54 protein-coding genes (2 of these 54 running past the window's edge) are annotated in these 57,671 nt (G+C 35.4%); 27 read left to right on the plus strand and 27 right to left on the minus strand.

The features are described 5' to 3' along the window. Nucleotides 1-60, plus strand: the 3' portion of a protein-coding gene (locus tag ACZ5EP_RS00835) for a rhomboid family intramembrane serine protease (RefSeq protein ID WP_464509041.1). It extends 498 nt beyond the left edge of the window; 60 of the gene's 558 nt are visible here — the last part of the coding sequence; its start codon lies beyond the left edge, outside the window; the stop codon is at nt 58-60. 60 nt (nt 61-120) lie between these two features. On the opposite strand, the gene ACZ5EP_RS00840 is transcribed toward ACZ5EP_RS00835, so the two are convergent. The 6 genes from ACZ5EP_RS00840 to selA all read right to left on the minus strand — a co-directional run bounded on the left by ACZ5EP_RS00840 (nt 121) and on the right by selA (nt 6,257). Further along, a complete protein-coding gene (locus ACZ5EP_RS00840; RefSeq protein WP_464509043.1) occupies nt 121-438 on the minus strand; it encodes a hypothetical protein in 318 nt (105 codons plus the stop codon). A gap of 73 nt (nt 439-511) precedes the next feature. Further along, a complete protein-coding gene (trpB, locus tag ACZ5EP_RS00845; RefSeq protein ID WP_464509044.1) occupies nt 512-1,723 on the minus strand; it encodes a tryptophan synthase subunit beta in 1,212 nt (403 codons plus the stop codon). Between the two features lie 171 nt (nt 1,724-1,894). After that, nucleotides 1,895-2,683 carry a 16S rRNA (cytidine(1402)-2'-O)-methyltransferase gene (gene rsmI / locus ACZ5EP_RS00850; RefSeq protein WP_464509045.1) on the minus strand — a complete coding sequence of 263 codons (789 nt, stop codon included), beginning with the start codon at nt 2,681-2,683 and terminating at the stop codon, nt 1,895-1,897. Further along, complete coding sequence (gene rpmE, locus ACZ5EP_RS00855) at nt 2,684-2,884, minus strand: 50S ribosomal protein L31 (RefSeq protein ID WP_127681197.1); 201 nt, start codon at nt 2,882-2,884, stop codon at nt 2,684-2,686. Between the two features lie 161 nt (nt 2,885-3,045). Continuing rightward, nucleotides 3,046-4,875: a selenocysteine-specific translation elongation factor gene (gene selB, locus ACZ5EP_RS00860; RefSeq protein ID WP_464509046.1), complete on the minus strand. Its 1,830-nt coding sequence runs from the start codon at nt 4,873-4,875 to the stop codon at nt 3,046-3,048. After that, a complete protein-coding gene (gene selA, locus ACZ5EP_RS00865) occupies nt 4,872-6,257 on the minus strand; it encodes an L-seryl-tRNA(Sec) selenium transferase (protein ID WP_464509047.1) in 1,386 nt (461 codons plus the stop codon). Before selA ends, selB begins: the two co-directional genes overlap by 4 nt. A 64-nt stretch (nt 6,258-6,321) precedes the next feature. Here selA and ACZ5EP_RS00870 point away from each other — a divergent pair, with 64 nt between their 5' ends. Continuing rightward, nucleotides 6,322-6,618: a NifB/NifX family molybdenum-iron cluster-binding protein gene (locus ACZ5EP_RS00870; RefSeq protein ID WP_127681191.1), complete on the plus strand. Its 297-nt coding sequence runs from the start codon at nt 6,322-6,324 to the stop codon at nt 6,616-6,618. A gap of 5 nt (nt 6,619-6,623) precedes the next feature. On the opposite strand, the gene ACZ5EP_RS00875 is transcribed toward ACZ5EP_RS00870, so the two are convergent. Further along, nucleotides 6,624-7,490 carry a YfdX family protein gene (locus tag ACZ5EP_RS00875; protein WP_127681189.1) on the minus strand — a complete coding sequence of 289 codons (867 nt, stop codon included), beginning with the start codon at nt 7,488-7,490 and terminating at the stop codon, nt 6,624-6,626. 184 nt (nt 7,491-7,674) lie between these two features. On the opposite strand from ACZ5EP_RS00875, the gene thrC reads away from it, so the two are divergent. From thrC to ACZ5EP_RS00900, 5 genes are read left to right on the plus strand one after another with little or no spacing between them, the layout of a single operon-like run. Beyond that, nucleotides 7,675-9,195 (plus strand): threonine synthase, encoded by a 1,521-nt coding sequence (gene thrC / locus ACZ5EP_RS00880; protein WP_464509048.1) that lies wholly within the window; start codon nt 7,675-7,677, stop codon nt 9,193-9,195. 53 nt (nt 9,196-9,248) lie between these two features. Beyond that, a complete protein-coding gene (locus ACZ5EP_RS00885; RefSeq protein WP_127681185.1) occupies nt 9,249-9,524 on the plus strand; it encodes a hypothetical protein in 276 nt (91 codons plus the stop codon). Between the two features lies 1 nt (nt 9,525). Continuing rightward, nucleotides 9,526-10,398, plus strand: a complete 873-nt coding sequence (locus tag ACZ5EP_RS00890) for an AEC family transporter (RefSeq protein ID WP_464509050.1) — start codon at nt 9,526-9,528, stop codon at nt 10,396-10,398. A gap of 42 nt (nt 10,399-10,440) precedes the next feature. Continuing rightward, the gene (locus tag ACZ5EP_RS00895; RefSeq protein ID WP_464509051.1) at nt 10,441-11,286 is read left to right on the plus strand and encodes a type 2 periplasmic-binding domain-containing protein; all 846 of its coding nucleotides are present in this window, start codon (nt 10,441-10,443) and stop codon (nt 11,284-11,286) included. Next, entirely contained in the window at nt 11,283-13,247 is a 1,965-nt protein-coding gene (locus tag ACZ5EP_RS00900; RefSeq protein ID WP_464509053.1) for a putative bifunctional diguanylate cyclase/phosphodiesterase, read from the plus strand. Before ACZ5EP_RS00895 ends, ACZ5EP_RS00900 begins: the two co-directional genes overlap by 4 nt. Here the strand turns inward: ACZ5EP_RS00900 and ACZ5EP_RS00905 are convergent. Next, entirely contained in the window at nt 13,233-13,958 is a 726-nt protein-coding gene (locus tag ACZ5EP_RS00905; RefSeq protein ID WP_464509055.1) for a YdcF family protein, read from the minus strand. The genes ACZ5EP_RS00900 and ACZ5EP_RS00905 overlap by 15 nt on opposite strands. A 60-nt stretch (nt 13,959-14,018) precedes the next feature. On the opposite strand from ACZ5EP_RS00905, the gene ACZ5EP_RS00910 reads away from it, so the two are divergent. The 3 genes from ACZ5EP_RS00910 to mnmH are packed head-to-tail and all read left to right on the plus strand — an operon-like array spanning nt 14,019 to nt 17,790. Further along, the gene (locus ACZ5EP_RS00910; protein WP_464509056.1) at nt 14,019-14,729 is read left to right on the plus strand and encodes an SDR family NAD(P)-dependent oxidoreductase; all 711 of its coding nucleotides are present in this window, start codon (nt 14,019-14,021) and stop codon (nt 14,727-14,729) included. Nucleotides 14,730-14,762: 33 nt separating this feature from the next. Further along, entirely contained in the window at nt 14,763-16,802 is a 2,040-nt protein-coding gene (locus ACZ5EP_RS00915; RefSeq protein WP_464509057.1) for a molybdopterin oxidoreductase family protein, read from the plus strand. Beyond that, on the plus strand, nt 16,789-17,790 hold the full coding sequence (gene mnmH / locus ACZ5EP_RS00920) for a tRNA 2-selenouridine(34) synthase MnmH (protein WP_464509059.1): 1,002 nt from the start codon (nt 16,789-16,791) through the stop codon (nt 17,788-17,790). Before ACZ5EP_RS00915 ends, mnmH begins: the two co-directional genes overlap by 14 nt. On the opposite strand, the gene ACZ5EP_RS00925 is transcribed toward mnmH, so the two are convergent. From ACZ5EP_RS00925 to ACZ5EP_RS00965, 9 genes are all read right to left on the minus strand, one after another. Continuing rightward, entirely contained in the window at nt 17,752-18,513 is a 762-nt protein-coding gene (locus tag ACZ5EP_RS00925; protein ID WP_464509060.1) for an ABC transporter permease, read from the minus strand. The genes mnmH and ACZ5EP_RS00925 overlap by 39 nt on opposite strands. 29 nt (nt 18,514-18,542) lie before the next feature. Continuing rightward, nucleotides 18,543-19,526, minus strand: coding sequence for an ATP-binding cassette domain-containing protein (locus ACZ5EP_RS00930; protein ID WP_464509062.1), 984 nt, complete (start codon nt 19,524-19,526; stop codon nt 18,543-18,545). A 1-nt stretch (nt 19,527) separates the two neighbouring features. After that, nucleotides 19,528-20,463, minus strand: coding sequence for a tungstate ABC transporter substrate-binding protein WtpA (gene wtpA / locus ACZ5EP_RS00935; protein ID WP_464509063.1), 936 nt, complete (start codon nt 20,461-20,463; stop codon nt 19,528-19,530). A 99-nt stretch (nt 20,464-20,562) separates the two neighbouring features. Next, nucleotides 20,563-21,483 (minus strand): formate dehydrogenase subunit gamma, encoded by a 921-nt coding sequence (locus ACZ5EP_RS00940; protein ID WP_464509064.1) that lies wholly within the window; start codon nt 21,481-21,483, stop codon nt 20,563-20,565. A gap of 9 nt (nt 21,484-21,492) precedes the next feature. Then, on the minus strand, nt 21,493-22,089 hold the full coding sequence (fdh3B, locus tag ACZ5EP_RS00945; RefSeq protein ID WP_464509065.1) for a formate dehydrogenase FDH3 subunit beta: 597 nt from the start codon (nt 22,087-22,089) through the stop codon (nt 21,493-21,495). A 10-nt stretch (nt 22,090-22,099) separates the two neighbouring features. After that, nucleotides 22,100-24,925 (minus strand): molybdopterin-dependent oxidoreductase, encoded by a 2,826-nt coding sequence (locus ACZ5EP_RS00950; protein ID WP_464509066.1) that lies wholly within the window; start codon nt 24,923-24,925, stop codon nt 22,100-22,102. Nucleotides 24,926-24,935: 10 nt separating this feature from the next. Beyond that, nucleotides 24,936-25,127, minus strand: a complete 192-nt coding sequence (locus tag ACZ5EP_RS00955; protein ID WP_127681156.1) for a twin-arginine translocation signal domain-containing protein — start codon at nt 25,125-25,127, stop codon at nt 24,936-24,938. Between the two features lie 355 nt (nt 25,128-25,482). Beyond that, on the minus strand, nt 25,483-26,220 hold the full coding sequence (locus tag ACZ5EP_RS00960) for a TorD/DmsD family molecular chaperone (RefSeq protein ID WP_464509067.1): 738 nt from the start codon (nt 26,218-26,220) through the stop codon (nt 25,483-25,485). Beyond that, nucleotides 26,210-27,862, minus strand: coding sequence for a 4Fe-4S dicluster domain-containing protein (locus tag ACZ5EP_RS00965; RefSeq protein WP_464509068.1), 1,653 nt, complete (start codon nt 27,860-27,862; stop codon nt 26,210-26,212). Before ACZ5EP_RS00965 ends, ACZ5EP_RS00960 begins: the two co-directional genes overlap by 11 nt. 133 nt (nt 27,863-27,995) lie before the next feature. On the opposite strand from ACZ5EP_RS00965, the gene ACZ5EP_RS00970 reads away from it, so the two are divergent. Genes ACZ5EP_RS00970 through ACZ5EP_RS00980 form a run of 3 tightly spaced genes read left to right on the plus strand, consistent with a single transcriptional unit; the run spans nt 27,996 to nt 31,244 of the window. Further along, nucleotides 27,996-29,093: an ABC transporter substrate-binding protein gene (locus ACZ5EP_RS00970; RefSeq protein ID WP_464509069.1), complete on the plus strand. Its 1,098-nt coding sequence runs from the start codon at nt 27,996-27,998 to the stop codon at nt 29,091-29,093. Next, nucleotides 29,090-30,580 carry a sensor histidine kinase gene (locus ACZ5EP_RS00975; RefSeq protein ID WP_464509070.1) on the plus strand — a complete coding sequence of 497 codons (1,491 nt, stop codon included), beginning with the start codon at nt 29,090-29,092 and terminating at the stop codon, nt 30,578-30,580. Before ACZ5EP_RS00970 ends, ACZ5EP_RS00975 begins: the two co-directional genes overlap by 4 nt. Beyond that, complete coding sequence (locus tag ACZ5EP_RS00980; RefSeq protein WP_464509071.1) at nt 30,567-31,244, plus strand: response regulator; 678 nt, start codon at nt 30,567-30,569, stop codon at nt 31,242-31,244. Before ACZ5EP_RS00975 ends, ACZ5EP_RS00980 begins: the two co-directional genes overlap by 14 nt. Here ACZ5EP_RS00980 and ACZ5EP_RS00985 read toward each other — a convergent pair. From ACZ5EP_RS00985 to fdhD, 5 genes are read right to left on the minus strand one after another with little or no spacing between them, the layout of a single operon-like run. Next, a complete protein-coding gene (locus tag ACZ5EP_RS00985) occupies nt 31,222-32,610 on the minus strand; it encodes a transporter substrate-binding domain-containing diguanylate cyclase (RefSeq protein ID WP_464509072.1) in 1,389 nt (462 codons plus the stop codon). The genes ACZ5EP_RS00980 and ACZ5EP_RS00985 overlap by 23 nt on opposite strands. A 55-nt stretch (nt 32,611-32,665) precedes the next feature. Beyond that, nucleotides 32,666-34,051 (minus strand): transporter substrate-binding domain-containing diguanylate cyclase, encoded by a 1,386-nt coding sequence (locus ACZ5EP_RS00990; RefSeq protein ID WP_464509073.1) that lies wholly within the window; start codon nt 34,049-34,051, stop codon nt 32,666-32,668. 48 nt (nt 34,052-34,099) lie between these two features. Further along, a complete protein-coding gene (locus ACZ5EP_RS00995; protein ID WP_464509074.1) occupies nt 34,100-35,335 on the minus strand; it encodes a molybdopterin molybdotransferase MoeA in 1,236 nt (411 codons plus the stop codon). Beyond that, complete coding sequence (locus ACZ5EP_RS01000; protein ID WP_464509075.1) at nt 35,332-36,057, minus strand: winged helix-turn-helix domain-containing protein; 726 nt, start codon at nt 36,055-36,057, stop codon at nt 35,332-35,334. The genes ACZ5EP_RS00995 and ACZ5EP_RS01000 overlap by 4 nt, the downstream gene beginning before the upstream one ends. Nucleotides 36,058-36,060: 3 nt before the next feature. Then, complete coding sequence (fdhD, locus tag ACZ5EP_RS01005) at nt 36,061-36,852, minus strand: formate dehydrogenase accessory sulfurtransferase FdhD (protein WP_464509076.1); 792 nt, start codon at nt 36,850-36,852, stop codon at nt 36,061-36,063. Nucleotides 36,853-37,131: 279 nt separating this feature from the next. Here fdhD and yedF point away from each other — a divergent pair, with 279 nt between their 5' ends. The 7 genes from yedF (at nt 37,132) to selD (ending at nt 44,727) form a co-directional block, all read left to right on the plus strand. Then, nucleotides 37,132-37,728 (plus strand): sulfurtransferase-like selenium metabolism protein YedF, encoded by a 597-nt coding sequence (yedF, locus tag ACZ5EP_RS01010; protein ID WP_464509077.1) that lies wholly within the window; start codon nt 37,132-37,134, stop codon nt 37,726-37,728. Between the two features lie 9 nt (nt 37,729-37,737). Continuing rightward, entirely contained in the window at nt 37,738-41,205 is a 3,468-nt protein-coding gene (locus ACZ5EP_RS01015) for a molybdopterin-dependent oxidoreductase (protein ID WP_464509078.1), read from the plus strand. Nucleotides 41,206-41,215: 10 nt separating this feature from the next. After that, complete coding sequence (locus tag ACZ5EP_RS01020) at nt 41,216-42,331, plus strand: transglutaminase domain-containing protein (protein ID WP_464509079.1); 1,116 nt, start codon at nt 41,216-41,218, stop codon at nt 42,329-42,331. Beyond that, nucleotides 42,331-42,927 (plus strand): mercuric transporter MerT family protein, encoded by a 597-nt coding sequence (locus tag ACZ5EP_RS01025; RefSeq protein ID WP_464509080.1) that lies wholly within the window; start codon nt 42,331-42,333, stop codon nt 42,925-42,927. The genes ACZ5EP_RS01020 and ACZ5EP_RS01025 overlap by 1 nt, the downstream gene beginning before the upstream one ends. Nucleotide 42,928: 1 nt before the next feature. Next, nucleotides 42,929-43,204, plus strand: coding sequence for a heavy-metal-associated domain-containing protein (locus ACZ5EP_RS01030; RefSeq protein ID WP_127681128.1), 276 nt, complete (start codon nt 42,929-42,931; stop codon nt 43,202-43,204). Between the two features lie 67 nt (nt 43,205-43,271). Continuing rightward, nucleotides 43,272-43,628: a DsrE/DsrF/TusD sulfur relay family protein gene (locus ACZ5EP_RS01035; RefSeq protein WP_127681127.1), complete on the plus strand. Its 357-nt coding sequence runs from the start codon at nt 43,272-43,274 to the stop codon at nt 43,626-43,628. 55 nt (nt 43,629-43,683) lie between these two features. Next, entirely contained in the window at nt 43,684-44,727 is a 1,044-nt protein-coding gene (selD, locus tag ACZ5EP_RS01040) for a selenide, water dikinase SelD (protein WP_464509081.1), read from the plus strand. Between the two features lie 178 nt (nt 44,728-44,905). On the opposite strand, the gene ACZ5EP_RS01045 is transcribed toward selD, so the two are convergent. Then, complete coding sequence (locus ACZ5EP_RS01045) at nt 44,906-46,177, minus strand: (Fe-S)-binding protein (RefSeq protein WP_464509082.1); 1,272 nt, start codon at nt 46,175-46,177, stop codon at nt 44,906-44,908. A 194-nt stretch (nt 46,178-46,371) separates the two neighbouring features. Between ACZ5EP_RS01045 and lgt the strand changes: the two genes are divergently transcribed. The 6 genes from lgt to ACZ5EP_RS01075 all read left to right on the plus strand — a co-directional run bounded on the left by lgt (nt 46,372) and on the right by ACZ5EP_RS01075 (nt 50,291). Further along, on the plus strand, nt 46,372-47,184 hold the full coding sequence (gene lgt, locus ACZ5EP_RS01050) for a prolipoprotein diacylglyceryl transferase (RefSeq protein ID WP_127681124.1): 813 nt from the start codon (nt 46,372-46,374) through the stop codon (nt 47,182-47,184). Between the two features lies 1 nt (nt 47,185). Then, complete coding sequence (hemG, locus tag ACZ5EP_RS01055; protein WP_464509083.1) at nt 47,186-48,415, plus strand: protoporphyrinogen oxidase; 1,230 nt, start codon at nt 47,186-47,188, stop codon at nt 48,413-48,415. Then, nucleotides 48,415-48,813, plus strand: a complete 399-nt coding sequence (locus ACZ5EP_RS01060; protein ID WP_464509084.1) for a thioredoxin family protein — start codon at nt 48,415-48,417, stop codon at nt 48,811-48,813. The genes hemG and ACZ5EP_RS01060 overlap by 1 nt, the downstream gene beginning before the upstream one ends. After that, nucleotides 48,813-49,502 (plus strand): cytochrome c biogenesis CcdA family protein, encoded by a 690-nt coding sequence (locus tag ACZ5EP_RS01065; protein WP_464509085.1) that lies wholly within the window; start codon nt 48,813-48,815, stop codon nt 49,500-49,502. The genes ACZ5EP_RS01060 and ACZ5EP_RS01065 overlap by 1 nt, the downstream gene beginning before the upstream one ends. Nucleotides 49,503-49,505: 3 nt before the next feature. Then, nucleotides 49,506-49,979 (plus strand): thioredoxin family protein, encoded by a 474-nt coding sequence (locus ACZ5EP_RS01070; RefSeq protein ID WP_464509086.1) that lies wholly within the window; start codon nt 49,506-49,508, stop codon nt 49,977-49,979. A 75-nt stretch (nt 49,980-50,054) separates the two neighbouring features. Then, nucleotides 50,055-50,291 carry a c-type cytochrome gene (locus tag ACZ5EP_RS01075; RefSeq protein ID WP_127681114.1) on the plus strand — a complete coding sequence of 79 codons (237 nt, stop codon included), beginning with the start codon at nt 50,055-50,057 and terminating at the stop codon, nt 50,289-50,291. A gap of 393 nt (nt 50,292-50,684) precedes the next feature. On the opposite strand, the gene ACZ5EP_RS01080 is transcribed toward ACZ5EP_RS01075, so the two are convergent. Further along, nucleotides 50,685-52,220: a multiheme c-type cytochrome gene (locus ACZ5EP_RS01080; RefSeq protein ID WP_464509088.1), complete on the minus strand. Its 1,536-nt coding sequence runs from the start codon at nt 52,218-52,220 to the stop codon at nt 50,685-50,687. A gap of 153 nt (nt 52,221-52,373) precedes the next feature. Then, complete coding sequence (locus tag ACZ5EP_RS01085) at nt 52,374-53,912, minus strand: multiheme c-type cytochrome (protein WP_464509090.1); 1,539 nt, start codon at nt 53,910-53,912, stop codon at nt 52,374-52,376. Between the two features lie 196 nt (nt 53,913-54,108). Between ACZ5EP_RS01085 and ACZ5EP_RS01090 the strand changes: the two genes are divergently transcribed. Further along, nucleotides 54,109-54,879 (plus strand): 3'-5' exonuclease, encoded by a 771-nt coding sequence (locus ACZ5EP_RS01090; RefSeq protein ID WP_464509091.1) that lies wholly within the window; start codon nt 54,109-54,111, stop codon nt 54,877-54,879. Here the strand turns inward: ACZ5EP_RS01090 and ACZ5EP_RS01095 are convergent. Next, nucleotides 54,869-56,494: a GGDEF domain-containing protein gene (locus ACZ5EP_RS01095; protein WP_464509092.1), complete on the minus strand. Its 1,626-nt coding sequence runs from the start codon at nt 56,492-56,494 to the stop codon at nt 54,869-54,871. The two genes, ACZ5EP_RS01090 and ACZ5EP_RS01095, sit on opposite strands and share 11 nt — an antisense overlap. Next, nucleotides 56,491-57,671: the end of a [protein-PII] uridylyltransferase family protein gene (locus ACZ5EP_RS01100; protein ID WP_464509094.1), read on the minus strand. It continues 1,267 nt past the right edge of the window; the window shows 1,181 of its 2,448 coding nt (coding positions 1,268-2,448); its start codon lies beyond the right edge, outside the window — the gene reads right to left on this strand; its stop codon occupies nt 56,491-56,493. Before ACZ5EP_RS01100 ends, ACZ5EP_RS01095 begins: the two co-directional genes overlap by 4 nt.

Here is a 57,671-nt window from a genome sequence, read left to right on the forward strand (position 1 = left end):
CTGGTATATATATTGTTTAATCGGGGGTTTGTAATATCCAGTAAAAACGATACGGATTGAAAATATAACTAAAGCAGTTGAATAAATAGAAAAATCAAACCACAGGCAAAAGCCTGAGGTTTAAGCATAAGTGTCTATTGAAGTTTCGGTAATTACACCGTCAGACGTGGCAGGATTTAAAATATCCATTAATGACTGATAAAGCTCATCCTGAGACAGGTTTTCAGTATCAAGGTTTTTAATTTGACTTACCGCGTCTTTTCTTTCGTCTTCCGGCATACTTTGTAAAAGATCGGAAACTTCTTTTCTTTGATCCTGAGGCAGACTCTGCATAATTTGACCCATGCCGTTACCTTTAGGACCTTGACCTTGTCCTTGACCGTTATGCATTCTCATTTGATGCATATATTGTGATTGCTGTGTTGAATTTACTTGCATAGTACCTCCTTTAGGCATCTTTATGACAAGCAAAAAATGTTCCTGTATTAAAACAAAATTAAAAAAACTTTTATTATAATTTAATTTCCCTGACTCCGTAATTTTCAACCACGTAATCTATGTCTTTGTCTCCTCTTCCGGATAAATTAACAAGAATTGTGTCATTTGGTTTTTCTTTTGCCAGTTTCATAGCAAATGCAACCGCATGAGCGCTTTCAAGTGCCGGAATTATTCCCTCATACTGACTGAGAGCATAAAACGCGTCTATTGTCTCATCATCGGTGATTGCCGCTATATTTAGTCTGCCGGTTTCTTTCAGATACGCCTGTTCTGGTCCAACACCAGGATAATCAAGTCCGCTGGCAATTGAATGAACGGGAGCCGGCTCTCCGTTTTCATCTTTTAGCATAATGGTGTTAAATCCGTGTATTACCCCTTCATCACCGTACATAAGGGTTGCTGCGTGTTCACCGAGTTTAGTTCCTTTGCCAAGAGGCTCTACCGCATACAGTTCGACTTCGTCGTCTATAAATCCGCTGAAAATTCCCATGGCGTTGCTTCCGCCCCCTACACATGCCACAACGTTATCCGGCAGGAAACCGACCATTTCCGTAAACTGTTCTTTTGCCTCAAATCCCACAACACTTTGAAAATCCCTTACCATCATAGGAAAAGGATGAGGCCCCACAACGCTTCCGATTGCGTAAAGAGCCGTGTCTATCTGTTTTACATAGCTTTCAAACGCGCTGTCAACCGCTTCTTTGAGCGTTTTAAGCCCGTGTGTGGCGGGAATTACCTCGGCTCCTAATATTTTCATTCTTACGACATTCGGATGTTCTTTTTCTATATCCACTTCACCCATGTGAATTTCACATTCCATTCCGAAATAAGCCGCCGCCGTAGCAAGCGCAACGCCGTGCTGTCCTGCACCGGTTTCTGCTATCAGTTTCTTTTTGCCCATATATTTGGCCAGCAGCGCTTCTGCCATGCAGTGGTTTAGTTTGTGTGCTCCCATATGGTTCAGATCTTCTCTTTTAAGATAAATCTGTGCTCCTCCAAGCGCTTCTGAGAGTCTTTTGGCATGATATACGGGAGTAGGGCGTCCCTGGTAATGTTTTCTGATTCTTCTAAGTTCACTTAAAAAATCGTGTGAGCGTCTGAGTTTCATATACGCTTTTGTAATTCTTTCAAACTCTTCTTGCAACACATCGGGAATATATGCTCCTCCGAATCTTCCGAAAAATCCTTCACTGTCAGGAAATTTTTGCAAATGTGATTTTTTCATTTTTTCTCCTTTGTCTCATTTAAAGTATTTTAGCATAATAGTCTGTTTAAGTTGTATTTTATCAGTGTCTGTCACTAGACTTTGAAAACAATGGATTTATTTTAAAAATAAAATAAATAGTTTAAATTGAGTTTTGGAAATGCTTATTTTAAAGCTAAAAATATAGAATAATTAACCGTTTTGAAGTTCTTTATAAATTTCTTTGGCGGATTTATCGGATATTTTTGCCAGAAGTTTTGATTTTTCTTTAGGAGGGAGTGAAAGATTTAAAATATCGTCATAAGTAAGGGTCAAATCTTTTTTGCTTTCGCCTTTATCGATTACTACTACCCATTCTCCTTTTGTGTTCGGAAGGTTTAAATCTTTTGCTTTTGCTTTTATATACGTTTCATGAACTTTAGTCATTTCTTTTGCCAGAAATACTTCTCTTTGAGGGATAAGCTCTTTTAATTCTTTTATCAGTTTTTCAATTCTGTGAGGGGATTCATAAAGCACGGCTATTTTGCCGGAATTTATTATTTCGTTCAGTTTGTCTAAACGCTCTTTTCCTTTATGCGGCAGAAACATCCAAAAACAGAATTCACCCTCAAATCCGCTGGCTACATATGCTGTAAGCGCCGCGTTGGCTCCCGGTATTACCGTATATGGTATGCCGTTTTTCTGGCAGTATTGAATTAATTTGCTTCCGGGATCACTGATACCGGGCATTCCGGCGTCACTTACGTAAACGCATTCTTTTGTTTTTAAAAGTTCTGGGTTTAATTTTGAAAGCGCTTCTTTTTCATTATGCGAATGCATTGATATAAATTCTTTGTTAAGAGGGATTTCTAAAAGATTTAAAAGCTTTTTTGTAACTCTTGTGTCTTCGCAGAAGATTATCTGGGCAGTTTTAAGAGCCTCAAGGGCTCTTTGGGATATGTCTTTAAGATTTCCTATTGGAGTAGGAACTAGGCTAAGCAATTATGCAAGACCGTATTTTTTCTTAAATTTATCTACTTTTCCGCCTCTGTCAATATTTCTTTCCTGACCTGTATAGAACGGATGGCATTTATCACAAACTTCAACTCTTAAAGTTTCTTTAGTTGATAAAATTTCAAACTGATGACCGCATGTGCATGTAACTTGGCATTTTACGTATTCAGGATGGATACCTTTTTTCATTCATTATCCTTTTTTATTATTGTTTATTCAAAATTAGTTCGAAATTCTACATATTTAATCTTAAAGTATCCTTAAATTAAGCAATCTTTAAGGAAGTGTAAAATTAAAAGTGTAAAGTGAAAAGTTAGGAAAAATATTTTTCATTTTTAATTTTTAACTTTTCACTTCTTGAGGTATCTTTTATTGTCCCGTTTTTCCACGTCTCCGAGCTGATCGAGATAATCGAGATACGCCACTATGTATTTCCTGCTCATAGGCATTTCTTCTTTAAACGTTTTAATATCGATATAACCGACTCTTTGCATAATTTCTTTCATTTTTTTAAGCGCTATATTAATGTTTTTATCAGTTACGAAAAGATTATGTGCCAGACGTATCACTTTTTTGGATGTGGTTAGTTTCTTCATGGCGTTGTCGCCGACTTTTCTGTCAATATTCAGTTTTTCGTAAATGTTATACGGCGCTTCCGGTGTGAGTCCGGAGTTGTCAAGCAGCTGGTAGAGTCTATGTTCCACCGATTTGGTTACGTCCACTTCGCCAAGATCTTTTCTTTTGTAGATATTGTCCTCTTTTATCAGATAACCTTCTTTTACAAACTTGTCAAGTACGCTTTGTATAAGTTCGGCGCTTGCCCATTTAAGTCTTAGTTTAAGTGAAGCCGGGGAGAGGAATGCGAATCTGTTTTTTTCATATGTGTCTTTAATTATTTTTTCAATCTCTTTTTTTACGTCGATCGAAAAAATATTATAGTTTTCCTCATCTATAAATACATTATCAAGGGTTTTTGCTATTTCAAGCGCTTCTTGCGGGGAGAGGTTGAATCTCTGGTAGCTTTGAAGCAGCCCGAAACCTCTTTTATGGTTTTGTACAAGTATTTCAAAGGCTTTTTTAAAGTCTTTTTTGTTTAAAGCTTTAAGAAGTGCTAATTTTTTTCTTTTTTTAATCGGATCGCTGATAGGGTTTAACACTTCTCCTCCGCCTATTACACGGCCGTTATGGAGAATTACAAACGGATCTTCGAATACTAAAAACGCTTTTTCTTCGAGTTTGATGGTTGCATAGCCTTTTTTGTCTTCCGGGTTAAACATTAAAAGTTTGCCGGGAATTCTTTTGGCGCCGCTTATGAAAAGCACTTCCATATTGTGAAAGAGCTCTTTTCCTTCGACAGGTTTTACGAATACGTCGATAAGTCTGAATCCTCTTAAATAGCCTTTTGTTGAGAGCAGGTATCCTTTTTTAAGCTCTTTATGCGAAATATTGAGGTTAATGGCAACCCTTTGGTGGGTGTATGCTTCTTCCACATCTTCGCCGTGTACCTGTAGGTTTTTAACGGTTGTGAGCGTTTTTGTTTCGTTGATGTATATTTTGTCTTTGAGTTTTACTTTGCCGCTTAGAACCGTTCCCGTAACAACCGTACCTATACCTTTTAAACTGAAAACCCTGTCTATATAGTATCTGAAGAATTTCGAGTGGGTGATTTTTCTAGGAGGTAGGTTGAAAAGGTAGTCTTTAAGTTTTTCGATGCTTTGTTTGTCGTAGATAGATGTTTCAAATATTTCTAGAAGGCGGAGGTTTTTATATTTTGCTATTAAATCCCTGATTTCCTGTTTTCTTTTTTCAATTGTTTCTATGTCTGCGAGATCGCATTTGGTAAGTGCGACTATTATGTTTTTAACCCTTAAAATATTTAAAACTTCAAGATGCTCTACGGTTTGCGGCATAACTCCTTCGTTGGCGTCTATGGCAAAAAGCGAGGCGTCAAATCCGAAAGCTCCGCTGATCATGTTTTTGACAAGTTTTTCATGTCCCGGAACGTCTATAAACGCTACGTTTACGTCGTCCCTTTTCATATTGGTAAAACTTAAATCTATTGTTATGCCGCGCTCTTTTTCCTCTTTAAGCTCGTCTCCGTTATATCCGGTGAGTGCTTCTATTAAAGACGTTTTACCGTGGTCTACGTGACCCGCTGTTCCTATGATTATGTTTCTCATTTTTGACCTTTGAGTTGTGAAGTTGCTATGTTATTATTCTGTGAAGGAATTTCACAGCTGATAATATTATTAATAATTTCTGCCAGTTTTTCTATTTCGTCTTCCTGGACGCTTCTCATATCGAGTACGAAATGTTCGTTTTCTATTCTTCCGATTACAAGGTTTTTACGCATATCTTCTTCCCATTTTTTTGCATTGCCTTTAATTTCCACCACAATTGTCGGAATTTTGCGGTTAGGCATCGTTCCGCCTCCGACATATGTGTGCGATTCTTTAATTTCAGCTTTTAAGCCCGGGCATAAATTTAAAAGTTTTTGGGCCTTTTCTTTAAGCTCGTCTGTTGTCTGGAAGATAGATTTCAAAGTCGGAATTTTATCGTATTCTTCTTTTATATACGCCAAAGCGGTGGCTTCTATCAGTGAAAGGGTTATTTTGTCAACCCTGAACATTCTTAAAATCTGGTTTTTTTTGAGTCTGTCAATAAGTTCTTTTTTTCCGAGTATTATTCCCGCCTGAACGCTTCCGAAAAGTTTATCTCCGCTGAAACTGACAAGAGAAGGGTTTAGTTTCATAATATCGCTTATAGGAGGCTCGTAATTTGTAAGTCCGTAAGGGAGTTTCGGCACATATGCGCTTCCTAAGTCGTAATAGTCCAAAACGCCTTTTTCTTTTGAGAGGCTGATTATCTCTTCAAGTGTCGCTTCTGCGCTGAAACCTTCTATGGAATAGTTTGATTTGTGCACTTTCATAAGCATTGATGTATTTTCTGTTATTGCTTCTTCGTAGTCTTTGATTTTTGTTTTATTCGTCGTTCCGACTTCTACGAGTTTCGCGCCGCTGGCTTTCATAACTTCCGGAACTCTGAAACTGCCTCCGATTTCCACAAGTTCTCCTCGGGAAACGATTACTTCTTTGTCTTTTGCGAACGTGTTTAAAATCAAAAATACGGCTGCTGCGTTATTGTTTACGACAAGTGCGCTTTCGCTTCCGAAAAGATGGCTCAGTATTTTGGCGCTGTGGTGATATCTGTCTCCTCTTTTTCCTTTTTCGAGGTCGTATTCGAGATTACAGTAATGGGTTGAGCGTTCTTTGGCATAATCGAAAATTTCAGGGTCTATCAGGCTTCGTCCGAGATTGGTATGGACCGTTATTCCCGTGGCATTTATTACGTTTACGATTGAGGGTGAAAGAATATCATTTGCTTTTTTTTCAATTTCTTTAATAATAGATTTTTCGTTTATTTCAGTGATTTTACCGTTTTTAATTCCGTTTCTTATGTTTTCCAGTGTCTGTTGAATTATAGGAATTAATACTTTTTTAGGTATGTGTGAGAGGGTTTTTTCTATTTTGTCAACTTTGGGTATCTGTCTGAATAGATTCATTTTTTACCTTTGTGAAATGCCGCCGGCATTTTTTGGTAATATTGTAACAAAAAAGGTTTAAAGTATGAAAATTGCCGTTACAGCGTCAGGAGCTTATATAGGATCAGGTTACTGTCCGGGTTTTGAAGAGTGTGAATACCTCATAATATACGATACCAAAACCAAAGAATACGCATCAAGAAAATCTCCTTCTTATTATTCAAAAAACCCTGAAGATTTAATAAAATTTTTAAAAGCCGTATTGATAAAACATATAATTACCGGTAAAGATGTCAAAGATAATTATTTTAAAGTTTTTAAGGTAAATGATGGAAATTTGAGTGTTGAAGATGTAATAATGAAATATAAAGAGGAGAATTAATCCTCTTATTTGTGAATAACGCTGATTGCTTTTTCTTTGAACTCTTTAAGTTTTTCGATAAGGTCGCTGAATATTGAAGCGGTTTTGTGACCTTTGTGAATTGCTGTTTCAAGTTTTGTAATTTCGTCTTCAAGCATTTTATATGTTGTGTCGCTTGTGCTTGTATATCCTAAAGCCTGAGCTATTGTTAACTGTCTTCTTGCTTCGTCAAGATATCTTAGAGCTTCTTTTTTGTCTTTTTTGATAATTTTACTAGCTTCCTGAACAAGAGCCTGAGCTTTGATTAACGGAATAGGAATCACGTTGTCTACTTCAACAAGTGTCGAAAGAGCCATTGACAATACGTCTTTAGCTTCTTTTACTTTTCCTTCGTTAATATATTTAATTGCCAGATTCAACGCTGCAGGATATGTTGCTAAAGGCAGGTTAACTGTTTTAATAACAATTTCGCTTCTTAATGAATTTAAAACTTCTCTGGCCTGAGGAATTTTATTTTCATTTATAAGTTTTTTAGATTCTGCGATTAACGTTTTAATTTTATGTACATCTCCGACAAACTGATATGCATTAATCTGTACGTCCACAGGTAATAAATACGGTGCGTTTGGCGTATTTAATACTACAGCAAGCTCTCCTACCGCTTTTTTAAGTGATTCTTTTGCTTTATCTGTTTTTTTATTGTTCAGATAAATTAACGCATCCTGTGTATACTGGATTGCCCTTATAGCTTCTTTTATAAGCTGTGTGCTTTGAGCTTTCTGTTCAGCTTTTACAACTGCGTTTTTTGATACCGCATTTGTTTTTGCGTCTGCTGCCATAGCGCTTGTTACTAATAAGCTAGCGGCTACTATTGATGTCAATAGTTTTTTCATATGTCCCTCCTTCAATGTTTTAGTGTCCGTATTATAAAATATTTAGTGCAAGCTTGTCAAGTTCTTTGATTGAAATATGCTAAAATTTAATCATTTCTTAATTTTTTTTTTAAATTTTTTTAATCGTAACGCTTTATATATAAGGTGTGTTTATATGATATAATTCCACAAAAAAAGGCTATAAATGAAATTTATAGGAACTCGCGGGACTGATGAAAAAAAGAGTTTTAGTGAAGTTATATTAAATCCGGCGGCACCGAACGGAGGACTTTACGTTCCAAGCAAACTGCCTAAAATAAACGAAAAATTTTTACACAGATATTATGATGTTCAGGATGAAAAACCTTATACCCATATAGCCAGGGGAATTCTTAAGTTATTTAAAATAGATATTGACGAAAGGCTTATAGAAAAAGCTTTGTATACATATTTAAGAGAGTTTGACGACCCGGATGTCGTTCCGGTTGTAAGACTTAATAAAAACCTTTTTGTGGGAGAATTGTGGCACGGGCCGACGAGAGCTTTTAAAGATATGGCTCTTCAGCCGTTTGGTGTTATACTTTCATCACTTGCCAAACAAAGAGGCGAAAATTATCTGATTCTTGCGGCAACAAGCGGTGATACGGGACCTGCTACGCTTAAAACTTTTGAAAACAGAGATAATATAAAAGTCGTTTGTATTTATCCTCATGAAGGCACAAGCGAAGTTCAAAAACTTCAGATGGTGACAACCGATGCGAAAAATGAAAAAGTTTTAGGAATAATCGGTAATTTTGACGATGCGCAAAGTGCACTTAAGTCACTTCTTAAAGATGATGATTTCAGAAATACTCTTAAAGAAAACAATATTAAGCTTTCCGCCGCAAACAGTGTGAATTTCGGAAGAATTATTTTTCAGATTATTTATCATTTCTGGAGTTACATGCAGCTGGCAGAAAGTGCGGAAATCGATCTTTTAGACGAGATTGACGTAATAATTCCTAGCGGTAATTTCGGAAACGCGCTGGGTGCTTATTATGCGAAGAAAATGGGGCTTCCTATAAATAAAATAGTAATCGCGTCTAATAAAAACAACATCCTTTACGAATTTATAAAATACGGAAAATACGATTTAAGAGATAAAAACCTTATTCATACAATTTCACCTGCAATGGACATCTTGAAATCTTCAAACGTAGAAAGGGTTCTTTTTGACAAATTCGGAGAAGAAAGAACGAAAGAACTTATGGAAAACCTGGAAAGTGAAGGGTTTTTCGAACTTACGGAAAAAGAGCATGAAGCAATTAAAGAAGATTTCTTAGCGGATTTCGCTACTGACGCAGAATGTGAGGAAATAATCGCAAAATACGCAAAAGAAAACAATTACATTATGGATGCTCACACGGCGACGGCCATTAAAGCATATGAATATCTGAGCGAAAAAGGCGAAATAAAAAATAAAGTTGTCGCATATTCTACCGCCGAATGGACAAAATTTGCTCCTAGTGTTTACGAAGCCCTTACCAAAGAAGATATTAACAGGGAAATAGCTGAACTTGAAGAAAAAACGATAGCGGATAAAGACGCAATAGCTTATATAGAAGCCCATTATAAAGTAATGGCTCCTGAATCTATAAGAGAGCTGTTTGACAAAGACATTAACGAAACGGTAATTAACAAAAACGAAATAAAAGAAAACATTATTAAATTCGTAACGGAAAAATAAGTTTAGATACGGTTTTGACAAGTATGATATAATAAATAAAAAAAGGAGGGGAAATGAGAGTAGACAGCAGTTTGAATTCGTTACAGAATATGCCTGCCGGAAATATGAACGGCCAGGCGAAAGCCGGCGGACCTGACGCCCAAAAAACACAGCAGCAGCAAATCGACCAGGCTCAGCAACAGCAGATGCAGCAGCAAAAAAGACTGCAAAAAAGAGAAATGCAGAATATCGATGCCCAGAAGCAGCAGGAGCAGCAAAACCAGCAGCAGATTCAGCAGCAGGCAGCGGAAGCTATCGGAATCGGAGCTAATTTAAATTTAATGGCTTAATTTGATAACCGTAATAGGTATATATATATTTATTGTTTTAGGTTTTTTTGCAAAAAAAACATTTAATGAAATAGACGGTAAAACTTTAGTTCTTCTTTCAACTTATTTTCTACAGCCCTTTTTGACCCTCTGGGGTATTATGCTTATACCTTTGGATTATAATTTAATAATTTCTCCGGTTGCGTATCTTGCGGCCGTTTTTTTCAGTCTTGTTTTTACATTTACTCTGTCCTTAATTTTAAAAGATAAAAAAGAGAGGATAATAGCGGCTTTAACTCCGTTAATAGGGAATACGGGTAATCTCGGAATACCTCTTTCATATGCCCTGTTTGGGGATATCGGAGCGAGTATTGCAACTATAATCAATCTTGCAAATATATTTTTTATATACAGTTTCGGGGTGTTTTTCTTTGCGAGTGGAAAATATTCATTTAAAGACGCTTTTAAAAAAATCGTAAAAATACCGGTTATGTGGTTTGGTATTCTGGCTCTGGTATTAAACATAAGCGGTGTTACTTTTAATAAAGATATAATGAAAATACTTCAGATGGGGGCGTTTGCATCTATAGTCGTGCAGCTGTTAATATTCGGAATATACGTAGCTGAAATAAAAACAAGGGAAATAAGTTTCAAACTCGGAATTATCACCGTATTTAACAAATTTATCATTTTTCCTGCCGTAAGTTTTTTTGTTCTAAAACTGTTTCATTTAAACACTCTTTTTTTTAAAGCCGTTATGCTTGAAATACTGACCCCTCTTGCCGTTACGAACGTAAATCTTTCGGCTCTTTTTGATTTATATCCGAGAAAAGTGGCAATGCTTGTAATTGTTACTTCCGTACTGTTTTTAGGAGTTGTGTTTTTAATTATATGAAAAATAATGTATAATTAAAGTTAATATACAAAGGGATTTGGGATGAAAAGGATTTTTTTTATATTAATTATAGCTCTGTTTTTTGTATCGTGCAGTGAAAAAAAAGAATTAAAAGTAGCCGCAAATTCATGGATAGGTTACGCGCCTCTGTTTTACGCCGATAAAAAAGGCTGGCTTAAAAAAGAAAAAATAAAACTGATAAATACCGTTTCGCTTGCCGAAAGCCTTGATCTTTATAAGAAAAATTTTGTAGATGCGATGGCCGCAACCCAGTATGAATATTTTTTGTTAAACAGGGAAGATGTATACGCAATTATGCTTTTTGACAGATCAAACGGAGCTGATATGATTATGTCAAATTTTGATTTCAGGAAGTTACATTCTAAAATAGACGCTTATATGGAAGTGGATTCGGTTAATTATCTGCTGTTTAAATATTTTTTGAAAGAAAAAAATCTGAAACAGAACATGTTTAATATTCATAACCTTGACCAGGGACAGATCGCTAAAAAAAGCTATTCAAAACCCACTTTGATTGTTACATACGCACCTTATGACGCGGAACTTAAGAAAAAAGGCTTCAAAGTTATAGACTCGACAAAAAACTCAAGCTCTCTTATTGTTATTGACGCGCTTTTCAGCGATGCGGCAAATATACAAAAACACAAAGAACAGTTTATTAAAATAAGAGAATTTACCATAAAAGCGTTAAAAGTATTAAAACAAAACCCAAAAGAGTTTTATGAAGCTGTTAAAGAGTATCTTCCGGGATACAGTTACAGCGATTTCAAAGCAGATTTAAAAAATATCGTCTGGATAGTAAAACCGGACGCTCATGTTAAAAAACTGCTTGAAAAAATAAAACTTCCGTATAAAGAGCTGAAATGAAAATTAAAAATTTTCTGATACTTGTCAATCTATTTGTTATGACTGTATTTTTAGGAATGTTTTATTACATTTACGTTCAGCAGAAAAAAGAACTCGTAAAAGTGATATCAAATGACATTTTTCAGACTTTAAACAACGTTTCATACAGTTTCAGCAAAGTTATGAATAATAATTCCGATTATATGATTTTAAAGCCTATTTTGGACAGAAAAAGTACAAGCGATTTTTTTGACGGGTTCATTCTTGCAACTTCGGATGACAGGGTGTTGTTTAAAAGCGGTGATATGAGCCTTAAAATACCTCAGCCGGATAAAATACAGTATAATTTAAATAAAATAGGCCTTAATACACTTCTGCATAAAAAAGCATATGTAATAACAATTAAATATTATAATAATAATAAGTTCAAAACATTAAAACTATATCTTTTTCCAAGCAAAGACTATCTTGAAAAAGTGTTTACGTATCTGAAAATAAAATATATAGTTTTATTTGTGTTAGTATTGATATTTTTTGTTTTTGTGCTGCGTTCTGTTTATAAACTGGTTATAGTGAATCCTCTTTTAAAGCTTAAACAGTACGCGGATAAAAGAACAACAAAACCGGAGAAGTTTTTAATTTATGAGTTTAACGATATTAAAGAAACTTTGGCAGAAACGTTTAACGCTTTAAACGAATATATTGAAAAATTAAAAATAAGCGCCATTACAGATCCTTTGACAAGACTCAAAAACAGAAATTATCTTAATAAATATCTTATAAAACTGATAAATGAAAATCAGAAATTTGCCCTTGTTTTTATTGATATAGACAATTTTAAAGATATTAACGATTTTTTTGGACATTCCGTTGGTGATGAAATAATTATAGAAATATCGGCCATACTTGCAAAACATATTAAAAACGGTGAAATAGTTGCGAGAATAGGAGGAGATGAATTTGTAATTGTTTTTCAGGAGTATAAAAACAATGAAGAGCTTTTAAAAAGACTTAACTTGCTGCTAGACAGTTTAAACAGAACCTGGACTATTCATAATCAAACTATTTCTACAACGGTCAGTATGGGTGTGGCGGAATTTCCTAAAACCGCAAAAAGCGTGGAGGAACTTTTGAAGTTTGCCGATATCGCACTGTATGAGGCCAAAAACAGAGGTAAAAACAAATATGTTATATTTGACGAAAAATTAAAACAGGACGTTAATAAAGAGATCGAAATCAAAACGACAATGAACAAAGCTTTGGAAAATAACGAATTTGAGCTCTTTTATCAAGGTAAATTTGATATAAACGAAAAAATTATAGGATGTGAAGCGTTAATAAGATGGAACCGTAACGGAAAAGTTATCTCGCCGGCGGACTTTATTCCCATTGCGGAAAAAAGCGGTTTTATTATTAAACTTGGAAACTGGGTAATGCAGGAAGTTGTAAAAACTCAAAAAGAGTGGGAAAATACTCCTCTTAAAAATCTCAGAATATCTTTTAACGTTTCACCTGTACAGTTCAGAAGCGACAGTTTTTTAAATGATTTAAAAAAGTGTTTTAAGGATACCAACAGAAAACTTTTTGAAATGGAAATAACGGAATCAGTTTTTATTCAGGAAAGAGAAAAGGCAAAAAAAATAATTGAAGAAATCAGACGTTACGGCTTAAAAATAAGCCTTGACGATTTTGGTACCGGTTATTCTTCTTTGTCGTTTTTAAGAGAATTTGAAATAGATGTGTTAAAAGTAGATAAATCATTTGTAGATGAAATTTACAGTGAAGAGGGGAAAATATACGTACAGACTATTTTGAATATGGCGGAAAATCTGCATCTTGAAACAATTGCCGAAGGGGTTGAAACAAGAAAGCAGTTTGAAATACTTAAATCTCTGGGATGTGAATATTATCAGGGATATTATTTTGCCAAACCTCTTCCGAAAGATGAGTTCGAAAAATTTGCAAAATCACATCTTTCTTAAATATACACTTAAAATACCGAAATATTCATGTATTGCTTTGTATGAACGATATAAACTGCCCATATTTGGAAACACATCCCAAAAACTGTATTCAGGGTCATAATAAAAACCTACGGGTTTCGGGATTATCTTAAATCCGAAACGTTTAAACAGCATTTCGGCTCTTTTCATATGATATGCACTTGTTACGAGATATATTTTTTTAGGAAGGTTTAATCTTGTAAAAAGTTTAGATGTAAATTTGGCATTTTGATATGTATTTAACGATTTTCCTTCAAAATAGGCTTTAATGCTGCAACCGCAGGTTTTTGTTATAAGTTCGATGTCTTTTTTGACGTTTTGGGCTTCTTTTGTTTTATATATCCCTCCTCCTGTAAATATAAAAGGCAGATTTTCCTGTTTTGCAATAAGCAGGCCGTAAACCTCTCTTTTAAAAGCTTCCGGCATGGCTTTTAAAGGATCGGCAGGGTTTGTTCCGCCTCCCAGCACTACAACTGCAGAAGGAGTGATACTGTCCTGTTTATACCCGTGTTCCAGCGGATATAAAAGTGCGTTTGCTATAAACTTTGTAGAGAGAGCCCAAAGTAACACTGCGGATAAAAAAAAGAGATATTTTGCCTTTTTTGCAAAAAATCCGGCTAAAAAAAGTATAATTACAAAAATTCCGGGCGGAAGAAAAATATAAGTGAAAAGTTTTGAAAGAATAAACATAATACGCCTTTTTATGAAATTATATTGAAATAAGCCTGATATATTAACAAAAGGATATTAATGAATATACTTATAACGGGTGCGAGCAGGGGTATCGGAAGGGAGCTTTTAAACCGTTATCTTAAAAAAGCCGATAAAATATATGCGGTGGCAAGAAATACGGACCGTTTAAAAAATTTACAAAACGTAGAACCTGTAAATCTTGATCTTGCCGATTTAGATAAAGTAAGAGAATTTGCAAAAAGTCTGAAAAATATAGATTTAGTAATAGCAAACGCGGCGATATCCCTTCCGCATTCACCCGATTTTACACCGTTTGAGGATTTTAAAAAAACGTTTGACGTGAATTTTTTAAGCATTCACGCGCTGCTTGAAGGAATTGTACCGGATATGCAAAAGAGAAAAAAAGGCAAAATAGTTTTAATATCATCCCTCGCTTCACTGGTAGGGGCTCCAAGCTCCATGCCTTACAGTGCCAGTAAAAGGGCTATTAATTCATACGCGCAGTCACTTAGAAATATGCTTGAAAAAGACAATATTAAAGTAATAAACATACTGCCCGGATTCATTAAAACGGATATGACCGATAAAAACGATTTTTATATGCCTTTTTTAATGGATTTGCAAAGCGGAGTAGACAAAATAGTATATGCGATAGAAAAAGAAAAAAAAGAATATGCGTTTCCGAAAAGATTTTATTACTTAATTAAACTTTTTAATATGTTGCCGTTAAATGTTCAGGATAAATTATTGCAAAAAGTGGCAAAATAAGATATATTTAGTTAAGAATAAAAAAGGAGAAAAATGATAAGTGTCTGTACATACTGCGGTGTCGGATGTGAGATTGACGCTGATGTGGCTAATAATAAAATAAATAAAATCACTCCTGTGAAAAACGGCAAATCAAGCGGAGGCGAGCTTTGTATAAAAGGCAGATACGGATATGAGTTTTTAAACGCAAGAATAGACAGACACCTTGTCAGTTATAGATTTATCGAAAAAAACGCAGACACTCTTCCTTTTGAACTGTCGGTCAGAATTGCAAATTTAACTGAATACGACGAAAAATTTTATGAAGCTCCTTTTACACTTGCCGCAGATCTCGCCGCATGGAAAATTAAAGATATTTTAAACAAATATTCGCCGAATTCCGTTGCGGCAATAGGCGGTGCGAGAACGAGTATAGAGAGCGCATGGCTTTTTCAGCATTTTGCAAGAAACGTACTGAAAACTCCAAATGTGGACAACTGTGCCAGAATCTGCCATTCTCCGAGTCTCAGCGGCCTTAAAATGAGTATAGGAGAGGGTGCGAGCAGTGTGGAGTTTGACGAACTGTTTAAAACAGACGTAATATTTATAATCGGCTCAAATACAACGCAGGCACATCCTATGGTAGCCAGCAGAATAATTAAGGCAAAAAGAAGAGGCGCTAAAATTATAGTGGCGGATGTAAGGGAAATACCTATAATGAAATTTGCCGATATCAGCGTTATTCTGCCTTTTGAATCAAATCTTCTGTTTTTAAACGCCATAGCAAAGGAAATGATCGAAAAAGATCTTATCGATAAAGATTTTATAAAAAACAGATGCGTAAAATTTGAAGAATATAAAGAAAACATATTAAAACATCCGGACAGCAAAGAGTTTTTCGAGCAGCTTAAAGGGTTTGAACATATTTCCGGACAGATAGAAGAAATTGCAAGAATTATTAGTAAAAATAAAACTGTTTTTGCGTGGGGGCTGGGTGTTACCGAGCACATAGACGGAACCGAAGCAGTAAACGCTATCAGCAATCTTGCAATGCTCAGCGGCAATTTCGGTGAAGGGGCGGGAGTGCTTCCGTTAAGGGGACAAAACAATGTTCAGGGAGCATGTGATGTAGGGTGTCTGCCGTATTACGGGCCTGATTATACCATTCCCGAAAAAATAGGGCTTATGACTCCCGACGTGATAGAACATATGTGTGACGGAAGAATAAAAGCGGTTATAAATATGGGAGAAGATATCCTTCATGTACATCCAAATCTTAATAAAGTAAAAAAAGCTTTTAAAAATTTAGAATTTTTAATGGTTATGGAAGTTATGAGAAACGAAATAACGGAAGTTGCTGATATTGTTTTCGGAGTAAAAAGCGCTTACGAAAAAACGGGAGTTTACGTAAATGCGGAAAGAAGACTTCATTTAAGCAGACCTTTGGTCCAAAGCGGTATGCCTGACGACTGGGAAGTGATTAATGAACTTGCAAAAAAATTAGATTCCGGGTTTGATTATAAATCAAGCGAGGAAGTTTTTGAAGATGTAAAAAAAGAGGTTAAAAGATTTGAAGGCGCAACATATGAAAGGCTGGATAAAAAACCTCTCTGCTGGCCTGTAAAAAAAGACGGAAGCGGCTCTCCGGTTCTTCATACGGAAAAATTCAGCACGCCTGACGGAAAAGGGCATTTTCATTATCATCCGTATCATATAAGGGGAGAAATTAAAGATATTCTGGAAAACAGACGAAACTGGTATCTGAATACCGGAAGGGAGCTTGCCCAGTACAATAATGCGGCTCAGACCAAAATCAGCGAAAAACTAAGTAAAAAATATGATGACGATCTGCTACTTGTAAACAGCGTTCATAAAGGTGAAATAGGCGAATATGTCGTTTTGAGATCAAAATACGGCCAAAGCGGCAGGCTGAAAGTCAAGTTTACAGATACCGTCAGACCTTATACGCTTTATACGACTTTTCATTTCGCAAAAAACGGTATAAATTCTCTTTTCGGGGACGAACACGACCATAAAGTTAAAACGGCAAGATTTAAAAGTGTAAGGGTTGAGGTAATAAATGAAAATACTTAAACTTGAAGAGTTTCTGCAAAAAAAATTCGATTATATATTAGACGCCAGAAGTCCGAGGGAATATTACGAGTCCCATATACCGGGAAGTGTTAATTTTTATGTTTTGAACAACGAACAGCATGCATATATCGGCAATATATATAAAAACATATCCAAATTTCAGGCGAAAAAAGAGGGTGTCGGGTTTATGCTTGAAAATATATCCAAGCAGCTTAAAGATTTCGACGCAAAACCCGGAAGCAGGATAGGCGTATACTGTGCGAGGGGAGGGCAGCGTTCAAACGCTCTGTTTACGATACTTTCCCAGCTTGATTATCAGGTTTTTAAGCTTGAAGGGGGATATAAAGCATACAGAAAATGGGTTGTGAATTATCTGGAAAGTTTTCCGCATAAAAAATTTGTGGTTTTAAGGGGAAACAGCGGATGCGGTAAAAGCGAACTGCTGAAATATCTGAAACCCTCCCTTGATCTTGAGGGACTTGCAAATCATTACGGAAGCGTATTCGGAGGCAAAGGCTATCAGCCTTCCCAAAAACAGTTTGAAAACGAAATAGCCGATTTTTTATATAAAACCGATCCGGAAGAGGTGATTTATACCGAAGCGGAAGGACATAAAATAGGGGATCTTTTTGTGCCGAATCTTTTATATAAAAGGATGCAGGATGGAATACATATAGAAATTACAGCCGATTTGGAAGACAGGATTGAGAGGATTTTGAGTTATTACGGCGATATTGATGAAAATGAATTTGTCGGCAATCTGGAAAAAATAAAAAAACATATTTCCAAAAAAACGCTTGAAGAACTTAAAGAATATTATAAAAAAGGAGATTTAAGGAAAGTTGCCGAAATACTTTTAGTCAAATATTACGATAAAGTATACAGGAAAAAAGAGCCGGATTTTGTAATAAAAAACAAAATAAAAGAAGAAACTGTCAAAGAAATAAAATCAATTGCCGAATCTGTTGTTAAGCCATCTGATTGTTGAAAATATAACAACAGAAAAAATAATCATCAGCGCCGCCACCGGTGCGGAATAATTGAGTCCGAAATTTACGAATCTGTCATAAATAAGTACCGGTGCAATCATCGGGTGATAAGCGATTATTACCACTGCTCCGAATTCTCCGAGACCTCTTGCCCACATCATAAGCATTCCGTTAATAATGTCTTTTTTTGCGTTTGGAATAACTATTTTAATAAACGTTTCAAATGGCCCGGCTCCAAGGGAGCGGGAAATATTTTCAAGCTTTACGTCTACGTTTTTAAATCCTTCTTTTGCCGAATTTATTAAATATGGCGCCGAAAGAAACATCATGGCGGCCATTATACCTGTTGTCGAATCGATAAATCCCAGGCCTATTTTACTTAAAAAATTTTGAATATTTTCTCCTCCGAACGTCATCAGTAAAGCAATACCTGCAGCCGTATGCGGAACCATTGTCGGAATGTCTATCATACTCTCAAGCAGACTTTTACCTAAAAAATCGTATCTTGCGATAATATAAGCAAGCGGCAGGCCTGTAAATAAAACAAACAGAGTCGCAAAAAAAGAGACCTTCATAGTAAGGAAAATAGATTTTAAAACTTCTGTGTCTTTGAGGGCTTCAATATATGAAGTCGCACTTGCCCCAAATATCAGTTTCAGTAAAGGCAAAGTTAAAAACAGCATTAAACATGCGGCTAATATTATAAAAATTTTTTTCATCATTTTCCCTCCTTCATCCTTTTTCTTTTACCCTATATAAACACTATATCTTTTTTATTGAAACAAATATATATTTTGTCTCCTTTTTTTAATCCTAATTTTTCAAATGTTTTTTTAGGCGATTTAATAAAAAACTGGTTTTTTCGAACATTTACGAATATTTTGTAATGGTCGGTAATTCCCATTATCTCTTCAATAATTCCTTCAAAACAGTAATCGCTGTTTAGAGGCTCTTTTGAAATTGTTATCTGGTTTGGATCAATAGAAAAATATTTGTGAGAGTTTTCAAATCCAAGAAGCGCAATATCAAAAAGATTTTTAAATCCCAGAAACTGTGCCACTTCAATTGAATTCGGGTTTTTTAGAACTTCTTTGGCGTCCCCCGCCTGAAGAAGTGTGCCTTTTAGAATTATTCCCAGTCTGTCTGCCAGGTATGACGCTTCTCTGAAATTATGCGTTACGTGAATGACCGAGAGATTATATCTCTCTGGCAGTTCTTTTAAGTTTTTCATAATTTCGTTTCTTATAGTAGGATCGACAGCGCTTAAAGGCTCGTCTAAAAGTAACAGTTCCGGCTGGGAGTATACCGCTCTTGCTAGCGCCGCTCTTTGCTTTTCACCGCCGCTTAAGTGTTTTATGTCTCTTTTAAGTATTTTTTTGAGCTCCAAAAAAGAGACAAGATCGTTAAAAAGTTCTTCATTTTTTTTATGATATTTTTCCGAAAAACGTATATTTTGTTCTACATTCAGATGTGGAAACAATGCAAAATCCTGATATAAAAAGCCGAAATTTCTTTTTTCGGGAGGGAGGTTTGTGATCTCTTTTTCTTTAAAAAGAATTTCGCCTTCAATCGTCTGAAATCCGGCGATGCTTTCAAGCAGCAGCGTTTTTCCGCTGCCTGTTTTTCCCAACAGAACAAAATATTCGTTTTTGTAAATATCCAAAGAGAGGATATTTAATTTAAATTTGCCTTTTTTTAAAAACAGGTCTTTTATTTCAAGCAGTTTATTGTTCATTTTATTCCCATTTACCTTCAATTACGGGAGGGTTAATGACTCCCTGTCCGTTTTTTTTCATTATGGCCTCTCCCTGAGGTGAGAGTACAAATTTTAAGAAAAGTTCTGCTCCTTTTTCGTTTGGAGGCAGACCTTCTTTTGAGTTCTGCACCATCGTAATACCGTAAACCATAGGGGCTCCGTGTTTTACAATATACGTTCCCGGTTTTTTGCCGGTTACTTTGAAACTTGCCTGTTTGTAATAATTAGTATATTTTTTACTGCCCAGATTTATCTGGGGAGGAAGCTGTATGAATTTTAAATGATGCTGAATAGCCACTGATTTATAAATAAACAGGTAATCAAACGCTCCGGCTTCCAAAAGTCCTAAAAGATCCGTTTCTTTCGGTCTGACTATAATTTTTGGATTTTCTTCCCCGTTTTTATAAAAATCTCCGTAGCCTAAAAGATTTTTATAAAAATCGGGTTTTTTGTAATAAATTCCCGCCAGCTTGGCAACAAGTACGCTTCTGTATCCGCACGGATCAAGATTGGGGTTTGAGTGTCCGACTTTTACATCTGGTTTAAGAAGTATTTTGGTCCAGTTGTTTTGATTTATGATATTTGCATATCTAGATTTAGGCGTATAAGCTATTACCATTTCATTTGTCGCGAACAGTATGTTAAATTTGGCATATTTAGGCATTAAAAGGTTGTCAATTACTTTGTAATCCGCACTTGCCATAATATCGGCTTTTTTGTGAAGGTCCGTTATTTTCCTGGCGCATGCGCGGCTTCCAGCAGCTTCTCTTATGACGTCATATTGGGGGTATTTTTTTTCAAAAGCCTTTGCCATTTCTGAAAACGGCACGCTTAAACTGCCTGCGTGAAATATTATAATCTGCTGTTTTGCAAAGCAAAGTATCGAAAGTATTAAAATCAAAGCTGTTTTTTTCATTTTAAGCCTTTTATGTTAAATTTGCATATTTTTTTATGCATTTTTTGCATATTTTGAGATAAATCCGAATTAAAAAATAAAAAAGGGAGACAAAACTCCCTAACATTTTTCGGCTAAGTCTTTGTCTTTGCCTTCTTTGATTATTTTTTTATAAAATACAGAATGAAGATATTTTAATTCATCTTCACTTTTGCATCCGTCAATCATACTGTCTAATGAACCTTTGATCGCAAAAACACTCATATAAACATGAGTCATAAAAAATGCGATTATAAGCATCGCCAAAAACAGATGAGTTATGACGGCAAGTCTTAATAAATCGATTTGATATAAATTAAAGCTTTTAAGGAGGGCTATATCAAAATCCTGTACATACATCATAAGACCGGTGGTAATCATAACGATTCCTCCGATTGTGGCAATCCAATACCACATTTTCTGCCCCGCGTTGAATTTGCTTGCCGGAACTTCTTTTTTTTCTTTACTTAGATATCCTCCTAAAATCATAAACCATTTAATATCCCAGATTTTAGGAAGCATGTCTTTGAGCCACATTAAAAACATAGGAATTACAGCAACGGCAAAAAGTACCGCTCCTATGTCGTGAAGATATCTTGCAAATCTTACAAAACTTCCTCCTCCAAAGAATTTGGCGTAAATTATTAATATTCCGGTAGGGACTAAAAAAATAAATCCGAAAGCCGCAATCCAGTGAACGATTCTCTGCCAGCTCGGAAATACTAAAAACTTTCTTCCCTCATGAGAAAATTTTTTAGGTCCTATTATTAAATAGTGCAGTAAAAATACGGTTGGTACTGCAATTAATATAATTAAAAACAGCATTTTAATCCAATGTGTCTGTAAATATACGAATAATTCCCCGTAATGATTCCATTTAGGGATGGCTTCTATCATTTGCGGGGAAATTAATCCGCCTTTAGCGGGAGCCAAATTAGGCTCTGCCAAAGGGACTTCGCCAGCTAGTAACAGACTGCCAATAAAAGGCAATAATTTTTTCATAACAGATCCTTATTTATAGGCTACATCCCAACCGTATGGTGTCATAGGGCCTTTACCTTTTGCTGCGTTTCTTTCTCTGATAATTGTAGATACGCTGTCGGCATCTCCCACTAATAATGCGTTTGTTGAACAAACGGCTGCGCACATAGGAACTTTTCCTTCTGCAATTCTGTTTTGTCCGTAAAGTTCAAATTCTTTTATTGAGTTGGTAGGAGCAGGTCCTCCCGCACACATAGTACATTTGTCCATTACCCCTCTGATACCGAACGCGCCGTCTCTCGGGAACTGAGGAGCACCAAAAGGACAGGCGTAAAGACAGTATCCGCATCCGATACATTTTTCTTTGTCATGGAGTACGATACCGTCTTCTCTGATATAAAAACAGTCAACCGGACATACCTGGGCACATGGAGCGTCTGTACAGTGCATACATGCTATTGACGTTGAAAATTCTTTACCCTCGATTCCTTCGTTAAGCGTAACAACTTTTCTTCTGTGAATGCCCACCGGCAGTTCGTGAGCTTCAGAACAAGCCACGCTGCAGGCGTTACATTCTATACATCTGTCTTCGTCACAGTAAAATTTCATTCTTGCATAATCATACATTTTCTACTCCTTACGCTTTTTCAATACGGACTAAGCCCGCTTTTGTTTCAGGAATCTGGGTAACAATGTCATATCCGTAGTTTGCAACCGTATTGGCTGATTCGCCGATTGTATACGGTTTTGTGCCTTCCGGATAATTTGCACTCATATCAACGCCCTGCATAATTCCGGCCCAGTGGAACGGCAAGAAGATTCTGTCCGGTGACACTGCATAGGTAAATCTTGCTTTTACTTTTATTTTAGTGCCTTCAGGTGCATGAATCCATATCATGTCTCCGTCATTGATACCGTGTTTATAAGCAAGTTCCGGATTTATACTTGCAAACATATCAGGCTGAAGAGCTGAGAGATATTTGCTTTCTCTTTCAATAATTCCGGCACCGCTGTACATTACAAGACGGCCTGTTGTAAGTATGATAGGGAATTCTTTTGCCCAGTCTGTTTTTTGAATTGAAATAAATTTAGTATCAACTCTGTATTGGTCTTTTTTATCAGGATAAGTCGGATATTTTTTAGCCAAATCATATCTTGGTGTATGGAGAGGTTCTCTGTGTAGAGGGATTTTATCAGGGAATGTCCATACGTATGCTCTGGCTTTTGCGTTACCGTAAGGCGCTACGCCTGCTTTAAGTGCGTATTTTGCGATAAGTCCGCTTAAATCCACTTTCCAGTTTTTACCCATAATAGCTTTTTCATGAGGTGAAAGTTTAATTCCGAGAACTTTTTCGATATTGTCTTTTGTAAGTTCAGGGTATCCTCCTCTTACTTTAGCTCCTTTGATTGTCGCTCTAGGTCCGGCTAAGAGGTTTTCACCTTTGTATTCTGTACCGAATCTGGCTCTGAATCCCATACCGCCTTCGCTTACAGGGATATCAATGTTATACAGTACAGGGCTTCCGCTGTGAGTTTCAGTCCAGCATGGCCATGGAAGTCCGTAGTATTCGCCTTTCATATGCCCGATACCTTTAAGTGTGACTTCGTCAAACATATGCCAGTTTTGCTGATGTTTTTTAAGTCTTTCAGGTGTCCATCCGGTAAGACCTATGGTTTTTATAATTCTTGCTATTTCTCTGGTTGCGTCTTCAGGCCATTTGAAGCTGTTTTTGACTTTAACCGCTTTTCCGTCTTTTACGCCCATCATCATGCCTCTTACGAATTCATCGTAAAAGCCGAATTTTTTAGCAAAAATAAACATAATGTCTTCATCGGTTTTGCTTTCATATAAAGGATCAACAACTTTGCTTCTCCATTGGGCTGTCCTGTTTGTAGCGGTTACGCTTCCTTCACATTCGAACTGGCTGGCAGTCGGAAGGATATAAACATTGTCTTTTTTGTTGGTAATAACGGCCGCTTCGTTTGCAAAAGGTTCTGCAATTACCAATAAATCAAGTTTATCAAGCGCCTGCTGTACTTTTGCGGTTTGAGAAATCGAAGTAATACCGTTACCCTGTACCCATAAAGCTCTTATCGGTGAAGTTGAGTATATTTTTTCTTCCTGTAATACTCCCTGCCACCATTTTGCTAATGTGAAGCCTTTTGTATGCATCCATTTTTTGGCGGCAAATCTGTTTTGAAGCCATTTAAAATCAACACCCCAGTTATGAGCAAAATATTTCCAGCTGCCTTCACTTAAACCGTAATATCCTGGCAGTGTATGTGACAGACAGCACATGTCAGTTGCGCCCTGAACGTTGTCATGACCTCTTAAAATATTACATCCTCCTCCGAATTTACCCATGTTTCCAAGTGCTAACTGAAGTATAGGTGCCATTCTTGTATTGGATGAACCTATTGAGTGCTGAGTCAATCCCATTGCCCAAAGAAGTGTTCCAGGTTTGTTTGTAGCATAGACTTTGGCTATTTTGTAAATTAAGTCCGCAGGAACTCCTGTAACGTCGGCAACTTTTTCAGGTGTCCATTTTTTGGCTTCTTTAATAACATGATCCATTCCGAATACTCTGTTTTTGATGTAATCAGGATCGTGCCATCCGTTTTTGAAGATCAGATGAAGCATACCGTACATAAAAGGAATATCCGTACCAGGTCTTATTCTTGCATAAATATCCGCTTTTGCAGCTGTTTTGGTATATCTAGGATCTACCACGATTAAAACTGCATTGTTTCTTTCTTTTGCTTTTAATATATGTTTAAATCCGACAGGATGGTTAACGGCAGGATTTGCACCGAATATAATAATTGCTTTAGAATTTTGGATATCTCCAAGGTGGTTTGTCATTGCGCCGTAACCCCATGTATTCGCGACCCCCGCGACTGTTGCGCTGTGTCAGATCCGCGCTTGGTGATCTATATTGTTAGTTCCCCACATTGCGGCAAGTTTTCTGAAATAATATGCCTGCTCTGTGCTCATTTTCGCACTTCCGAGGAACATTGCGGCATCCGGTCCGCTTTCTTTTCTGATTTGAAGCATTTTTTCGCTTATTTCGTTAATAGCTTCTTCCCAGCTTATTCTTTTCCATTTTCCGTTTACTTTTTTAAGAGGGTGTTTTACCCTTTTTTCAGTTCTTATATAATCGATTGAATCTATACCTTTACAGCAGTGGCTTCCGTGGCTGATTGGATGGTCTTGAGCGACTTCCTGTCTTACCCACACGCCGTTATAAACTTCTGCAATAATTCCGCAACCTACCGAACAGGTAGTACATACTGTTTTAACTTTTTTACTTCCCGGGTAAGGGTCTTTGATCTCTTCATCGGTAGCATTTCTAAGTGCCGGTGCAGCGCTGAGCATTGTAGCCCCTGCAACTCCGGATAGTGCTGCCATTTTTAAAAAGGCCCTTCTACCCACTTTTGGATTCATTTTTTCAAGTGAGCTCATTTTTTACTCCTTAAATGGCATTTTTGTAATAAATTTCCCAATATTTGGTTTTGCGGTAAAGAATCTCTTTTTTAGGAGAGTGTCCTCTTACTACACCGTTGTCATATTCCGGCTGAGCGGACTTGGCAAAACTCAGTGTTGAAGAAGCGACACTCAGTGCTCCGATTCCGAGAGCCCCTTTAAGAAAGCTTCTTCTTTTCATTTTCACTCCTTTTTTTGATACACCGCAAAATTATAATTTTACGGTGACCTCCGTTTTGTTGCTCCAAAAGTTTTTTCCGGAGCAATGTTTTAACTGCATTGTAAATTCAAAATTTACAATGCCGGTCTTATAAACTTTAGAATTTATAAGGCCGGATTCCTAAAAAACTTTTAGGAATACAACGTTCGGATTTATCTCGTAAGAGATAACGGCAAAGCTCGGCAAGCTCTGCTGTTATATCTTATGCCCCGCAAAACTTTCTGTTTTACGGGAATCCAGTTTATTAATGCCCCAAAAATACGCATTTTGCAGTAATGTTTTAATTCTCAATTCTCCATTCTCAATTCTCAATTTGTTAAACTTCATCTTCAACATCTCCGCCTTCTTCAAGATTACATACCATTGTATTGTTTTGTCTTTTTTTGTTTCTTTTTCTGATAGCCGCTTCTTCGTCTGCTATACAGACTTCACAGCTTTCTTTTTTTATTTTTTCTATTACAGGTTTAGGTTTTTCTAAAAACAGTCTTTCCGTTTCTGTAAAAGCTTTTAAAACCACTGCTATGTCTTTGTAAAGATCCGAAGCCTGATGCATATACACATTTTCCGTAAATTCGTCGATAAATGTATTTAAAATATCGAATGTTTTATTTTCAAGCCACTCGGATTTTTCATCTCCTTTGAGTTTTTCAAGTATTAGATGCTGCATGAAAGGAAAAATAAAACCGATATCGTCTTCGCTGTCTTTGTATTCTTCGTTTTTCCTGAATTTTGAGCCTAATACTATATCAACCATTTTTACTTTCATTTTTCCGTTTTCTATTTCCTCATCGTAAAATGAAGCTGTTGTAGGTACGGGGTCCTGTGAAAGATCGTAGAATATTTCGTCATATTCGTCTGCCAGTTTTTTTTCATTAAAGTTTTCGATAAAGTGTGCCAGCGCTTTTTTGGAATTTTCTTCAAGAGCGTTTTGATATAAAAGCTCCGCCGCCTCTTTAACGCCTTCAAATCTCTTTTTGTCGTAACTGAATGTAAAAAGTTTTGAAAAAAATCCGTAATAAAAAGCTCTGGCTTCGTTTATTTCTCTATTTTTCATTAAGTTTCCTTTCTAAATAATCGCTAAATACCAGTTTTGCTTTGCAGTCCTGACAGCAGTAAATAGATTTTTTCTTTATTTCATCCGTAAAAACAGGCAGCAGCATTGAAGCGATTTTTGCGATTGATTTTTTGGTGGCAAACGGTTTACCGCACATTATGCAGTAAAAAGGCTCGTCAACCGCCATTGTTTTTTGGCCGAAATATTCTGGATTTAACTCAAGTCTGTCATAAATAACGTCAATGCATTTTTCCGGACACGCTATTTCGCAGTATCCGCAGTCCGTACATACGCCTGCGTCGAATTTAAGGGAATTGTCTTCAGGATGAGCTGTTAATGCTCCGGCGTTGCATACGCTTACGCATCCCATGCAAAGTGTACATTTATCAGCATCTATTTCTATTTTTCCGTAATGTATATAACTGTTGCCGTTAAGGTCGATAATACCGTAATCTTTATCTACAACTGCGGAAAGTCTCATTGCGAATTTTTCTCTTTTTTTTGCAGATTGTGGATTTATGGTGTATGAGAATTCAGGGGATAATTCGGCTTTATTTAATACGGATTTTAGTTCTTCTTCATTTTGGGCTAAAAAAACCGCTTTTTTATTGTATATTTTTTCATAAACGGCATTTATCAGATCAATTGCTTCTTTTTCCCCTTTTGAGAGTCTGTCGGTATAGAAAACAATCTGTGAAGAACTTTCCTGAACTAAGGTTAAAAAATGCGTTTCATCCAAGAATTTCGCGCCTTCTATTGCAAGAGGCAAAACGTTTGGTTTTAGTTTTATATTTAAACTGTCAATTAAATCTTCAGGAAGTATTAAAGGTATAGTGTTTTTATAAAATTTCGATATTTTTTCAAAAGTGTCTCTCGGAACGGCTGAGAAATCAAGTGCTCCGCTTGGACATACGCTTATGCATCCTCCGCATCCGTCACAGTCTATATGTGAAAAAAGAAGTTTTTTTTCTTCGTCTATTTTTAAAATTGCGTTTGTCGGACATACATCAGCACAGTTTCCACATGTTTCTTTAAGTACGCGGCCGTTATACTGACATATGTTTATGTCGTATGTAATATAATTTCGGTAGCCGTATATTCCTGCTCTTTTTTTTAATATTTCGGTGCTTTTTTCAATTCCGATGTCTTCCGGGTCTACAATTCCTCTTTGTTTATAAGCAGCATCGGGAGCATTGAACCATATTGCCTGATCGACTGAGAGTTTTATTGTTTCTCCGTTTTTATCTATGGTAAATTCAAGAGCGCCTATTGTTCCTGTAATGTTTTTAATCCATTCCGGAAGGACGTAATATACGTCAAAATCATCCAAGGAAAGTTTTTCGGCCTGTTCTTTATTGCCTATAACTAAAACTTTGTTGCCGATTTCTTTTTCATATTCGTTGTATTTCGCACTGTCGAATTTAATACCTCTGATTTGGTAAAGTTTTTCAATGTTTTCTATTTTTTTCAGAGTTTCATCTTCACTGTTTTTAATATAAAAATCTATTTCCGGAGCGTAAATTTCTGCCTCAATCTGTTTCGAGTTGGATATAATGGCTTTTTCGGAACTGTTGTTAGTGAAGGTAATACTGTCTGGCAAGGGGAATTCAAGTTCATTTGAAAAATATACGTATTCAATCATTGTGAACCTTTAAGTTTGATAAAAACATTATATCACTATAAAACTTAAATAAAGCTTAAATAGTAAATCAAACAAAATCAAAGGCACATTAGAAGCACTTTTTTTTGATTAAATTAATTAAAAGGATGAAAAGTTGAAAAAAATAGCAGCTTTGTCTATATTAATTATTCTTATCGGTTTTTATTATTTCAATAACTCCAGAAAAGTTTATTTAATAGGTTCTTCCCTGCCTTTGAAAGGTATTATGAATGAAATGGGAAATGCCGTAAGACTGGGAACTAATATTAGCTTTAATTTTTATTCAGACGGTTTTAAAAAGAAAATAAAATATGAGTTTTTAGATGATAAATATGAGCCCAGGCTTACAAAAGAAAATATAAAAAAACTTTATAAACAAAATGTGTTTTTAATGTACGGTATTGTCGGAACACCTACGGTAAAAGAAATTTTACCTTTTTTGAATGATAATTCAATTTATCTGTATGCTCCGTTTACTGGAGCCGAATTTTTAAGAAAAAACAGATATGTAATAAACTTCAGGGCGTCATATAAAGATGAAATAAAAAAAATCGTAAAATATCTTTTAAAACACAATATTAAGAAAATCGGTGTTTTTTATCAGAATGACGAATACGGAAACGAGATTTACTATCAGACGTATAAAATATTGAAAAACAGAAATTTAAAACTTAACGGTGTCGGGACATACAAAAGAAATACGTTTTTTATAACTTCCGCTCTTAATGAAATATCTCACAACAGGCCTCAGGCGATAATAATGGGCAGTACTTCTAAAGTCAGCGCCATGTTTATTGAAAAATACAGAAAAATTGATCCTAAAACGGTTTTTTGTACAATTTCCTTTGTCAATCCCGATATATTGGTTAAACTTTTGAAAAATAAAAAAAATATTATCTTTTCGGAAGTTGTGCCTTATTACAATGATAAAAACATTAAAGAAGCGGTACTGTTTAAAAAAGAGCTTAAGAAATTATATCCTGAAAAACAGCCGACTTTTTTTGCGTTTGAGGCGTATCTGGCCAATAAAATATTATTAAGGGCTTTTGAAAAACTTTCATTTCCGTATACGCCTTTTCATTTAATTAATATAATTAAAAACACGCCGAAAAATTTTTTACAAGGAATTAAAATAAATTATAAAAACAATCAGCTTCTTAACAAAACATATTTATACATATATAAAAACAGACAGTTTAAAGAAATAAAATGAATTTTAAGTTTTTAGACAGACTCGGGTTTTTTGCAAAAACAAAGCTTTTAATATTTGTTATTTTGTTTGCGATGATAACTATTATAATTTTGTCTCAGTATTCTATTTTTACTTTTAAAAACGATATCGATACGCTTTTTCAAAAAAGAACGGTTCCGGTAGTTAAACTCGAGAATATAAAAGACTTATACAAAATCAACGTTTACGAAACGATAAACCAGTATAAAAACAGAGAAATAAATTTAAAACAGGCCAAAGAGGTGATTTCTCTTGCCAAAGAACTTATTAATAAAGAATGGAAATCATATCTTTCCCAAAAAATGAAAGTTTCCGGATTTGAAGCTCTTGTCATGCAGAATGTATTGAATCTTAAAAAAAGAATAAACGGGCAGATAGACAGGTTTTTAAGTACCTCTTCAGTAGATTACGGCAATCTTAAAAACAATATCAACACTATAAATATTTATCTGTCGGATATTATTAACGCAAATATTAAAAAAGCGATTGAGCGTAAAAACAAAACAGACAAACGATTTGCTTTTGTAATAAAAGCTTCGATAATAAGTATTGTAATCGTTTTTGTTTTCAGTATAACGCTTATGATACTTATAATAGAGAATTTCAAAAAAATACATACGGATCTTGAAAAAACCGTAAAAGAAAAAACAAAAGAGCTTGAAAAAATAAACAGAAACCTTGAAAGAAGAATTAAAAAGGCCGTTGAAGAAAACAGAAAAAAAGACAAAATAATGTTTCAGCAGAGTAAACTCGCCGCAATGGGTGAGATGCTTCAAAATATTGCACATCAGTGGAGACAGCCGCTCGGTAGCATATCTTTGATTCTTCAGTCTATAAAACTTAAAAATGAAATGAATAAACTGACTCCTGAATATATAGACAGGAAAACGGAAGAAGCGCTTGAACTCGCTGATAATATGTCTAAAACCATAGATGATTTTAAAAACTTCTTCAGACCCGATAAGACAAAAAAGACTCTTAGTATAAAAGAATGTATATTTCATTCGAAAAAACTGGTTTCTCATATGCTTGAAAAATATAAAATAGTGCTGGAAGTGTATATAAAAGACGACATTAAAATTGTAGGGTATAAAAATGAACTCTCACATGTGTGTCTGAATATATTAAACAATGCAATAGATTCGTTAAAAGAAAGCAGTGTTGAGCCCAAAAAGATTCTTGTAATAATCAAAAAAGAAAAAAATTCAATAATAATCAGTGTAATCGACAACGGGGGAGGAATAAAAGAGGAACATCTGGAAAAAATATTCGAACCGTATTTTACTACGAAATTAAAGGACAAAGGAAGCGGAATAGGGCTTTATATGGCAAAACAGATTATCGAAGAACACATGCACGGTAAAATCAAAGCTATAAATATAAAACATAAAATGGGAACGGAATTTATGTATAATTGCGCCATGTTTGAAATCACTATTCCTATAAAGGATACTCATGAAAAATTATGATATTTTAAAAGAGTTTAATATACTGTATATTGAAGACGACAGCAGTCTTCTAAAAAATCTGAGTGAAATTCTGGAGGATTTCGTAAAAAATCTTTTTGTCGCCGAAAATACGACCGATGCGTATAAAATATTAAAAGAAAAACATGTAGACGTAATAATAAGCGATATTTTAATAGGCGATAAAAACGGCCTTGAATTTATATCTTTTTTAAAACAAAACGGAATAGACATACCGTTTATATTGACAACGGCTTATACGGAAACTGATTATCTGCTTGATGCAATAAAACTTAAAGCCGTAAATTATCTGGTTAAACCTATAAAAATAAAAGAGCTTTTAGACAGTCTTTACGAAGTGCTTTTACCTGTATATCAGGAAAAAGAGCTTGTAAACAGTACGCTTTTATTTAAAATCGCTTCAGTTATATGCGAAAGCAAACAGCTTGAAGTTATTAAAATGATAGTTAAAAACATGGACGATGAATATTCTTTTTCACTTTCTTATAACGACATAATGGATGAAATAAATATAAGCAAACCAACGCTCATTAAACTTTTTAAAGAGTTACAGGATAAAGAGGTGCTTCAAAAACTTCCAAAAAGAAAATACAGGATAAATATCAATAAATTAGATGAAATATTTATGAGTTCAAATCTGAAATAACTCTGTTTTTACCCTGTTTTTTCGCTTCATAAAGCAGAGTGTCCGCCCGGACGGTCAGAGTGTTAATTGAGTCGTTTTCTTTCATTTCGGTAACTCCGAAACTGCAGGTAAGTTTTTTTATAAAAGGGAAATTATGATTTTCAATGACTCTTTTTAGTTTCTGAGCAATTTTTTGCGCAACGGTAACGTTAGTGTTTGGAAGAATAATAATAAACTCTTCACCTCCCCATCTTCCGAAAATGTCAGTCTGTCTGATGTTTTCTTTTATTGTTTTTGAAAGTTCTATTAATACTTCGTCACCTATTTTATGTCCGTAAGTGTCGTTTATTTTTTTAAAATCGTCAATATCAAAGAAAATAATGCTAAGAGGCGTTTTGTATCTTTTTGAAAGTTCTATTTGGGTTTTTAAAGACATGTCTATTTTATATCTGTTGTATATTGATGTCAAAGAATCGTAAAAAGATATTTTTCTGAGTTCCTCTTCAAGCTGGTGTCTTTTTTTGATTTCTTTTTTCAGTCTTATAATCCAGTAAATAAATAAAACGGTAACCATTATCCCTATTATCAAAGAGCCTATAAGCACCTGCTTTAAACTGAAACCGTTTTGATAATTAACATATATCCATTTAGAATATATTTTGTTTTTTTCCCGGGGTGTGATTGTGTCAATTGCTTTGTTTATCGCTGATACAAGAGGTTTATAGTCATTTCTTACCATAAACTGCATTTTGAATTTAAGAGGTGTTTTACCGGAGATTTTCAAATTTGCAAATTCATATTTGTTTATGTTGTATATAAGTACGGGCATAATGTCTATGGCTGCGTAGGCTTTTCCTTCGCTTACCATTTTAAGGGCTGTTTTAATATTTTCTACTTCAAGTATGTTGAATTTCGGATATTTTTCTTTAAGAAGCCTGGCTGCTGTATAGTTTTTACCCACTACAATGATTTTATTTTTTAAAAACTGCATGGAAGCTATGTAGCCGATATTGTTTCTTGTAGCGATTGCAATAGGAAAAACCGCATATGGTTTTGTGAATATGGAATATTTTTCCCTGTCTTTTGTTTTACTGGCGGAAAGGGCAACATCGGCCTGTTTAAGTCTTATTTTATTTAAGACCGTTTCCCATTTGTCTGTGATTATAAAATCGGATTTTAAATGAAGTCTTTTTTTTATCAGATTCCAATAATCAACCGATATACCGGCGATTTTACCGTTTATTTTAGTATTAAACGGAGCCCAGTTGGGAGTTAAAATACATTTGATGCTGTGTGTTTTAATGAAGTTGTTTTCTTCTTTTGTAAGATTTAATTTACCGTATAAAAAAACCGATGAAACAAATAAAAATATTAAAAATCTCCGCATAAAAACCCCGCCCTTTTTCTAACTTTAATGAAAGTATATAAAAATTTTTAAAAAGTTAAAAATGATAGTTTAAATCGGAAACGATTCTGTTTCTTCCCCGTTTTTTAGCCTCGTACATATAATTGTCGGCTCTAATGACGATACTGTCGCTGGTGTCGTCTTCCGTAAGTTCGGTAACACCGAAACTGCATGTTAAATGATGGATGTATTTGAAAGGATATGATTCAATTTTGTTTTTAAGTTTTTCTGCTACTTTTAACGCCTGTATCAGATCCGTATTAGGAAGAATAATAATAAACTCTTCACCTCCCCATCTTCCGAATATGTCATATTCTCTTACATTGTTTTTTATAAGTTCGGTTAACTCCATTAATATTTCATCTCCGATTTTATGCCCGTGGGTGTCGTTTATTTTTTTAAAATGGTCAATATCAAAAAATATGATGCTAAGAGGGGTTTTGTTTCTTTTTGCATAAGAAATCTGCTGTTTTAATGCCATATCTATTTTATACCTGTTGAAAATTCCGGTCAGCGAATCTATTATGGAAAGTTTCTGAAGCTCTTTTTCGAGCAGTTTTCTTTTTTTGATCTCTTTTTTTAAAGAAAATATATAAACGCATAAAAGTCCGATAATTATTGAAGCTATAAATATAACTGAAAGTATTTCTTTTAAAGAATAGCCTTCCTGATAAGTAACATGAACCCATTTTTTATAAATCTGTTTTTTCTGCTGGGGTGTGATTGTATCTATTGCTTTATTAATAGCGGATGCCAAAAGTTTGTTATTTTTTGAAAGCATAAATCGTAATTCGAATTTCCAAGGCGTTTTACCTGCAATTTTCAGATTTGCAAATGAGTATTTGTTTATATTGTAAACAAGCACAGGCATAATGTCTATAGCTGCGTAGGCTTTGCCTTCACTTACAAGTTTAAGAGCCTGTTTAACGTTTTCGACTTCTATAATCTGAAAATTTGGATAATGTTTTTTTAATAATAAATCTGCAGTGTAATTTTTCCCTACCGCAATTTTTTTATTTTTTAAAAAATTCATAGAGCCTATAAAACCTACGTTGTTTTTTGTCGCGATGGCAATGGGAAACTCTGCATACGGTTTTGTAAAAATAGCAAATTTTTCTCTTGAGGGGAGTTTGCTTGTACCGATTGTCAAATCGGCTCTTTGATGTTTAATTGCATCTATTACATTTGGCCAAGAAGTTATTAAACATTCTGATTTTATATGAAGTTTCTTTTTTATTATATTCCATATGTCGACAGAAATACCGACAAGCTTACCGTTTTCTACGGTATTGAAAGGAGCCCAGCTCCCTGAAGTAATGCATTTGACGGTATGAGTTTTAATAAACTCACTTTCGTCTTTTGTTAAATCCACCTCTGCGGCATATATAAGAGCTACACATAACAATAAAAGCAACTTTTTCATATATAACCTTAAGTTTAAATTAATGTTTGTTTAATTTATTATACACTATTATGTGTTAAAAGTAAAACATTTTTTACCGAATGAGCACTCAAAAGGAACTATTCTTACTGTTTCGCCTTTTTTAATAATTTCTTTTCCTTTGTTTAAAATCATTAGCGAATTAGAATTTATAAGCGGGCTCAGCATCCCCGAACCATATTTGTAGCCGTTATAAGCTTCCCATTTTCCGTTTTCATATTTACCGAGAATAGTATGGTCTTTTTTCGGATTTACTTTAAAATCTTTCAGGTTTTCCGCTAAAACGATGTTATGATAATAGGCATCTGCGCCGCTTAATTTTCTTAAAGTCGGAATAACCAGACCGAATGCGTTTATATATGAGCTCAAAGGATTTCCCGGAAGCGCAAATACAAATACGTTATCCATAATTCCGGCCATTGTAGGACGACCGGGTTTTACCATTATTCCATGAAACAGAGGTTTGAGACCGTTTTTAAGATAAGCTTCGTATAAAAAGTCGGCATCTCCGAAACTGATTCCTCCGCTCGTGATTATTACATCGTATTTTGTTTTCAGCGTTTTTATAAATTCGACGGTTTTATCGAGGGTGTCGGGAATTATTCCTATGATATCGGCTTTGAATCCGTGTTTTTTTAACAGCATTTTTATTGCATGCGAGTTTATATTGTACACTTCGTCCTCATCCGCGTTTTCCCACGGGTCTTTGAGTTCGTTTCCGGTTGATAAAATGGCTATTTTGGGTTTTACGTAAATATTTACGTTTACTATTCCCTGATTTACAAGCATAGCTATAATTTCCGGGGTTATTTCCGTCCCTTTTTGGATTAAAACGTCGCCTTTAGCGAATTCTTCCCCTTTAAGCCTTACATTTGAGCCTTTTTTTATTTCCGGTATTTCTATTTCATTGTCTGTAACGCTTATACATTTTTCAATCGGAATAACCGTATCTAACCCTTCAGGCACCCTTGCTCCCGTCATAATCCTCACACATTCGTTTTCTTTAATGTCAAAATCTTCATATTTGTCTCCCGCATAGATTGTTTTAACTACTTTCAGTTTTCTGTTATCCGAATGTTTAAAAGCAAAGCCGTCCATTGCGGAATTGGTAAAAGCGGGGGAGTTTCTTTCGGCTTTTACGTCTTCGGCAATGAACTCTTTTAATGCGTCGTATATAAAAACCTGCTTTTTTATAATTGTTTCAGATGTGTTTTCAAGACATAAATCCAATGCCTGGGAAAAAGAAATCTTATCAAGTGTTATCATTTCTTTCCTTTTAATTTTTTTAAATAAAGTTCTTTAAATCTTTTATTCGCAAAATCCTGAATTTCATTTTCCAGCTGTTTGTAAACTTCTATATATTCTTTTGCTTTTGGAGTGAGATATGTGCCTCCTTTTACTCCTTTTTCAACCGTAACAAGCTCGTCTTCAAGGTTTTTTTGCAGAATTTTAATATGATTCCACGCTTTTTTGTAGTTTAGTCCCATTTTTTCAGCCGCTTTTGCAATGGATCCTTCTTTTTCTATAAGTTCCAAAATCTCCGTTTTGCCTTTTCCAAACAGCAAATTTCCTTTATTGTCTTCAATCCATATTTTTGTTTTTATAAAAGCTCTTGGACGTTTTTTTTCTTTAAATACGCCTAATTCACAGTATATTACTTCAAAGCCGTTGTCTTTTATCGCGCTTCTGACTTTTTTTAGATTGTATTTTTCTGCAAGTTTTCTGGCATCTTTGCAAAAGACCCTGTTTTTTTCATCGGCCAGATGCTGAAGCTCGTCGATTATTTCTTTTTCGTAACTGTCCGTAAAATCCAGTTTTCCGAACTGTCCGAGTCCGCAGTCCGTAATTCTAACACCCATTTCATCCGCCGCTTTTCCTACAACAATAGGTTCAACTCCCGCTTTTTTTGCCACTACATATGCTTTTGCGCATGTGAGTCTGTTTTCTTCGTTTTTATATTTTTCAATAAGTTCTTTAATATTTTCCATTTTTTATCCTTCTTCAATTCTCCAGTCATGGGTGTATATGTTCATTCTTTCGCCTCTTGCGAAACCTACAAGCGTCAGGCCGAACGTATCTGCTATTTTTGCGCCGAGGCATGTTGTAGCCGTTCTTGATATCAATATCGGTATTTTATGCATAACGGCTTTGACTACCATTTCGCTGCTAAGCCTTCCGCTTACCATCATTATACCGTTTTTGGGAGAGTGTCCCGCAATTATCGCCTTTCCGACAGCCTTGTCTACGGTTGAATGCTGTGCTATGTCTTCGGCATCGAAATATGTGTGTTCGTCAAAATAGAGTCTTGCCGTATGGACGCATCCTGTTTTTTCATACAAAGGACATGATTTGTAAAATTCGCCCATCTGTTTTGAAATATCGGAAATTTTTATTGTAATGTCGGAATCGATTTTTTCGGCTTCTATTTTCGAAGGGTCGATATCTATGTTTGATGTGACGCTTTTGCCGCATCCGCTGACTATTATGGCTTCTTCGTTCAGTTTTTCTATTTTTTTGGTGTCGGCTTTTGCCGTAACGTCAATAATAAGTCCGTCGTTTTTAAGTTCTATTTTTTCAATATCGTTAAATGAACTTATTATTCCTTCGCTTATCAGGTATCCCACGGCCAAAGCTTCGAGATCTACGGGTGTCGCCATCATTGATACGGTTTTTTGTCCGTTTATATGTATGTCGGTTCTTATTTCCCTGATTAAAGTGTCTTCAAAATCGAATTTTTTTCCGTTTTTGACTTTTTTTATTTTAAATTTATACACCGGTTCCATAGCAGGCCTTTTGTTTTTTATATGATATCAAAAAACGGATAATATATTTTTGATTTTTTAAAAGTTTAAGAGATTTTTAAGAATAGTGAGCTATAATTCTCTGACGCTGTAAGCTCTGAGGTTCAGAGACACACATGAAGCAGCAACTTCTAATAGCTTCATGATGTACTTCAAGCAAATTCTTAACTTTTAATTAACCTGTTGTTATTTTACCATGCATAAAATTTCATTACCGGGGTGTTTTATATTTAAATCTTTTTAAAACCAAAGGAGAGTATTATGAATAAAAAGATTGACTGCCGTAATATGGCATGCCCTCAGCCTGTGCTTGAAACCAAAAAAGCGCTTGAAGAAATGGATGAGGGAATTCTGGAAGTATTGGTTAATTCCGTATCTTCAGTGCAAAATGTGAAAAGATACGCAATGAATAACGGATTTGAACCCAAAGTTGAAGAACTGGATAACGGCGATACGCTGATAACCATTGTTAAAGGTTATGAATGTGCGATAGTTGCGGATGACGAAGACGAAGAAAAATTTTTAAACAAATCACTGTTTATAAAAACGGATAAAGTCGGAAGCGGAGAGCTCGGAAGCGTTTTAATGAAAGGCTTTTTAAAAACAACGCTAGAATTTAAAAAACTGCCTAAGAATATTATTTTTGTTAACGAAGGCGTTTTTTTAACCACAAAAGAAGAAAATAAAGAAGTAATAGAAATACTTAAAGAATTTGAAAAAAGAGGTGTAAAAATCTATTCGTGCGGACTTTGTATGAATCATTACAATATTCCCGCAGAAGATTTAAAAGTCGGCGAAATCGGCAATGCCTACGATACCATGGATATGCTTTTACATACCGAAGTCATAAGTTTATAAAGAGGCGCTATGAAAAGAAGAGAGTTTTTAAAACTGGGCGGATTGAGTATTTTTCTCGGAAGTACTTTAAAAGGCGCCGCTATTAATGTTGAAGATGATTTTTTGCCTGTTCTTATTTACGACAAAAGCAGATGTATGGACTGTAAAGCATGTATGGCGGCCTGTCAGCTTGAAAAAGACCTGCCTGTAAAAACGCTGCTTTTTAAAATGAGTGAAAATGAAGAAGGAAGCTATCCTCATGCAAGGCTTAATTTTGAACTTGAAAATATGTGTAAAGAGTGTCTTCATAAGCCTTGTAAAGACGCATGTCAGTATAATGCGATAAAAATCGAAGATTCGGTAGTGCTTATAGATGAAAACAGATGTGAGGCTTCATGCGCCCAAAACAATCCTCCATGTGTCGCTTCATGTCCGCATGACGCTATTGTTATTGACGGCAAGGCAAAAAAATGCGATATGTGTTTTAGCAGAATAACAAAAGGGGATATTCCGAGATGTGCAGCCGTATGTCCGGCAGGCGCAATTATATACGGAAATCTTAAAAAACCCGAGGGTGCTTTAAAAGAACTTCTCAATAACAATCCAAGACTTAAATATATTCTGCTTCAGCATCATCATACGTTTGTTGAAGGAGCCAAATATTCCAATCCTTACGTTTATCCCGAACAAAACAGACCTAAAACGGAAAAGGTCGCACATACGGTTTGTCTTGACTGTAACGCAAGATGCGGGCTTAGAGTCGGGATTAACGGTAATAAAATAGTTCAGGTAGACGGCAACCCTTACCATCCTTATAACAGAAGTTTTAATCAGATTACGTATGACACGCCTGTGAAAGATTCAATGAAATACGCAGCGGGAACGTGTTCTAAACCTCAGATGGTAAACGATTATATCAATAACCCTTACAGGATTTTAAAACCTCTCAAAAGAGCAGGAAAAAGAGGGGAAGGCAAATTTGTTGAAATCGAATGGGAAAATTTGATTAACGAAATAGCCAACGGAGGCAAAAACTTCAAACATTTAGGAGACGATAGATATTATCCGGGAATAAAAGATATTTTAAGCGACGAGCCTATTGATAAAAACGCTCCGGAACTAGGACCTAAAAGAAACCAGTTTGTGTGGTTTACCGGGAGATCCCAGGGAGGAAGGAGCCATTTTATTAAAAGATGGTTTTTAAATTCAGTAGGTTCTAAAAACTATATCGGACATACGGATATATGCGGTATAGGGTTTAGGATGGGCAATTATATTTTCACAGACGGCAGGGAAGTGGAACTTAAAGCCGATTTTGAAAATTCAAAATATATGCTGATTTTCGGTGCCAACATCTATTCGGCACTTCAGCCGGGGGTTGCGACTTCAGGTGCAATGATTGCGAGAAGGATTGCAAACGCCGAGCTTAAAATAGTTTTAGTAGACCCTAAAGCTCCTAAAGCCGTGCATGTGGCTCACAGATGGGTGCCGGTAAAACCTACAAAAGACGGCGCTCTTGCAATGGCTATGATTAAGATAATGCTGAAAAACGGCTGGTATGATGAAAAATTTTTAAAACTCGCTTCGCAAAAAAGTGCTGAAAAAGCCGGAAGAAAAACATATTCAAACGCGGCTCATCTGGTAATTACGGCTGGTGAACACGAGGGTGAGATATTAAAAGCGTCACATTTGAAAAAAGGCTCTGATGAAGAGATTGTTATACAAAATGCAAAGCCTGTATTTGCTTCGGACGCTGATAATCCTGAACTTTTCTGGAAAGGAGAAGTAGAAGGGTTTAAGTGTGAAAGTGTATTTTCACTGCTTCAAAAGGAAGTAAACAGACACTCGCTTGAATTTTATTCAAAAGAGTGCGGTATCGATGTAAGCGAAATAGAAACGCTTGCCAGAGAATTTTGGCAAAACGCTCCGAAAAGCGTGGCGTTTGCATATCACGGCGGAGGAAATTACGTCGGCGGGGCGTATTCAAGCTTTGCGATTGCGATATTAAACGCTCTTGTCGGAAACGTAAACCGCAAAGGCGGTTATTTAGGTAAAGGCAAGGGTGCCGGCAAATGGAGAGAAGGTAAATACGACCTTAAAAAATTCGACGGAATGCTTAAACCGAAGGGCGTTAAAATTTCCAGGGAAAAAGCAAAATACGAACATTCGTCCGAATTTAAAAAACACGGATATCCGTCCAAACTTCCTTGGTTTGAATTTACAAAAGGGGGATTAAGCGTTTCCGCCATAAGCGGAATTGATTTAAAATACCCGTATCCTGCAAAAATAGTGTTTGCGTATTTCAGCGATTTTATATATTCAATGCCGGGAGGATACAGATTTAAGCAGACTCTTAAAGACCACAACAAAGTGCCTCTTTTCGTATCAATAGATACAACCGTGAACGAGACGAATATTTATGCCGATTACATTATTCCGGATATTACCTATATGGAAGGGCAGTACGGATTTTTAACTCCTCATGCTCCCGGAGGGCATTTTACTGGAGTGAGAACGCCTCTTATAGATGCGCAGACTCCGAAAATAAACAATAGACCGATCTGTCTTGAGACGTTTTTAATTGATCTGGCTTTAAAACTGAATCTTCCGGGTTACGGTGAAAAAGCGATTAAAGATAAAAACGGGAATTATTATCCTCTGTATAAAGCGGAAGATTATTATTTAAGGGGAATTTATAATCTTGCTTTAACTTCCGGGGTTAAAGGAAATAAAGAAGACGTTACAGCCGTTGAGAAAAACTATCCTGTAAACAGGTATAAAGATATGTTTTCCAAAGACGAGTGGACGGCTTTATGTTCGGTCGTTGCAAGGGGCGGAGTGTTTAAAAACAACAGCTGGTTTGATAAAAACGGAAACTACACGTTCGGATTTGAAAAAATTTATCTTTATAACGAAAGACTTGCCAAATCAACTAATACCATAACCGGCAAGAAATATTACGGCGGGCTTAAATATCCTGATTTTGTAACATACAGAGGGAAAAAACTTCCTGAAGACGGCTTTAACATTACGACATACAAATCCGCCCTTCACACGCAGTCAAGAACCATATGTTATGAAAGAGCTCTGTTTTACGAACCTGATTTTGAGCTTAAAGTCAATCCTGACGATGCCAGACGGTTAGGGTTAAAAGAAGGAGATGAAGTTATTATAGACAATATGCAAAACAAAAAGCTAAAAACAAAAATAAAAATTACAAATTTTGTAACTGAAGGAAATGTTGCATATTCACATCATTTCGGACACTGGCAGCACGGTGCGAGTGAAATTGAAATTAAAAACGCAAAAAATATATTAAAAGGAGGTGCGGAAGTTTGCAAAGGTGCTAAAGTATTGTCAAATCCGACAAGAGGTGTGGGGATTACGCCTAATCTTATAACATACCTTGATAAAGATATGTATGATCTGCCGCTTTTGGATTTACTAGGCGGTATTCCTGATTTCAGTTCGACAAAAGTAAAAATAATAAAAATATAAAGGAGTTATTATGAAAAGAAGAGAATTTTTAAAAACTAGTGCAGCTTTAGGAATTGCAGCGTCAATGCCTAGCGTATTGAGTGCTAATGAAGACAAGATTAGAAGATTTAAAGTTAATTATGCGTTTGATATTAAATATTATGAAAAAGACTATCCTGCAAGACTTTGGAATCCTCTGCCTTTTAATGCGGATTATCAAAGAGTGAAATTCCTGAAATTTTCTGGTAATTACAATGATTACGACATTAACTGCAAAAACGAATACAACGCAAATACGTTTTATGCCGAGTGGGACAAATCTCCAAAAAGAAAACTCGCATATCTTGAAATGGAAATAGAGACTAAACCGAGAATCGTTCCGATTGAAAAAATAGAAGCTGCGAGTAAAGAAAATCTTCCTATTCCGGAAGAAGCGCAAAAGTTTTTAAAACCGACTGCTCATATTCCTACCACAGGTATTATTAAAGAGCTTGCAGATAAAATTACCGCAGGAAAAACCGACAGATTTGAAAAAGTAAAAGCCATTTATTACTGGTGTACGGCTCATACATTCAGAAATCCTAAAGTAATCGGCTGCGGTAAGGGTGACGTTAAAAAAATGGTTAAAGAACAAAATGTCGACGATATTTACAAAAACGGATATTTCGGCGGTAAATGTACGGATTTAAGTTCACTGTTTACCGCACTTGTAAGAGCTGCGGGTGTTCCTGCAAGAGAAGTGTTCGGTATCAGACTCGGTAAAAGCCATTTCGATAAAGCTCTCGGTAAGAGTGATAAAAACGGTTTCGCCACTATTACGACATGGCAGCACTGTAGAGCTGAATATTATATTCCTGGAGCTGGATGGATTCCGGCGGATCCTGCGGATATTACTAAACTTGAACTTGTTGAAGGTTTAAAATATGACGATCCGAAAGTTCAGGAACTTGTAAAAAGATATCTGCATTCATGGGAAATGAACTGGGTCGGATTCAATCATGCGAGAGATTTCGTACTGTATCCGAAACCTACTCAGTATCCGCTTAATATGTTCGGATATCCTTATGCTGAAGTGAACGACGATGTTCTTAACTATTACGCACCGAAAAGTTTTGAATATAAAATTACGTCTCAAGAGCTGTTTTAATGGTAAAAAGAATCGACTGTAAAGATTTGGCATGTCCCGAGCCGGTTCTCAGGACCAAAGACGCACTCGATTCAATGGAAGAGGGGATACTCGAAGTTGAGGTAAACTCTTTCTCCTCTATTCAAAACGTTAAGAGATTTGTACAAAATCAGGGGCTTTATGTCGATACAAAAAAAGAAGGTAAAAATACGGTTATCAGAATTGTAAAAGGTTATGAATGTGAGCTTGACCTGCCGCAAAGCGGAGGAGAGAAAGAGAGCAGATCATTCTGGGCTCTGATAGCCGGAGCTGCCGTAACGGCAATTTTAGCAAGCACATGCTGCCTTGGACCGCTTTTATTTTTGATGTTCGGAGTCAGTGTAGGAAGCCTTTCTTTTTTACATGTGTTTGCTCCGTACAGAGACTATTTTACGGTTGCGGCTGTTATAATAATAAGCTATTTGTGGTGGAACTGGTTTTTCAGGTTAAGAAAAAGGCCTGTGTGTGAAGGCAGCATTTGCAAAAATTATGTAAAATATTTAAGTATAGGTACTGTGTTTGTGGCAATTATGCTTACATATCCTTACTGGGCGCAGTATTTATTGACAGGAGAATAATATGAGGAAACTTTTTATCGGGCTTATTTTTTCTACGCTGCTTTTTGCGGCTCAAAAAGTGGCAATAATTCATGTGGAGGGAATGACATGCCCTTTATGCACAAGTGCGGTTAAACAGTCATTGAGAACTACACCTGGTGTAATAAAGGCCAGGGTTATTTTAAATACAAAAACCGCGACGGTAATCTTTGACGATACCAAAACGAATATAAAAAAACTTTTGCATGCGATTGAAGTTGTGGGATACAAAGGAAAAATAATAAAAGTGGTGAAGTAGGTGAGTTGTGAAGTGGATAAGTGGATAAGTTGTGAAGGAATTTATAAAAAAATTTAAAGGAGTGGAAATGAAAGTGCTTTTTATATTTAACCATGAACCGTATGACGGAAGCGATGTGGCATGGAACGGGCTTAGACTTGCTAAAAATATGCATGGACGCGGGCATGACGTAAGAATATTTCTTATGAACGATTCGGTTGATCTGGCAAGAGACTGCAATAAAAAACCGGATAATTACGACAACGATCTGGTTGCGATGCTAAAAGAGATGTATCAAAACGGAGTTAAACTGAAAGTCTGCGGAACATGTCAGGCAAGATGCGGTATTTACAAAAACGAGCCTTATTTTGCGCCTGAAATCAAAGCGACTATGAACGATTTGGCAGACTGGGTGGAAGAGTGCGATCAGGTTCTTACTTTTTAACTTCTTTTTTTTCTTTTTTTATGCTTAAATTCGAATAAAAATAAAAAGGTCTTTAATGCTGAAATTAAACAATGAGGCAAAACTTACAAAATATGTCAGAGCGGCCGGCTGAGCGGGCAAACTGGCTCCGGAGGAGCTAAACGACACAACATGCACCTTGGAGGGAAGACATAAAAACCTGCTTGTGGGATTCGAAGGCAATGAAGATGCGAGCATTTATAAAATAACAGATGATATTGCGCTTGTTCAGACGGTTGATTTTATTACTCCCGTGGTTGACGATCCTTTTGTTTACGGACAGATTGCGGCGGCTAATTCGTTAAGTGACGTGTTTGCAATGGGAGGAGACGTTAAAACGGCACTTAATCTTGTAGGGTTTGATTCTTGTCATCATGACAGGGAAATTTTAAAAGAGATTTTAAGAGGCGGTGAAGATAAAATAAAAGAGTGCGGAGGAGTGCTTGCCGGAGGACACACCATAGAGACGCCGGAAATGCTGTACGGCCTTAGTGTGACGGGAGTGGTACATCCTGATAAAATGATAAGAAACAACACTTTAGAAAAAGATGACGTAATAATACTTACAAAACCTCTCGGAATGGGTATTCTTACAACCGCTATAAAAGCGGATCTGGTAAGTGACGAAATTGCGAGCGAAGTTGCCCAAATTCTAAGAACTCTTAATTACAAGGCAAGCATTATAGCCAGGGAAATAGGCGTAAACGCTATGACCGACGTTACCGGTTTCGGACTTCTCGGGCATCTTTATGAAATGAGCGGTAAAAAATTCACAATTGAAGTGGAGTTTGAAAAAGTGCCGTTTATTAATGAAGCGATCAATCAGGCAAGCATGGGTATTATACCTGCCGGAAGCTACAACAACCAGATTTTTGTAGAAAAATATGTGGAATTTGTTAAAGAGCTGAGTTTTGAAGAACAGATGATTCTGTTTGATGCCCAGACAAGCGGAGGACTTTTAATAAGTCTACCTCAGGAAAAAGCGGAAGAATATCTAAAAAGAGCGCAAAACGAAGGTGTTTTTGCAAAAATTATAGGAAACGTGAAAGAAAAAGAGGATAAATTTATAAAAGTGGTGTAATTTAATGGAAAATTAAACCGTTTTTTTCAGTGAATATTATGATAATTTTATAATTGCTGTTCCTGAAAAAAAATTACTTTTTTCAAACGGCTTCGCTACGGTTCCCGAAATTTCACAGAAATTTCGACCGTTACGCTGCAGATGTTTTCTCAAAGCAATATTTTTCCAGAAAGTTTAATTATTCTTCTATCGCTTTTGCGATAAGCTCAAGAGGGTGTTTGAATATTTTATTATCTCCGGCTTTATCTAGCTGTTCTGTTATCTGCATTCTGCAAGCGCTGCATTCGGCACTTACGATATCGGCATCCACGGCTTTAATGATTTCGGCTTTTTTCTGCCCGGCTTTTACGGCCAGGTCGAATTTTTCGGTCTGGATAGTGATGCCTCCGAATCCGCAGCACATATCCGGATCGCTCATTTCATTAATCTGATATACCTGTGTCAGTAAATCTCTCGGTTCTTTTTTGATATTGAAAACCCTTCCGAAGTGGCATGAATTGTGATATGTGATAATTTCCGGCTGTTTTTTCTTATTTGCAAGTTTTGCTTTAAGGTCTGTGTGTTTATAAAGCCATTCGGTTGTTCCAAATATTTTGGCTTTTATTTTTCTGTGTCTTTCAGCCCAGCTCTCATCCATATGTGCATGGATATACTCTTCATAGTCTTTTTTCAGCATTGCTGTGCATGTGGCTTCCGGAACGATAATGGCGTCCACTTCGTCGATGAAGCTTTCAAAATATTCTATATTGTATCTTACCAGTTCGTCAACAGTCTTAAAATCACCCGTAAAATACGCCGGAGCTCCGCAGCAGAGCTGTTTTTTAGGTATGAATATGTCAATGTCAAGGAATTTTAAAATACTGACAAGTGCGTCACCTACTTCTGTATAATTGTAGTTTGCCATACATCCGATAAATATAGCCACTCTTTTTTTAGGGTTTTTGGCAGGTATTTGTTCCGGGTATTTTTTTAAAAATGAAGTCTGTTTCATAGAAGGCAGAAGTCTTCCTTTTTTAAGCATAGGGATATTAAAACGGCTTCTCATTGCGTTTTTGTCGGCTTCTATTTTAAATCCGCATGTCTGGAACATAAAGCCCAGTTTGCTTACGATATCATATGCCCATCTGTGTTTAAGTAAAAAGAAAAATGCTCTTTTAAAAAACGCTATTCCGTATTTGTCGGCGATTTTTTTCCTGACGTTTTCAATCATAAAATCCGTCGGAAGAGAATTAGGGCAGACTTCTACGCACTGGTTGCATAAAAAACAGCTCTCAAATATGTCTTTTGCGTTTTTATCGAGTTCGATTTCTCCTTCTTCCACACCTTTAAGCAGGTCTAAAAATCCGCGGGGAGAAGTTGTTTCGTCAGGATTTATTCTGTGAATCGTACAGCCCGGAATACATTTTCCGCATTTTATACACATATCGGACGTATCGGAAAACTTAAACAAAGCAGTTCCTTTTTGAAGTGCAATTTATCATACTATTTGAATTATGTCAAGAAGAACGGTTGCAGATAAATTAGTTAAATAAATCATAATAATAAATTTTTTTAATCAAAATAAAAAAAATATGAAGAAAATATTTGTGTTATAATTTTTTAAATTAAAATCATATAGTTTATTGAATAAAAGGTATTTTTGATATGTTTGATTATTGGCAGCATATATATTCCCATTTTAATCCCGTTGCATTTGATTTAGGTGTCTTTAAAGTCCACTGGTACGGTATAATGTATGTTTTGGCGCTGGTTACCGGATACTATGCGGCGGTAAAATTTGCCGAGAAAGAAGGAATAGACAAAAAAATAATAGACGATTATTTCGTATGGGCGGAAGTCGGAATTATACTGGGTGCGAGAATAGGGTATTTTATATTTTACGTTCCTAATAACGGATATTATCTTCTGCATCCGTGGGAGATGTTTAATCCTTTTTCAAACGGGCGGTTTGTCGGGATATCCGGTATGAGTTACCACGGGGCGGTTATAGGATTCGCGATAGCTACATATCTTTTCTGGAAAATAAAAAAAGCGGATATGTGGAAAATACTTGATATAGCCGCACTTGCTATTCCTATAGGATATATATTCGGAAGAATAGGCAATTTTTTAAACGGCAGAATAGTCGGAAGAGTTACCGATGTGCCGTGGGGTGTGTATATTGACGGCGCTTTAAGACATCCTATCGGTATTTATGAAGCGTTTTTTGAAGGTTTTTTAACGTTTGTCCTTATTTATATTTATTATAAAAAATGGTACAAAAACAAAGGCGAGCTTATAGGGCTTTATATGATTTTGTATGGGGTTTTCAGAAGTTTTTGTGAGATGTTCAGAGAACCCGATCCACAGCTCGGGTTTATAATAGGGCATTTTACAATGGGTGAGATTTTAAGCTTTTTTATGATTTTGTTTGGTATAGTTATATTTATAAAAAGAAAAAAATTAAATGGAGAGTAAAATGAAAGTAGCAATAGTAGGCGGAGGAATCAGCGGACTTAGTCTTGCATATTATTTACAAAACGATTTTGAAATAACCGTTTTTGAAAAAGAAAAATGGGGAGGTAAAGCTTATACGGCGAAAGTCGGCGATTATTTAATGGAAGAAGGGGTTAACGGGTTTTTGAACAATTCTCCAAAAACAATGGAGCTTTGTGAAGAAATCGGTATTACACCTATTAAAGCCAACGACAACTCCAAAATAAGATACATATACGATAACAAACTTATAAAAATACCTCTTAAACCGTTTGATTTTATTACAAGCGATATTCTCTCATGGAAAGGGAAATTTGAAGTTGCTATGGAGTTTTTCAAAAAACCGGTTTGTGACAGGGAAGAAACGGTTGCCGAGTTTGCCACCAGAAGATTAGGCGCTGAGTTTACAAGAAGAATGATGACTCCTATGCTGGCAGGTATATATGCATCAACTCCGGAAATTACTTCCATGAATGCGGCATTTCCGAAACTTAAAAAAATAGAATGCGAATACGGGTCGCTTTTTAAAGGAATGATTAAATTAAAAAGAGGAGGCCAGCCGACAGGAGAGCTTCATTCATTTGAACACGGTATGAGCGAAATGATAGAGAAACTAAAAGAAAAAACAAAAGCCGAATTTGTTAAAAAAGAGATCAAAGACATAGACGAACTTAAAGATTTTGATAAAGTAGTTATAGCCACACCTGCATACAGCGCGGCTGAAATATTAAGCAAATATGACAAATTAAGCGCTCTGCTGAATAAAATACCGTATAATCCCGTGGCAATTGTAGGTTTTGACTATGAAAGCATATCTCCTGTGTGTTTCGGAATTCTTACGGTTGAGAATAAAACACTAGGTATTTTAATGGATAAATATATTTTTCCAAACAGAAACGGTATCCGTGTGATGGTCGGAGGAGCAAGATATCCTGAAATAAAAGATATGAGTGAGGGAGAGATAATAAATATTGCAGAAAAAGATATTTATGAAATAATTAAAAACGCAAAACCGAAAATCAAATGGATAAAAATGCATAAAAACGCAATACCAAATTATTCTTTAGGACATCAAAAACTGGTTGAAGAAATTATGAATGAGGCTAAAAATGTTAATGTTTATTTAATAGGAAATGCTTATAATGGTGTAAGCTTTAATGACTGTATTAAAAATTCTTATGAGTTAGCACAAAAAATCATAAAGGAAAAATAATGAAAAAGTTAATTTTTTTATTTATTTCCGTGTTTTTATTTGCCCAAAACCTGAATTGGTATTCGGATTATCAAAAAGCGTTTAATGTTGCAAAAAAAGAGCACAAGCTTGTAATGGTTGACATCAGCAAACATGACTGCCCGCCGTGTGATTTTATGAAGCAGAATGTAATGAGCGGTAAAGAGGTTAAAGATATATTGCTGAAAAATTTCGTATTAGTCGATTATTATGCGGATACTGACAACATACCTGAAAAATTCAGAAAACACTTTTTTAATTTTACTCCGGCAATTCAGTTTTATACGGCTGACGGCAAATTTATAAGAGGCGTTTACGGTGCCACAAGTTACGAACATTTTTTAAGCGTACTAAAACAAATCGTTAAAGGAAACAGATAATGGAACATTTAACTTTTCAACTGTTTGATTATTTTGACAAAATGCCGTTTATAGTCAGTTATATTGCCGGTCTTTTATCATTTCTATCTCCGTGCGTATTGCCGCTTGTGCCTATTTATTTTTTCTATATAACGGGTATCAGCGCTAAAGAAATAAAAGAAAAAGAGCTTACTTCAAAAGAAAGAATAAAAATATTTATAAATTCCGCTTTATTTATTGCCGGGTTTGCATCAGTATTTATATTAATAGGTGCGGCAAGCGCAAATTTAATCGGAAATATTTTTGCTTATAAATGGGTAAATGTTTTAATGGCATTAATTATTATCTTATTCGGTATAAATGTTGCCGGATTTATAAAATTCAGATTTATGCAGTATGAAAAAAGACTAAATCTTCAAAATGCCGGCGCGTTTTTACTCGGATTTTCTTTTGCATTCGGATGGACTCCGTGTATAGGGCCTATTTTTGGAACTATAATTGGAATGGCGGCAACTGAACCGGGAAAAGCTATCTCAATGATGGTTCTTTATACGCTCGGTCTGGCTACTCCGTTTATATTAATGGCTTTATTTACGGTTTGGAGTATGAAACTGATTGAAAAAATGAAAAATTACATGGGTATAATTGAAAAAATTTCAGGTTTGCTGTTAATAGGTGTAGGTATTTATATTTTATATAAAGCGGTTTAATATATGAAAAAGTTACTGCTTTTTCTTTTTTTCGTTTCGGTCTACGGTGCAAATATTGGTTTTATGAATCATGCAGATATGCATACAATACTAACTACAAATCCTAAAGAACTTCCTCATAAAGTAAAATGGCTGAAAAATGCAAAAAATATTTTTAGGCTGGCTAAAAAAAATAATAAGCTTATAATGGTTGATATAAGCAAAACGGGATGTCCTCCGTGCCAATATCTGTATGATATTGTTTATCAGGATTCGCAAATAGCCGCATTTATAAATGATAATTTTATTCCGGCTTTTTATATGGTTGATAAAGAAAAAGTGCCTTTTGCTTTTGCAAAATATTTTAATGAAGTGGCTCCTTCGATACTGTTTATAACTCCTGACGGAAAAATATTTTATAAAATAATAGGTGCAAGAGATAAAAATACGTTTTTTAAATTATTAAAACAGGTTATAAAAAAATATAATAACAGATAGGCATTTGTATTATTTTTGTAAAATTTAATGTTTTTATATTATAATATCACTTTAAATCACAAAAAAGGAGCTTTTATGAAAAAATTATTAGCAGTATTAGCAGTAGCTGGGTTTGCATTTGCAGGACAAAACTGTGCAATGTGCCACAACGGCGGAATGGCTAAAAAACTTGACACTTTAACACCTGCACAAATTGAAGCAAAAATGAAAGAATTCAAAGCAGGTAAAGGTAACCAAATGATGGTTAACATCGCTAAACAAATGAGCGAAAAAGAAATCAAAGCTGACGCTGAAAAATACGGTAAAAAATAATAATATTCTCTCAAACTTTTTGTTTGAGAGTTTTTGTTTTAAAATAGTGTCAGTCACCAATAGGGACAGAGAAGTTTTGATTGTTTTCGTTTAAGCGGTGAGTTTAAAATAAAAGATAAAGATTATGATATGTATTAAAAATAACTAAATAAAACTAACTATACTGTTATATATGTCCAATTCATATGCTTAATATGTATACGAGAAAATTTATAATATAATCTTTTATTTTTAATATATAAAAAGCTTAATATATAAAAAGTAGTTTGTTTTAATTATCGAAAAATTGCTAAAGTAATTATTTTTAGATTTAAAAGATTTGTTTCTATTATAAAGTGACAGACACTTTGTTGTGTGTGTAAAAATAACTCCCAAAAGGGAGAAGAAGAAATATTATTCGTGAGTTACTACAGGCATTGGAACTTCATGCTCAAGAGCTGCTTTTCCGCTACCGTATTTTTTGTAAAGTTTCATTCTGTAATCATAGATATCTTTCATTTCTCTGATATCCTGCATTACCTGGAATACACCATGCCAGTGAGCATAGTCAGGTGATCCCATCGCTGCACCTTGTCTAAATCTTCTACCTTCATGATGCCATAGGTAGTAGTATAGTTTGAAGAATGGATCGCTCCATACGTCTGATTTCATTAAACCTTTAGCTTTAAGGTCTTTAAGCATTTTAGTTGCGAATGCTTTGTATTGATTGTATACAGTTACAGCTGCATCTACTCTTTGGAAGTAGTTGTTAGTAAATGTAGCTTCGTGACATACCATACAAACTTTTTTCATTTCTGCTCTAGCAGCTTCAGGTCCTTGAGGGTTACCAGCTTTAGCGTTACCTCTAATTACAGTTTTACCCCATTCAACTTTACCAGCGCCTTTCCAGAATGCCCAACCAGCTGTTTCTGCTCCGCCAGTTCTTAAGAAACTAGCAGGTGCCCATAGGTTCCATTTAAGTCTAAGTGAAACGTTGTGAGTTGCTTTGTTTCCGCCGATTGCACCCATATGACATACGAAACAAGTTGCACCTCTAACAGTTTTACCTGGGATGATTTTGTTTGATTCAAAGTTGTAATCTTCTTCATTTGTATCATATACGTGACCGTGAACTGAAGATTCGAATACTTCTTTATCTGGATGGTCAGGTCCTAAGTGACAGTTTGTACATGCTGCAGGATTTCTAGCTTCAGCTGCTGAGAATTTATGTCTGCTGTGACATGCAAGACAGTTACCAACACCACCATCTGGATAAAGTGCTGCAATACCATCGCTTGGCCAAGTTGCAGCGTCTGGTCTACCTTCTTTATCAAGTTTAACTACAGTACCGTGACACTGAATACAGATGTTTGCAACATTTAGATCTGCAGTTCTAGGATTTTTAGCGTTTGCTTGGAATACTGAACCGTCAGTTCTAATACCTTTTTCCATTTTTTTGCCGCTAACACCATAAGTAGCGTTTGCACCTTTTAAACTTTCATAATGATAAGAAAGTTTACTCATTAGGTAACCGTGTTTGCTTCCGTTACCAGCTAGCCATTGAGCCGCACCTCTTGCGTGTCCTGAATTTAGATATTCAGTAACTTCTTTTGCGTGACATTTAGCACAAGTAACTGAAGATACTGCGATTTGAACAGTCCAGTTGCTTCCTTGCATTGGGTGAGCTTTGAATGCAGTAGGGTAATCTTTTGGTACAACGTGACATTGTACACATCCTACACCAACTTTTGCGTGTTTAGAATGTTGCCAGTCAGCTACGATTCCAGGATCTTGAGCTTTGTGACACATTAGACATTGATCGTTACTTACACCTTTAGGTTTAAAGTTTTTAAGCTTTTGGTAATTTGGGTTTGAATCTAAGCTGTTTGCTGCAAATGCAAAACTTGCAATCGCCGCTACGCTTAACCCAGCTGTAAGTGCTTTTTTCATTTTTGCTCCTTGAGGATTTTTTTCTCTTTAGTATTGTAATTAAAAAAAGTGTCTCAAAAGTGCCAAGTTTAAAAAAAGATTACTTTATAATGAAAAAAACATAAGATTAGGTTAAATTATTGGTGAAACTCCCAAAAGGGAGAAGAAGAAATATTATTCGTGAGTTACTACAGGCATTGGAACTTCATGCTCAAGAGCTGCTTTTCCGCTACCGTATTTTTTGTAAAGTTTCATTCTGTAATCATAGATATCTTTCATTTCTCTGATATCCTGCATTACCTGGAATACACCATGCCAGTGAGCATAGTCAGGTGATCCCATCGCTGCACCGTGTCTATATCTTGTGCCTTCATAGTGCCATAGATAATAATATAGTTTAAAAAACGGATCGCTCCATACATCTTTCATAATCAAACCTTTTGCAGCTAAGTTTTTAAACATTTTAGCTGCAAATACCTCATACTGATTAAATGTTTTTACTGCTGCGTCAACTCTTTGAAAATAATTGTTTATAAAGTTTGTTTCGTGACAGGCCATACAAACTCTTTTCATTTCTGCTCTAGCAGCTTCAGGTCCTAGAGGGTTACCGGTTTTTACGTTACCTCTTGTAACTGTTTTTCCAGGAATTAATTTTCCTCCGCCTTTCCAGTAAGCCCAGCCTGCTGTTTCTGCTCCGCCTGTTCTTAAGAAACTTTCTGGTGCCCAAAGATTCCATTTAAGTCTGAGGGAAACGTTGTGAGTTGCTTTGTTTCCGCCGATTGCACCCATATGACATACGAAACAAGTTGCTGCTCTGACAGTATTACCAGGGATGATTTTGTTTGATTCGAAATTGTAATATTTTTTATTTGTAGCATATACGTGACCGTGAACTGAAGATTCGAAAATCTCTTTATCAGGATGGTCAGGTCCTAAGTGACAGTTGCTGCATGCTGCGGGGTTTCTTGCTTCTGCAGCTGAGAATTTATGTCTGCTGTGACATGCAAGACAGTTTCCGACTCCGCCGTCTGGATAAAGTGCTGCAATACCGTCGCTTGGCCATGTTGCCGCATCCGGTACGCCGTTTTTGTTAAGTTTAATTGCTGTACCGTGACATTGTACGCATAAATTTGCAACGTTCAGATCGGCAGTTCTAGGATGTTTGGCATTTGCATTAAATACCGAACCGTCAGTTCTGATACCTTTGATCATTTTTTTACCGCTTACACCGTAAGAAGGGTTATTGCCTTTTAAACTTTCAACATGATATGCCAACTGAGTCATTAAATATCCGTTTCCGGTTCCGTTTAACGCTATCCATTGAGCTCCCGCTCTAGCATGTCCGGAATTTAAATACTCTTTAACTTCTTTTGCGTGACATTTGGCACAAGTAACTGAAGATACTGCGATTTGAACAGTCCAGTTTTTTCCTTGCATCGGATGTGTCTTAAATGCAGTAGGGTAGTCTTTTGGAACAACGTGGCATTGGACACATCCAACTCCCGCTTTTGCATGTTTAGAATGCTGCCAATCTGCAACAATTCCCGGATCTTGTGATTTGTGACACATTAAACACTGTTTGGTTGAAACTGAAGGATTTGGTTTGAAATTCTTTAATTTTTGATAGTTTGGATTGGAATCTAAGCTGTTTGCCGCAAATGTGAAACTTGCGATTGCCGCTATGCTTAGTCCGGCTGTAAGTACTCTTTTCATTTTATGCTCCTTTTAGGATCATCCCTATTTCTATTATAACAGATGATAGTGCCATACGAGTGCCGACTTAAAAATAATGAGTTGACTATACTAATGGAAGAATAGAAATTTTATAATTTATATGTATACAATTATGTATATATAATATGTATCCGGTAAACAGTGTTTATGATATAATTTCAGCAAAAAGTCGGAAATGAAACAAAAAACAATTGAAAAACTTAAAAACGGGATTGAAAAAAAAGAATTTTTACAGTTTATTTCAGAATATTATCCGGATTTCAGCTTTGAAAACGCAATTGACTTTTTAAGGTTTCAAGGTCTTCCTTTAATTGTAGAAGATGATATTGTTATATTAAAAACCGCAGTTTTGCCATACGATCAGATAGAATACTGTGTGGTAGATATTGAAGTGAATAATTCAAAACCCAAAGAAGGGCAGGTAATAGAAATCGGAGCGGTGAAAATAAAAGATTTAAAAATAACAGATACTTTCGAATTTTTAATTTATGCCGATGACGTGCCTAAATACGTTGAAAGAGTTACAGGAATTAACCAAAGAATGTTAAGAGGACAGGCAAGCCAAAAAGAAATATTGAGAAAATTCAGGCTTTTTTTAGGAGACAGTGTTTTTGTCGCGCATGCTGCTGATTTTGATTACAATTTTCTGGCCCATCAGTTTGAAAAGGAAAATTTGGGAGAGCTTTTAAACAGGTTTTTATGTACACTGACACTTTCTCAAAAAACTCTTCAGGCGGAAAGATACGGACTTAAGTATTTAATGCAGGAATTAAAACTTCCGGAAGAAACTCATCACAGAGCCCTGGGCGATGCAAAAACCACAGCGAGAATATTTTTAATGAGTCTAGAAAAACTTCCAAAAGAGATTAAAACTGCGGAAGATCTGATACAGTTTGCAGCTCCTACGAAAAACAAATGTAAAAAAAAGAAAAAAACTAAAGATTAGATTTATAAAATATTATTTTGTTTCTTCCTTCTTCTTTAGCTTTGTATAAGGCTATATCGCTGTCTTTTATACATTCATTCCCCTCACTGCAGTTGTCAGGGAATATACTTATGCCTATACTTATGGTTTTGTGAATAATGTTTTCGTCTATATGTATATTTGTTTTCTCTACAGATGATCTTATTTTTTCGGCTACTTTATATATATCATCATAATCATTAACGTTTTGAAGAATTATTAAAAACTCTTCGCCTCCGTATCTTATCAGAATATCACTTTTTCTTATTGATTTTTTTATAATGTCCGAAATGGCTTTTAATACGGTGTCTCCGGCTTTGTGACCGTATGTATCGTTTACTTTTTTAAAGTAGTCGATATCCAGCATTAAGAAAGCGATTTTTCCATTTCTTCTTTTTGCGTTGTTTATCAGCATAGGCAGGATGTTTTCTAGATATCTTCTGTTGTATGTATTTGTTAACGGATCCTTGATAGTCTGGTTATGGAGCAGTTCTAATGTATATTTTGCCTCGATTATGGCTGAAAGCTCATTAAGATAAGCTTTAATATAAGGCAGGTTTTTATTTATATGTTCTTCATCGTTTTTAGTTATGTTTATTTTTAAAATACCGGTAAAATTTCCTCCCGCGCTGTATGGAATGCATATATAATCATTATCGCATGTATGAAGTTTGCAGATTTTCGGATATTGCATTGAATTAATCATTTTTCTGAGTCTGTAAGCCCTGCATTCTAAAAATTCATTTTCGACATTACAGCATATATCACCGTTTTTGTATATCAGTGTACTTTTCTTTTCGTTATTGTCTATGCCTATTAATGCATAATGTTTTAAATTAAAACCGTTTAATATGTCGATAAGTCTTTGAAAGACATCATTGCAGCTGCTGTCGTCTTCTATAAGTCGTTTAAACTTAAATATATTAGCCAACTGTTCTATTGTTTCTTTAGCGTCGTTTAAAGGATCGTCTGATTTTTCTTTTTCTATTAAAGAAGTGTATTTTTCTTCAATCACGCCGAAACTGTCTTTAAGTTTTTTCAAAAAAGTATTATATGAATCAACGAAATCTTTGGCTTCACCTTTTAATTTAGTATCTAAGGTGTCATTAAAGTTGCCTTTTAGAATACTGGCTGTTGATCTTCTGACGTTTTCAAGAATTTCCAGGTACGGAGTAAGGAAGTAATTGACTGTCAATATTATTACTATTAATGATATTACCGCTATGGCAATCAGCTGATATATCGCATTTGAAAGTTTTTTGTAATAATCTTTGGTGTTAAATAGAATAATCAGTGTTTCATAATCGTTAAAAGGCATTTTTACTTCGAAAGCTTTATTGTTTTCTTTAAACGATATGGATTCGGTTTTGGTTTTTTCAGGTATGAACTTGACATCTAAAATATGCTGTGAATTTCTGATAATTTCTAAAAATCTGTTTTTGTCTTTTACTTCGGTTAGAATGTCTTTAATTAAAATTGCCTCGTTTGTAATAGTAGTATTTGAGAAATTTAAAAAAGTATATGTGATTATTAATGTTCTGATAAGAGTGGATATTATCATTATCGCCGCAATTATAAAAAGTATCTTTTTTTTCATTCGCAGAGCCTTTTTAAGATATCGTTTATTTTATTACAGAACCCGTTTTCTTTTGAAATAATAAACAGATCTCTTGCTATGTTTTTCTGGGTGGATATTTTAACATCTTCAACCCTTATGTTAAAATCGTCCAAAGTCTGCATAATAGTAGAGACTATTCCTTTTTTGTCTTTCGTTTTGAGTTTAACGGCCGCATAGTTTTGGGAGTGGTTGCAGTCTATTTCGAATTCTTCGGGTTTAAAAGATATTTTATGTTTAGATTTAAGTTTTTCACCAAAGGCTTTTTCAATATATTCCGCAATGATAGGAAGATCAAACTCTTCTACTTTTTCATTAAACTCTATTTTAAAATATTTGATATTTCCAATTTTATATATGGAGAGGTGATTTAATTGCAGTTTGGAAAGTTTGTCCAAAAACCATCCTAATGAAAAGTTTAACGAATCCTCTTTGGCAATATGGACGACTAGGTGTTTGTCGTTTTCAAACTTATATTTAAATGTTTCTGTATCTTTTATCCAGTCTAAAAGTTTTATTATTTCATTTACTGAATTTTGTAAGAACAGCTGGTTTGAAGGTGAAGAGAGTACTTTTTTTTGGAAAGATTTAGGCAACGATTTAAAATCTTCTTTGGATTCAAGCAGTTTTTCTTTTCTTTTCCTCTGAGCTATTTCGTTTATAAGTTCTTTGTTTTCTAGGGCGTTTAATGTGTTAAAGTATAAAGTTTTAAGCAGAGAAGCTTTAAAAGGTGTGAAAATACCGACTCCTACTGCTTTTATGTCGGCTATTGTAAGCAAATACAAAAGATTTAAAAATCTTTCGTTTTGCACTATCTGAGCAAACGACAGTATTACTTTATCGTTATGAATATCTTCCCTTTGGGCTGTATTTGACATAAGAGTATGATATTTGACGAGTTTAAAAATAGTATCGCTTTCAGGTATGTTAAAGTCTTCTGCATATTCTTTTGCAATTTTTGCTCCGACTATGGAATGGTCTCCTATTCTGCCTTTGCCTAAATCATGAAACAGGGATGTGAATCTTAAAATGGCTTTGTCCGTTTCATTCATTTTTTGAAATTCTTCTAAAGCTTCAATTTCTTTAACCGTATATAATGAGTGTATGTCTACGGGATATTGATGATATCCGTCAAACTGTGCAAGGTATTTGATTTTTT

It is taken from the genome of Nautilia abyssi, from assembly GCF_055388085.1.

Coding starts and splice junctions, on each gene's coding strand:
- fdhD (WP_464509076.1), bottom strand. CDS start 36,852: ATGGAACCGGTGTATAAATTTAAAATAAAAAAAGTCAAAAACGGAAAA.
- ACZ5EP_RS00910 (WP_464509056.1), top strand. CDS start 14,019: ATGAATATACTTATAACGGGTGCGAGCAGGGGTATCGGAAGGGAGCTT.
- ACZ5EP_RS00870 (WP_127681191.1), top strand. CDS start 6,322: ATGAAAATTGCCGTTACAGCGTCAGGAGCTTATATAGGATCAGGTTAC.
- yedF (WP_464509077.1), top strand. CDS start 37,132: ATGAATAAAAAGATTGACTGCCGTAATATGGCATGCCCTCAGCCTGTG.
- hemG (WP_464509083.1), top strand. CDS start 47,186: ATGAAAGTAGCAATAGTAGGCGGAGGAATCAGCGGACTTAGTCTTGCA.
- ACZ5EP_RS00885 (WP_127681185.1), top strand. CDS start 9,249: ATGAGAGTAGACAGCAGTTTGAATTCGTTACAGAATATGCCTGCCGGA.
- lgt (WP_127681124.1), top strand. CDS start 46,372: ATGTTTGATTATTGGCAGCATATATATTCCCATTTTAATCCCGTTGCA.
- ACZ5EP_RS01000 (WP_464509075.1), bottom strand. CDS start 36,057: ATGGAAAATATTAAAGAACTTATTGAAAAATATAAAAACGAAGAAAAC.
- ACZ5EP_RS01090 (WP_464509091.1), top strand. CDS start 54,109: ATGAAACAAAAAACAATTGAAAAACTTAAAAACGGGATTGAAAAAAAA.
- ACZ5EP_RS01015 (WP_464509078.1), top strand. CDS start 37,738: ATGAAAAGAAGAGAGTTTTTAAAACTGGGCGGATTGAGTATTTTTCTC.
- ACZ5EP_RS00940 (WP_464509064.1), bottom strand. CDS start 21,483: ATGAAAAAATTATTGCCTTTTATTGGCAGTCTGTTACTAGCTGGCGAA.
- ACZ5EP_RS01075 (WP_127681114.1), top strand. CDS start 50,055: ATGAAAAAATTATTAGCAGTATTAGCAGTAGCTGGGTTTGCATTTGCA.
- ACZ5EP_RS01060 (WP_464509084.1), top strand. CDS start 48,415: ATGAAAAAGTTAATTTTTTTATTTATTTCCGTGTTTTTATTTGCCCAA.
- ACZ5EP_RS00915 (WP_464509057.1), top strand. CDS start 14,763: ATGATAAGTGTCTGTACATACTGCGGTGTCGGATGTGAGATTGACGCT.
- ACZ5EP_RS00895 (WP_464509051.1), top strand. CDS start 10,441: ATGAAAAGGATTTTTTTTATATTAATTATAGCTCTGTTTTTTGTATCG.
- mnmH (WP_464509059.1), top strand. CDS start 16,789: ATGAAAATACTTAAACTTGAAGAGTTTCTGCAAAAAAAATTCGATTAT.
- ACZ5EP_RS01030 (WP_127681128.1), top strand. CDS start 42,929: ATGAGGAAACTTTTTATCGGGCTTATTTTTTCTACGCTGCTTTTTGCG.
- fdh3B (WP_464509065.1), bottom strand. CDS start 22,089: ATGTATGATTATGCAAGAATGAAATTTTACTGTGACGAAGACAGATGT.
- ACZ5EP_RS01020 (WP_464509079.1), top strand. CDS start 41,216: ATGAAAAGAAGAGAATTTTTAAAAACTAGTGCAGCTTTAGGAATTGCA.
- ACZ5EP_RS01095 (WP_464509092.1), bottom strand. CDS start 56,494: ATGAAAAAAAAGATACTTTTTATAATTGCGGCGATAATGATAATATCC.
- ACZ5EP_RS00965 (WP_464509068.1), bottom strand. CDS start 27,862: ATGATTGAATACGTATATTTTTCAAATGAACTTGAATTCCCCTTGCCA.
- ACZ5EP_RS00925 (WP_464509060.1), bottom strand. CDS start 18,513: ATGATGAAAAAAATTTTTATAATATTAGCCGCATGTTTAATGCTGTTT.
- ACZ5EP_RS00975 (WP_464509070.1), top strand. CDS start 29,090: ATGAATTTTAAGTTTTTAGACAGACTCGGGTTTTTTGCAAAAACAAAG.
- selA (WP_464509047.1), bottom strand. CDS start 6,257: ATGAATCTATTCAGACAGATACCCAAAGTTGACAAAATAGAAAAAACC.
- ACZ5EP_RS01025 (WP_464509080.1), top strand. CDS start 42,331: ATGGTAAAAAGAATCGACTGTAAAGATTTGGCATGTCCCGAGCCGGTT.
- ACZ5EP_RS01070 (WP_464509086.1), top strand. CDS start 49,506: ATGAAAAAGTTACTGCTTTTTCTTTTTTTCGTTTCGGTCTACGGTGCA.
- ACZ5EP_RS00905 (WP_464509055.1), bottom strand. CDS start 13,958: ATGTTTATTCTTTCAAAACTTTTCACTTATATTTTTCTTCCGCCCGGA.
- ACZ5EP_RS01085 (WP_464509090.1), bottom strand. CDS start 53,912: ATGAAAAGAGTACTTACAGCCGGACTAAGCATAGCGGCAATCGCAAGT.
- ACZ5EP_RS01080 (WP_464509088.1), bottom strand. CDS start 52,220: ATGAAAAAAGCACTTACAGCTGGGTTAAGCGTAGCGGCGATTGCAAGT.
- ACZ5EP_RS00900 (WP_464509053.1), top strand. CDS start 11,283: ATGAAAATTAAAAATTTTCTGATACTTGTCAATCTATTTGTTATGACT.
- ACZ5EP_RS00955 (WP_127681156.1), bottom strand. CDS start 25,127: ATGAAAAGAAGAAGCTTTCTTAAAGGGGCTCTCGGAATCGGAGCACTG.
- thrC (WP_464509048.1), top strand. CDS start 7,675: ATGAAATTTATAGGAACTCGCGGGACTGATGAAAAAAAGAGTTTTAGT.
- ACZ5EP_RS00985 (WP_464509072.1), bottom strand. CDS start 32,610: ATGCGGAGATTTTTAATATTTTTATTTGTTTCATCGGTTTTTTTATAC.
- wtpA (WP_464509063.1), bottom strand. CDS start 20,463: ATGAAAAAAACAGCTTTGATTTTAATACTTTCGATACTTTGCTTTGCA.
- ACZ5EP_RS00840 (WP_464509043.1), bottom strand. CDS start 438: ATGCAAGTAAATTCAACACAGCAATCACAATATATGCATCAAATGAGA.
- ACZ5EP_RS00990 (WP_464509073.1), bottom strand. CDS start 34,051: ATGAAAAAGTTGCTTTTATTGTTATGTGTAGCTCTTATATATGCCGCA.
- trpB (WP_464509044.1), bottom strand. CDS start 1,723: ATGAAAAAATCACATTTGCAAAAATTTCCTGACAGTGAAGGATTTTTC.
- ACZ5EP_RS00980 (WP_464509071.1), top strand. CDS start 30,567: ATGAAAAATTATGATATTTTAAAAGAGTTTAATATACTGTATATTGAA.
- ACZ5EP_RS00960 (WP_464509067.1), bottom strand. CDS start 26,220: ATGAAAAATAGAGAAATAAACGAAGCCAGAGCTTTTTATTACGGATTT.
- selB (WP_464509046.1), bottom strand. CDS start 4,875: ATGAGAAACATAATCATAGGAACAGCGGGTCACGTAGACCACGGTAAA.
- ACZ5EP_RS00995 (WP_464509074.1), bottom strand. CDS start 35,335: ATGATAACACTTGATAAGATTTCTTTTTCCCAGGCATTGGATTTATGT.
- ACZ5EP_RS01035 (WP_127681127.1), top strand. CDS start 43,272: ATGAAAGTGCTTTTTATATTTAACCATGAACCGTATGACGGAAGCGAT.
- rpmE (WP_127681197.1), bottom strand. CDS start 2,884: ATGAAAAAAGGTATCCATCCTGAATACGTAAAATGCCAAGTTACATGC.
- ACZ5EP_RS01065 (WP_464509085.1), top strand. CDS start 48,813: ATGGAACATTTAACTTTTCAACTGTTTGATTATTTTGACAAAATGCCG.
- ACZ5EP_RS00930 (WP_464509062.1), bottom strand. CDS start 19,526: ATGAACAATAAACTGCTTGAAATAAAAGACCTGTTTTTAAAAAAAGGC.
- ACZ5EP_RS00875 (WP_127681189.1), bottom strand. CDS start 7,490: ATGAAAAAACTATTGACATCAATAGTAGCCGCTAGCTTATTAGTAACA.